This window comes from Streptoalloteichus hindustanus, from assembly GCF_900129375.1.
Lineage (GTDB): Bacteria > Actinomycetota > Actinomycetes > Mycobacteriales > Pseudonocardiaceae > Streptoalloteichus > Streptoalloteichus hindustanus.
In genome coordinates this window covers 170,902-227,642 of sequence record NZ_FQVN01000006.1, presented here as the reverse complement: position 1 = coordinate 227,642, position 56,741 = coordinate 170,902, and the positions used below count along the sequence as shown (strand labels likewise).

General features: G+C 73.3%; 54 protein-coding genes and 1 pseudogene (2 of these 55 only partly in view). 24 read left to right on the top strand and 31 right to left on the bottom strand.

From position 1 onward, the window contains the following. Positions 1-379 carry the start of an aspartate/glutamate racemase family protein gene (locus tag BUE43_RS19830; RefSeq protein ID WP_083959934.1) on the bottom strand. 416 nt of this gene lie to the left of the window's left edge, so 379 of the gene's 795 nt are visible here — the first part of the coding sequence; the start codon lies at positions 377-379; the stop codon falls past the left edge of the window. A 175-nt stretch (positions 380-554) separates the two neighbouring features. Continuing rightward, on the bottom strand, positions 555-2,375 hold the full coding sequence (locus tag BUE43_RS19825; RefSeq protein ID WP_073485390.1) for an acetolactate synthase large subunit: 1,821 nt from the start codon (positions 2,373-2,375) through the stop codon (positions 555-557). A gap of 339 nt (positions 2,376-2,714) precedes the next feature. Between BUE43_RS19825 and BUE43_RS19820 the strand changes: the two genes are divergently transcribed. Both BUE43_RS19820 and ilvD read left to right on the top strand, forming a co-directional pair. Beyond that, positions 2,715-3,464 (top strand): PH domain-containing protein, encoded by a 750-nt coding sequence (locus tag BUE43_RS19820; RefSeq protein ID WP_073485389.1) that lies wholly within the window; start codon positions 2,715-2,717, stop codon positions 3,462-3,464. Between the two features lie 50 nt (positions 3,465-3,514). After that, positions 3,515-5,359, top strand: a complete 1,845-nt coding sequence (gene ilvD, locus BUE43_RS19815; RefSeq protein WP_073485388.1) for a dihydroxy-acid dehydratase — start codon at positions 3,515-3,517, stop codon at positions 5,357-5,359. An 84-nt stretch (positions 5,360-5,443) separates the two neighbouring features. On the opposite strand, the gene BUE43_RS19810 is transcribed toward ilvD, so the two are convergent. The 3 genes from BUE43_RS19810 to BUE43_RS19800 form a co-directional block, all read right to left on the bottom strand. After that, entirely contained in the window at positions 5,444-6,022 is a 579-nt protein-coding gene (locus BUE43_RS19810; RefSeq protein WP_234995806.1) for a DoxX family protein, read from the bottom strand. Positions 6,023-6,162: 140 nt separating this feature from the next. After that, on the bottom strand, positions 6,163-7,077 hold the full coding sequence (locus BUE43_RS19805) for a 2-hydroxyacid dehydrogenase (protein WP_073485386.1): 915 nt from the start codon (positions 7,075-7,077) through the stop codon (positions 6,163-6,165). A 29-nt stretch (positions 7,078-7,106) separates the two neighbouring features. Further along, a complete protein-coding gene (locus tag BUE43_RS19800) occupies positions 7,107-8,153 on the bottom strand; it encodes a LysR family transcriptional regulator (protein WP_083959854.1) in 1,047 nt (348 codons plus the stop codon). A gap of 106 nt (positions 8,154-8,259) precedes the next feature. On the opposite strand from BUE43_RS19800, the gene tdh reads away from it, so the two are divergent. From tdh to amcA, 5 genes are all read left to right on the top strand, one after another. Beyond that, positions 8,260-9,321: an L-threonine 3-dehydrogenase gene (gene tdh, locus BUE43_RS19795; protein ID WP_073485384.1), complete on the top strand. Its 1,062-nt coding sequence runs from the start codon at positions 8,260-8,262 to the stop codon at positions 9,319-9,321. Between the two features lie 13 nt (positions 9,322-9,334). Further along, the gene (locus tag BUE43_RS19790) at positions 9,335-10,519 is read left to right on the top strand and encodes a glycine C-acetyltransferase (protein WP_073485381.1); all 1,185 of its coding nucleotides are present in this window, start codon (positions 9,335-9,337) and stop codon (positions 10,517-10,519) included. 345 nt (positions 10,520-10,864) lie between these two features. Next, the gene (locus tag BUE43_RS19785) at positions 10,865-11,449 is read left to right on the top strand and encodes a radical SAM protein (protein WP_200797601.1); all 585 of its coding nucleotides are present in this window, start codon (positions 10,865-10,867) and stop codon (positions 11,447-11,449) included. Then, the gene (locus BUE43_RS34740; protein ID WP_200797600.1) at positions 11,449-11,691 is read left to right on the top strand and encodes a hypothetical protein; all 243 of its coding nucleotides are present in this window, start codon (positions 11,449-11,451) and stop codon (positions 11,689-11,691) included. The genes BUE43_RS19785 and BUE43_RS34740 overlap by 1 nt, the downstream gene beginning before the upstream one ends. Continuing rightward, on the top strand, positions 11,669-11,863 hold the full coding sequence (gene amcA / locus BUE43_RS36000; RefSeq protein ID WP_407697129.1) for a multiple cyclophane-containing RiPP AmcA: 195 nt from the start codon (positions 11,669-11,671) through the stop codon (positions 11,861-11,863). Before BUE43_RS34740 ends, amcA begins: the two co-directional genes overlap by 23 nt. A gap of 7 nt (positions 11,864-11,870) precedes the next feature. Here amcA and BUE43_RS19780 read toward each other — a convergent pair whose 3' ends face one another. Next, complete coding sequence (locus tag BUE43_RS19780) at positions 11,871-12,413, bottom strand: pentapeptide repeat-containing protein (RefSeq protein ID WP_143174263.1); 543 nt, start codon at positions 12,411-12,413, stop codon at positions 11,871-11,873. A 475-nt stretch (positions 12,414-12,888) separates the two neighbouring features. Here BUE43_RS19780 and BUE43_RS19775 point away from each other — a divergent pair, with 475 nt between their 5' ends. Continuing rightward, positions 12,889-14,019, top strand: coding sequence for a PQQ-dependent sugar dehydrogenase (locus BUE43_RS19775; protein WP_327083467.1), 1,131 nt, complete (start codon positions 12,889-12,891; stop codon positions 14,017-14,019). A 243-nt stretch (positions 14,020-14,262) separates the two neighbouring features. Here the strand turns inward: BUE43_RS19775 and gatB are convergent, their stop codons facing one another. The 4 genes from gatB to gatC are packed head-to-tail and all read right to left on the bottom strand — an operon-like array spanning position 14,263 to position 17,778. Next, entirely contained in the window at positions 14,263-15,771 is a 1,509-nt protein-coding gene (gatB, locus tag BUE43_RS19770; protein WP_073485377.1) for an Asp-tRNA(Asn)/Glu-tRNA(Gln) amidotransferase subunit GatB, read from the bottom strand. Then, a complete protein-coding gene (locus BUE43_RS19765; protein WP_073486081.1) occupies positions 15,768-15,959 on the bottom strand; it encodes a hypothetical protein in 192 nt (63 codons plus the stop codon). Before BUE43_RS19765 ends, gatB begins: the two co-directional genes overlap by 4 nt. An 11-nt stretch (positions 15,960-15,970) precedes the next feature. Beyond that, positions 15,971-17,479 (bottom strand): Asp-tRNA(Asn)/Glu-tRNA(Gln) amidotransferase subunit GatA, encoded by a 1,509-nt coding sequence (gene gatA / locus BUE43_RS19760; RefSeq protein WP_073485374.1) that lies wholly within the window; start codon positions 17,477-17,479, stop codon positions 15,971-15,973. Beyond that, positions 17,479-17,778 (bottom strand): Asp-tRNA(Asn)/Glu-tRNA(Gln) amidotransferase subunit GatC, encoded by a 300-nt coding sequence (gatC, locus tag BUE43_RS19755; protein ID WP_073485372.1) that lies wholly within the window; start codon positions 17,776-17,778, stop codon positions 17,479-17,481. Before gatC ends, gatA begins: the two co-directional genes overlap by 1 nt. Positions 17,779-18,125: 347 nt before the next feature. On the opposite strand from gatC, the gene BUE43_RS19750 reads away from it, so the two are divergent. After that, positions 18,126-18,785 carry an ACT domain-containing protein gene (locus BUE43_RS19750; protein WP_073485370.1) on the top strand — a complete coding sequence of 220 codons (660 nt, stop codon included), beginning with the start codon at positions 18,126-18,128 and terminating at the stop codon, positions 18,783-18,785. A 60-nt stretch (positions 18,786-18,845) separates the two neighbouring features. On the opposite strand, the gene BUE43_RS19745 is transcribed toward BUE43_RS19750, so the two are convergent. The 5 genes from BUE43_RS19745 to BUE43_RS19715 form a co-directional block, all read right to left on the bottom strand. Beyond that, on the bottom strand, positions 18,846-19,589 hold the full coding sequence (locus BUE43_RS19745; protein WP_073485368.1) for a 3-keto-5-aminohexanoate cleavage protein: 744 nt from the start codon (positions 19,587-19,589) through the stop codon (positions 18,846-18,848). A gap of 2 nt (positions 19,590-19,591) precedes the next feature. Beyond that, a complete protein-coding gene (locus BUE43_RS35805; protein WP_327083466.1) occupies positions 19,592-21,196 on the bottom strand; it encodes a GNAT family N-acetyltransferase in 1,605 nt (534 codons plus the stop codon). A 91-nt stretch (positions 21,197-21,287) separates the two neighbouring features. Further along, positions 21,288-23,447 carry an NAD-dependent DNA ligase LigA gene (gene ligA, locus BUE43_RS19725; protein WP_407697134.1) on the bottom strand — a complete coding sequence of 720 codons (2,160 nt, stop codon included), beginning with the start codon at positions 23,445-23,447 and terminating at the stop codon, positions 21,288-21,290. Between the two features lie 19 nt (positions 23,448-23,466). Further along, positions 23,467-24,189 (bottom strand): hypothetical protein, encoded by a 723-nt coding sequence (locus tag BUE43_RS19720; protein WP_073485363.1) that lies wholly within the window; start codon positions 24,187-24,189, stop codon positions 23,467-23,469. A 132-nt stretch (positions 24,190-24,321) separates the two neighbouring features. Continuing rightward, positions 24,322-25,224: a LysR family transcriptional regulator gene (locus BUE43_RS19715; protein WP_073485361.1), complete on the bottom strand. Its 903-nt coding sequence runs from the start codon at positions 25,222-25,224 to the stop codon at positions 24,322-24,324. A gap of 89 nt (positions 25,225-25,313) precedes the next feature. On the opposite strand from BUE43_RS19715, the gene BUE43_RS19710 reads away from it, so the two are divergent. Continuing rightward, positions 25,314-26,333, top strand: coding sequence for a YeiH family protein (locus BUE43_RS19710; protein WP_083959930.1), 1,020 nt, complete (start codon positions 25,314-25,316; stop codon positions 26,331-26,333). A 12-nt stretch (positions 26,334-26,345) separates the two neighbouring features. Here BUE43_RS19710 and BUE43_RS19705 read toward each other — a convergent pair whose 3' ends face one another. Further along, positions 26,346-26,819: an SRPBCC family protein gene (locus tag BUE43_RS19705; protein ID WP_073485359.1), complete on the bottom strand. Its 474-nt coding sequence runs from the start codon at positions 26,817-26,819 to the stop codon at positions 26,346-26,348. Further along, a complete protein-coding gene (locus tag BUE43_RS19700; RefSeq protein ID WP_073485356.1) occupies positions 26,816-27,853 on the bottom strand; it encodes a uroporphyrinogen decarboxylase/cobalamine-independent methonine synthase family protein in 1,038 nt (345 codons plus the stop codon). The genes BUE43_RS19705 and BUE43_RS19700 overlap by 4 nt, the downstream gene beginning before the upstream one ends. Before the next feature lie 357 nt (positions 27,854-28,210). Here BUE43_RS19700 and BUE43_RS19695 point away from each other — a divergent pair, with 357 nt between their 5' ends. Both BUE43_RS19695 and BUE43_RS19690 read left to right on the top strand, forming a co-directional pair. Beyond that, the gene (locus BUE43_RS19695) at positions 28,211-29,560 is read left to right on the top strand and encodes a cellulose binding domain-containing protein (protein ID WP_073485354.1); all 1,350 of its coding nucleotides are present in this window, start codon (positions 28,211-28,213) and stop codon (positions 29,558-29,560) included. 10 nt (positions 29,561-29,570) lie between these two features. After that, on the top strand, positions 29,571-30,572 hold the full coding sequence (locus tag BUE43_RS19690) for a chitinase (RefSeq protein ID WP_073485352.1): 1,002 nt from the start codon (positions 29,571-29,573) through the stop codon (positions 30,570-30,572). Positions 30,573-30,674: 102 nt separating this feature from the next. On the opposite strand, the gene BUE43_RS19685 is transcribed toward BUE43_RS19690, so the two are convergent. Continuing rightward, a complete protein-coding gene (locus BUE43_RS19685; RefSeq protein ID WP_073486075.1) occupies positions 30,675-31,496 on the bottom strand; it encodes a class I SAM-dependent methyltransferase in 822 nt (273 codons plus the stop codon). Between the two features lie 484 nt (positions 31,497-31,980). On the opposite strand from BUE43_RS19685, the gene BUE43_RS19680 reads away from it, so the two are divergent. The 3 genes from BUE43_RS19680 to BUE43_RS19665 all read left to right on the top strand — a co-directional run bounded on the left by BUE43_RS19680 (position 31,981) and on the right by BUE43_RS19665 (position 34,791). Then, positions 31,981-32,466, top strand: coding sequence for a dirigent protein (locus BUE43_RS19680; RefSeq protein WP_073485350.1), 486 nt, complete (start codon positions 31,981-31,983; stop codon positions 32,464-32,466). Between the two features lie 1,058 nt (positions 32,467-33,524). Next, positions 33,525-34,442 carry a serine/threonine dehydratase gene (locus BUE43_RS19670; protein WP_073485346.1) on the top strand — a complete coding sequence of 306 codons (918 nt, stop codon included), beginning with the start codon at positions 33,525-33,527 and terminating at the stop codon, positions 34,440-34,442. Positions 34,443-34,515: 73 nt separating this feature from the next. Next, a complete protein-coding gene (locus BUE43_RS19665) occupies positions 34,516-34,791 on the top strand; it encodes a SemiSWEET family sugar transporter (RefSeq protein ID WP_200797599.1) in 276 nt (91 codons plus the stop codon). 74 nt (positions 34,792-34,865) lie between these two features. On the opposite strand, the gene mnmA is transcribed toward BUE43_RS19665, so the two are convergent. The 7 genes from mnmA to BUE43_RS19630 all read right to left on the bottom strand — a co-directional run bounded on the left by mnmA (position 34,866) and on the right by BUE43_RS19630 (position 42,524). Then, complete coding sequence (gene mnmA / locus BUE43_RS19660; protein WP_073486071.1) at positions 34,866-35,960, bottom strand: tRNA 2-thiouridine(34) synthase MnmA; 1,095 nt, start codon at positions 35,958-35,960, stop codon at positions 34,866-34,868. A gap of 5 nt (positions 35,961-35,965) precedes the next feature. Continuing rightward, the gene (locus BUE43_RS19655) at positions 35,966-37,240 is read right to left on the bottom strand and encodes a cysteine desulfurase family protein (protein WP_083959850.1); all 1,275 of its coding nucleotides are present in this window, start codon (positions 37,238-37,240) and stop codon (positions 35,966-35,968) included. A gap of 76 nt (positions 37,241-37,316) precedes the next feature. After that, positions 37,317-38,612 carry an MFS transporter gene (locus BUE43_RS19650; RefSeq protein WP_234995805.1) on the bottom strand — a complete coding sequence of 432 codons (1,296 nt, stop codon included), beginning with the start codon at positions 38,610-38,612 and terminating at the stop codon, positions 37,317-37,319. Between the two features lie 250 nt (positions 38,613-38,862). After that, positions 38,863-39,747 carry a lysophospholipid acyltransferase family protein gene (locus tag BUE43_RS19645; RefSeq protein WP_234995804.1) on the bottom strand — a complete coding sequence of 295 codons (885 nt, stop codon included), beginning with the start codon at positions 39,745-39,747 and terminating at the stop codon, positions 38,863-38,865. Continuing rightward, the gene (locus BUE43_RS19640) at positions 39,744-40,526 is read right to left on the bottom strand and encodes a GNAT family N-acetyltransferase (RefSeq protein ID WP_073485342.1); all 783 of its coding nucleotides are present in this window, start codon (positions 40,524-40,526) and stop codon (positions 39,744-39,746) included. Before BUE43_RS19640 ends, BUE43_RS19645 begins: the two co-directional genes overlap by 4 nt. 228 nt (positions 40,527-40,754) lie before the next feature. Then, on the bottom strand, positions 40,755-41,714 hold the full coding sequence (locus tag BUE43_RS19635) for an electron transfer flavoprotein subunit alpha/FixB family protein (RefSeq protein WP_073485340.1): 960 nt from the start codon (positions 41,712-41,714) through the stop codon (positions 40,755-40,757). 27 nt (positions 41,715-41,741) lie between these two features. Further along, the gene (locus BUE43_RS19630; protein WP_073485338.1) at positions 41,742-42,524 is read right to left on the bottom strand and encodes an electron transfer flavoprotein subunit beta/FixA family protein; all 783 of its coding nucleotides are present in this window, start codon (positions 42,522-42,524) and stop codon (positions 41,742-41,744) included. A gap of 348 nt (positions 42,525-42,872) precedes the next feature. Here BUE43_RS19630 and BUE43_RS19625 point away from each other — a divergent pair, with 348 nt between their 5' ends. From BUE43_RS19625 to BUE43_RS19615, 3 genes are all read left to right on the top strand, one after another. Beyond that, positions 42,873-43,109, top strand: coding sequence for a type II toxin-antitoxin system HicB family antitoxin (locus BUE43_RS19625; RefSeq protein WP_073485335.1), 237 nt, complete (start codon positions 42,873-42,875; stop codon positions 43,107-43,109). A 105-nt stretch (positions 43,110-43,214) separates the two neighbouring features. Further along, on the top strand, positions 43,215-43,979 hold the full coding sequence (locus BUE43_RS19620) for a class I SAM-dependent methyltransferase (RefSeq protein WP_073485332.1): 765 nt from the start codon (positions 43,215-43,217) through the stop codon (positions 43,977-43,979). Continuing rightward, positions 43,976-45,505, top strand: a complete 1,530-nt coding sequence (locus tag BUE43_RS19615) for a 1,4-alpha-glucan branching protein domain-containing protein (RefSeq protein WP_073485330.1) — start codon at positions 43,976-43,978, stop codon at positions 45,503-45,505. Before BUE43_RS19620 ends, BUE43_RS19615 begins: the two co-directional genes overlap by 4 nt. 89 nt (positions 45,506-45,594) lie before the next feature. On the opposite strand, the gene BUE43_RS19610 is transcribed toward BUE43_RS19615, so the two are convergent. Then, entirely contained in the window at positions 45,595-46,335 is a 741-nt protein-coding gene (locus BUE43_RS19610; RefSeq protein ID WP_159447760.1) for a carboxymuconolactone decarboxylase family protein, read from the bottom strand. A 203-nt stretch (positions 46,336-46,538) separates the two neighbouring features. Between BUE43_RS19610 and BUE43_RS19605 the strand changes: the two genes are divergently transcribed. Beyond that, positions 46,539-47,801 carry a glycosyltransferase family 4 protein gene (locus BUE43_RS19605; protein ID WP_073485325.1) on the top strand — a complete coding sequence of 421 codons (1,263 nt, stop codon included), beginning with the start codon at positions 46,539-46,541 and terminating at the stop codon, positions 47,799-47,801. A gap of 39 nt (positions 47,802-47,840) precedes the next feature. Here the strand turns inward: BUE43_RS19605 and BUE43_RS19600 are convergent, their stop codons facing one another. The 5 genes and pseudogenes from BUE43_RS19600 to BUE43_RS19585 form a co-directional block, all read right to left on the bottom strand. Continuing rightward, on the bottom strand, positions 47,841-48,161 hold the full coding sequence (locus BUE43_RS19600) for a DUF397 domain-containing protein (RefSeq protein ID WP_234995803.1): 321 nt from the start codon (positions 48,159-48,161) through the stop codon (positions 47,841-47,843). A gap of 37 nt (positions 48,162-48,198) precedes the next feature. Continuing rightward, complete coding sequence (locus BUE43_RS19595; protein WP_234995829.1) at positions 48,199-48,387, bottom strand: DUF397 domain-containing protein; 189 nt, start codon at positions 48,385-48,387, stop codon at positions 48,199-48,201. Positions 48,388-48,402: 15 nt separating this feature from the next. Further along, positions 48,403-48,459: pseudogene (locus BUE43_RS35995) on the bottom strand (hypothetical protein); the annotation flags it as partial. Next, positions 48,456-49,316, bottom strand: coding sequence for a helix-turn-helix domain-containing protein (locus BUE43_RS19590; RefSeq protein ID WP_073485320.1), 861 nt, complete (start codon positions 49,314-49,316; stop codon positions 48,456-48,458). The gene BUE43_RS19590 and the pseudogene BUE43_RS35995, both read right to left, overlap by 4 nt. A gap of 185 nt (positions 49,317-49,501) precedes the next feature. Continuing rightward, positions 49,502-50,260 (bottom strand): acyltransferase, encoded by a 759-nt coding sequence (locus BUE43_RS19585; RefSeq protein ID WP_073485318.1) that lies wholly within the window; start codon positions 50,258-50,260, stop codon positions 49,502-49,504. A 234-nt stretch (positions 50,261-50,494) separates the two neighbouring features. Between BUE43_RS19585 and BUE43_RS19580 the strand changes: the two genes are divergently transcribed. From BUE43_RS19580 to BUE43_RS19560, 5 genes are all read left to right on the top strand, one after another. Beyond that, a complete protein-coding gene (locus BUE43_RS19580) occupies positions 50,495-51,337 on the top strand; it encodes a ribokinase (RefSeq protein ID WP_073485315.1) in 843 nt (280 codons plus the stop codon). Then, positions 51,334-52,284: a nucleoside hydrolase gene (locus tag BUE43_RS19575; RefSeq protein WP_073485313.1), complete on the top strand. Its 951-nt coding sequence runs from the start codon at positions 51,334-51,336 to the stop codon at positions 52,282-52,284. The genes BUE43_RS19580 and BUE43_RS19575 overlap by 4 nt, the downstream gene beginning before the upstream one ends. 116 nt (positions 52,285-52,400) lie before the next feature. Then, on the top strand, positions 52,401-53,996 hold the full coding sequence (locus tag BUE43_RS19570) for a ricin-type beta-trefoil lectin domain protein (protein ID WP_073485311.1): 1,596 nt from the start codon (positions 52,401-52,403) through the stop codon (positions 53,994-53,996). Continuing rightward, on the top strand, positions 53,986-55,446 hold the full coding sequence (locus tag BUE43_RS19565) for a cellulase family glycosylhydrolase (RefSeq protein ID WP_073485309.1): 1,461 nt from the start codon (positions 53,986-53,988) through the stop codon (positions 55,444-55,446). The genes BUE43_RS19570 and BUE43_RS19565 overlap by 11 nt, the downstream gene beginning before the upstream one ends. Before the next feature lie 141 nt (positions 55,447-55,587). After that, positions 55,588-56,741: the 5' portion of a GMC oxidoreductase gene (locus BUE43_RS19560; protein ID WP_073485307.1), read on the top strand. The gene runs 439 nt beyond the window's last position; the window shows 1,154 of its 1,593 coding nt (coding positions 1-1,154); it begins with the start codon at positions 55,588-55,590; its stop codon lies beyond the right edge, outside the window.

Below are 56,741 nucleotides of genomic sequence, written 5' to 3'. Positions count from 1 at the left end.
AGTTCGTGCCGAGCACGGCGAGGCGACCCACAGCTCGGGCGCGCGCCGCCTCGGCGACCACGTCCACGATGTGCACCAACGGGATTCTCGCCGCCTCGGCGATCTGCGGCGCAACCAGGTGCATGGTGTTGGTGGCGATGCCGAGCACCTCGGCGCCGGCGGCGACCAGCGACCCGGCCTCCGCCGCCAGGGTCGCGCCCAGCGCCTCCCACGCCGCCGCGTGCTGGAGCTCGGCGATGTCGGCGAAGTCGACCGAACGCAGTACCAGGTCGGCGGAGTGCAGGCCGCCCAGCCGCTCGCGGGCGCCCTCGTTGAGAAGGCGGTAGTAGACGGCGGTGGACTCCCAGCTCATCCCGCCCAACAGACCGATCCGTCGCATCCTGGTCACGCGTCCTCGTCGTTGCGTTCCTGGCCCGCGCAGCGGGCGCTGTCCCTGGTCCTCGTCCACGTCACGGACGCCGCACGTCCTGTCGACAGCCGCTCCACGCGTCCTCGTCGTTGCGATCCTCGCCCGCGGCGCAGGCGCAGCACCTCTTACCTCTCACGCGTCCTCGTCACGCGTCCTCGTCGAAGAGGGGGCGGATGCCCCTGGCCGCCATGATCTCGTCGTTGCCGGCGCCGGCCGCGACCATCGGCCACACCTGGGCGTCCTTGCCGACCACGAAGTCGATGACCACCGGACGGTCGTTGATCTCCATGGCCTTGCGGACGACCTCGTCGACCTCGTCCCGCGACTCGGCACGCAGGCCCACGCAGCCCAGCGCCTCGGCCAGCAGCACGAAGTCCGGGATGCGGTGCCGGTGCGTGCCCAGGTCGGTGTGCGAGTACCGCTGGTCGTAGAACAGGGTCTGCCACTGCCGGACCATGCCCAGGTTGCCGTTGTTGATGACGGCCACCTTGATCGGGATGTTCTCGATGGCGCAGGTGGCGAGCTCCTGGTTGGTCATCTGGAAGCAGCCGTCGCCGTCGATGGCCCACACGGGGAGGTCGGGCCGGCCGACCCTGGCGCCCATCGCGCCCGGCACCGCGAAGCCCATGGTGCCCAGACCACCCGAATTGATGAAGCTGCGCGGGTTCTCGTACCGGACGAACTGCGCCGCCCACATCTGGTGCTGGCCCACGCCGGTCGCGTAGACCGCGTCCGGGCCGACCAGAGCGCCGATCCGCTCGATGACGTACTGCGGCGACAGGGAGCCGTCGGCCGGCCAGTCGTACCCCAGCGGGAAGGTCTCCCGCCAGTGGTCGAGCTGCGCCCACCACTCGGTCAGGTCGGGCGCGCCGGTCTGCTCCAGCTCGGCGCGGACGGCGGCGGTCAGCTCGGCGATGACCTCCTTGCAGTCGCCGACGATCGGCACGTCGGCCCTGCGGTTCTTGGAGATCTCCGCGGGGTCGATGTCGGCGTGCACGACGGTCGCGTCCGGCGCGAAGGAGCTGAGCTTGCCGGTGACCCGGTCGTCGAACCGGGCGCCGAGCGTGATCAGCAGGTCGGAGCGCTGCATCGCGGCCACCGCCGCCACCGTGCCGTGCATGCCGGGCATGCCCAGGTGCTGGCGGTGCGAGTCGGGGAAGGCGCCCCTGGCCATCAGCGTGGTGACGACCGGGATGCCGGTCAGCTCGGCCAGTTCCCGCAGCTCGGGCGCGGCGTCGGCCTTGAGGACGCCGCCGCCGACGTAGAGCACCGGCCGGCTCGCGGTGGCGACGAGCCGGGCGGCCTCCCGCACCTGCTTGCCGTGCGGCCGGGTGGTCGGCCGGTAGCCGGGCAGCCGCATCTCCGGCGGCCAGCTGAACGCGGTGACGGCCTGCTGGACGTCCTTGGGGATGTCGACCAGCACCGGGCCGGGCCGGCCGGTGGCGGCCAGGTGGAACGCCTCGGCGATGGTGCGCGGGATGTCCGCCGGGTCGGTGACGAGGAAGTTGTGCTTGGTGACCGGCAGGGTGATGCCGCAGATGTCGGCTTCCTGGAAGCCGTCGGTGCCGATCAGCGACTGCGACACCTGGCCGGTGATCGCCACCATCGGGACCGAGTCCATGTAGGCGTCGGCCAGCGGGGTGACCAGGTTGGTCGCGCCGGGGCCCGAGGTGGCCACGCAGACGCCGACCCGGCCGGTGGCCTGCGCGTAGCCGGTGGCCGCGTGGCCGGCGCCCTGCTCGTGGCGGACCAGCACGTGCCGGAGCGTCCGGGAGTCGAGCAACGCGTCGTAGGCCGGCATGATCGCGCCGCCGGGGATTCCGAACACGACGTCGCAGCCGACAGCCTCAAGCGAGCGGACGAGGGACTGCGCGCCGGTCACGCGGACCGGGGCGCCGCTGGGCGGCGTTGGCCGGGGTGCCACCGGCCGGGGCGCCGGGGTGGGACGCGGATTCGCGCTGGTCATGGGGGCTGCCTTCGTGGGTCGGGGAGGTGTCCGGGCACGAAAAAACCCCCGCCAGCCCGAGGAGGGGCCGTACGAGGGTCAGGCGCGTCGACGCTGCGTGGAATTCCTAGGCGTCGACGCGCCTGGGAATTACGAGAAGGAGGTGGGTCAGTCGCAGCACGCCGCCGACGTTAGCCGCCCGTCCGGGCGAGCGTCAACACTGCGGAACAACTGTCCCAGCAAATGGACACCTCTGGGGGACTGGCGGCGACATCCGAGCAGGTGACGGCGTGTGCCGCCGCACACCGGCCCGCCGGGTCGACGTCACCGGCGAACAGGATGGGTGGGACCATTCGGGACGTGAGCGAAGCCGCCACTCCGCAGCAGGACCCCACCGGCCCCGAGGTCGACGAGGCGCCCGCCGGCGCGCGGGCCCAGGGCCGCGCCGGCCGGAACGGCGCCGCCGACCCCGCTCCCCCGAGCGCCGCCGGCGCCGGCGCCGGCGCCGAGGCCGACGCCACGGCCGACGCCGGGACGCCGCCGACGCTTCCGCCGGCGGAAGCCCGGGCAGAGGCCCGGACAGAGGCGCAGGGGACGTCGGAGACGCCCGCGAGCGAGCCGAGCCCGACGCCCGCCCCGCACGCGGTGTTCCGGATCAGCCCCATCGGGGTGTTCGCGATCCTCTTCCTCGCGGTCTGCGTGACGCCGGTCGCCTGGGGCGCCCCCGGCCTCCAGGTCGTCTACCTGGTGCCGCTCGCGCTGCTGGTCTGGTGGTGGCGGGTGCGCACCGTGGTGCGCGTGGACGAGATCGTGGTGCGCGAGGTGTTCCGCACGCGGCGCCTGCCGTGGGACGACATCGTCTCGTTGCGGCTGTCGGAGCGGTCCGTGGTGACCGCCGTGCTGCGCGACGAGACCGAGGTGCCGCTGCCCTCGGTGCGCGCGCGGCACGTCCCGGTGCTGGCCGCCATCAGCGGTCGACTCCCCGAGCCGGGCGCGGCGTCGGCTACCGTTGGTGAGGACCCTTCGGCGACCCCGGAGGCCGCCGACACCCCGGCCGCGGACGCGGGGCCCGGCGCGGACGGTCACCCCCGATCCCGCGAGGACGCCTGAGTCCACCCGCCCCCGCGGCCGGCACACCAGCGACAGCTCCAGGAGGAGCCGTGCCCCCGCTGCGCTCCCGCACCACCACCCACGGCCGCAACGCCGCCGGCGCCCGCGCGCTGTGGCGTGCCACCGGCATGACCGACAGCGACTTCGGCAAGCCGATCGTGGCGATCGCCAACTCCTACACCCAGTTCGTGCCGGGCCACGTGCACCTGCGCGACCTCGGGGAGCTGGTCGCCGGCGCGGTCAGGGAGGCCGGCGGCGTGCCCCGCGAGTTCCACACGATCGCGGTGGACGACGGCATCGCGATGGGCCACAGCGGCATGCTCTACTCGCTGCCCTCGCGCGAGATCATCGCCGACTCGGTGGAGTACATGGTCAACGCGCACCAGGCGGACGCGCTGGTGTGCATCTCGAACTGCGACAAGATCACCCCGGGCATGCTCAACGCCGCGCTGCGGCTCAACGTCCCGACCGTGTTCGTCTCCGGCGGCCCGATGGAGGCCGGCAAGGCGGTCGTGGTGGACGGCGTCGCGCACGCGCCGACCGACCTCATCACCGCGATCTCCGCCTCGGCCAACGACCAGGTCGACGACGATGGGCTGTCCGTCGTGGAGCGGTCGGCCTGCCCGACCTGCGGCTCGTGCTCCGGCATGTTCACCGCGAACTCGATGAACTGCCTGACCGAGGCGCTGGGGCTGGCGCTGCCGGGCAACGGGTCCACGCTCGCCACGCACGCCGCGCGGCGCGACCTGTTCCTGCGGGCGGGCTCGCTCGTGGTCGAGCTGGCGCGGCGGTGGTACGAGCGGGACGACGAGTCGGCGCTGCCGCGGTCGATCGCCAACCGCAAGGCGTTCGAGAACGCGATGGCGCTGGACATGGCGATGGGCGGCTCCACGAACACGGTGCTGCACATCCTCGCCGCCGCGCGCGAGGGCGAGATCGACTTCACCCTCGCCGACATCGACGCGACCAGCCGCCGGGTGCCCTGCCTGAGCAAGGTGAGCCCGAACTCGGACTACCACATGGAGGACGTGCACCGGGCCGGCGGCATCCCGGCGATCCTCGGCGAGCTGGACCGGGCCGGGCTGCTGCACCGGGACGTGCACGCCGTGCACAGCCCGTCGCTGGACGAGTGGCTGTCCACTTGGGACATCCGGGGCGGGGCGCCGGCCGAGCGGGCCGTGGAGCTGTTCCACGCCGCGCCGGGCGGGGTCCGCACGACGGAGGCGTTCTCCTCCGCCAACCGGTGGTCCTCTTTGGACACCGACGCGGCGGGTGGCTGCATCCGCGACGCCGCGCACGCGTACACGGCCGACGGCGGGCTGGCGGTGCTGCACGGCAACCTGGCGGAGGACGGGGCGGTCATCAAGACCGCCGGCATCCCCGAGGAGCTGTGGCGCTTCCGCGGGCCGGCCCGGGTGGTGGAGAGCCAGGAGGAGGCCGTGTCGGTCATCCTGAACCGGGAGATCCAGCCCGGCGAGGTGCTCGTGGTGCGGTACGAGGGTCCGGCCGGCGGGCCGGGGATGCAGGAGATGCTGCACCCGACCGCGTTCCTCAAGGGCGCCGGGCTGGGCCGCGTGTGCGCGTTGATCACCGACGGCCGGTTCTCCGGCGGCTCGTCGGGCATCTCGGTCGGCCACGTCTCGCCGGAGGCGGCGGCCGGTGGGGCGATCGGGCTGGTCGAGGACGGCGACGAGATCGTCATCGACGTCCACGAGCGCCGGCTCGCGGTGCTGGTCGACGACGCGGTGCTGGCCGAGCGGCGCGCGAAGATGGAGGCCGCGGAGCGGCCCTGGCAACCCAGGGACCGGCAGCGCCAGGTCTCGCTGGCCCTGCGCGCCTACGCGAAGCTGGCAACCTCGGCCGCCACCGGCGCGGTGCGCGACCCGAACCTCTGATCCAGTACGGAGCGAGTCCCGTGCGGCGCGCCAGCCGTGCCGCACGGGACTGGCGAACCTCGCCGCGCCCGTGCCGTCGGCCGGTCAGCGCCGGCGCAGGATCAGCAGCACGAGGATGGCCGCGCCGATGGCGAGCAGCAGGAACGGCAGGCCGCTGATGAGCGGGCGGCGCATCCACACGCGGCCGGTGTCCATCGCCGCCCGACCAGGGCCGGCCAGCAGCAGGCAGGCCGCGGCCGCCGCCAGCACCAGGTCCAGCTCGAATCCCTGACCCGTGCCGGTGAAGAAGCCGTTGGGCCACTTGACGGCGACGCTGCTGATCATCACGCCGAGCAGGCCGGCCGCGGCCAGCGGGGTGAGCAGGCCGAGCACGACGAGGATGCCGCCGACGAACTCGGTCAGCCCGGTGATCCAGGCCATCAGGGTGGTCTGCTGGAAGCCGAGCCCGGCCAGGTAGCCGGCGAAGCCGTCGATGCCGGGCCCGTCGAACGCCCCGAAGAGCTTCTGCGCGCCGTGCGCGACGAACGTGCCGCCGAGCACCAGCCGCAGCACCAGCAGGCCGAGGTCCGCGCCGGCGGTCCAGCCCAGCGGACGCGACTCCGTCCCCAGGACCGGCCCCGGGATCGGGGCCGTGTGGGCTGGCTCCTCGTCGTGGGTGCTCACGGCCAGCAGGCTAGGTGCTCCCGCGTGCTCCGGCGACTCGAAGCGGCGCTGCCCGCGTCCGTCCTGAGTGGTCACGACGCGACCGGCCGCGAGCCCGCGCGAGTGGCCGGGGCGCGGGGCGCACGGCGCGGGGCCGGCGGTCAGTAGGCGCCGGTGACGAGGTTGTCCGGCGTGCGGCCGGCGGCGAACGCGGCGATCTGCTCCGCGGCGACGCGGAAGGCCCGCACCTCCTGCCCCCTGCTGTTCCCGCCGACGTGCGGCGTGATGATCACTCCCGGAGCCGTCCACAGTGGATGGTCCGCCGGCAGGGGCTCCGGGTCGGTCACGTCGAGCACCGCGCGCAGCCGCCCGCGCGTCAGCTCGGCCAGCAGGGCGTCGGTGTCGACCACCGGGCCGCGGGCGGCGTTGACCAGGATCGCGCCGTCCGGCATCCGGGCGAGGAACTCGGCGTCGACCAGGCCCCGGGTCTCGTCGGTCAGCGGCACGACGACGACCACCGCGTCCTGCGCGGGCAGCAGCTCGGGCAACGCGTCCACGCCGTGCACGCCGTCGCGCGCGGCCCGGCCCACCATGGTGGGAACCGCGTCGAACGCCGCCAGCCGGCGGCGGAGCTGGTTCCCCAGGTCGCCGGACCCGATGACGAGCACCCGCTTGCCCTGCAGGGTGTCGACCTGGCGGTGCTCCCAGCGGCGCTCGGCCTGCAGGGCGAGGAACGACGGGAACTGGCGGTACACGGTCAGCAGGGCGGTCATCGCCCACTCGGCGGTGCTGCCGCCGTGCGCGCCGCGTGCGCAGGAGAGCACCGCGCCCTCCGGCAGCACGTCCCGCCAGCCGTCGACACCGGCCGTCAGGGTCTGCACGAGGCGCAGCCGCGGCAACCGCCCGACGACGGCGCGCGCCGACTCGGTCGGCCAGATCGGCACGACCAGGGCCTCCGCGTCGGCCGCCTCGGGCGGCAGCGGCGCGGCCACGTCGTACTGGACCGGGCGCAGGCCCTCGACCTCGCGGAAGACCGGGACGGCGTCGGCGGAGGGGACGAGCACGGTGAACGCCATGGCGACAGCGTACTCACACCGTTAGCTGATCAAAGGGTTTCGCGGGGCTCGTCCGCGGGCCCGGCTCCGGGCTCGACGACCGGCCCCGAGACGGGTCCGGCGGCCGCCCCGGCGAGCGGCTCGGTGTGAGGACCGGTGACCGACCCGACGACGGGCTCCCCGCCACTGTCGTCCAACGACTCGGCGGCGGTGCGGAGCGCGTCGAGCGTCATGCCCAGCAGCGGGTGGCGCTCCCCGCCGCGCCGCAACGCGGCGAACACCCGACGGGTCGGCGGCCGGCCGGCGACCGGGCGGATCACCGCGTCCCGCAGCTCCACCCCCCGCAGGGCGGAGCGCGGCACCAGCGCCACGCCGACCCCCGCCCCGGCCAGCGCGCAGATGGCCCGGAAGTCGTCCGACGAGTGCGCGACCCTGGGCTGGAAACCGGCGTTCTCGCAGGCGAGCTGCACGACGTCGTGACAGGGGTTGCCCGGCCACGGCGTGATCCACTCCTCGGTGGCCAGGTCGGCGACGGCCACCGCGCGGTGCCCGGCGAGCCGGTGCGCCGCCGGCAGGACCGCGTCGAAGGGCTCGGCGTAGAGCGGCGCCCGCGACAGGCGCTCGTCGTCGGCCCCCGGCGCGCCCCGGTAGTCCATGGCGATGGCCATGTCGACCTCGCCGGCCAGCAGCAGCGGCAGGCTGGCGTGCCCCTCGGCGTCCCTGACCAGCACCTCCACCTCCGGCGCCCGGACGCGCAGGGCTGCGATGGCCGGCGCGACCACCATGGTGATGGCGGTGGCGAAGGCGGCGACCACGACCCGACCGGTCGCGCCGCTGGCGCACGCCGCGAGGTCGGCCTCGGCCCGTTCGAGCTGGGCGAGCACGGCGCTGGCGTGCGAGGCCAGGATCTCGCCCGCCGCGGTCAGCCGCACGGCCCGGCCCCGCCGGTCCAGCAGCGGCTGCCCCACCTCGGACTCCAGGGCAGCCAGCTGCTGCGACACCGCCGACGGGGTCAGGTACAGGGCCCTGGCCGCGGCGGTGACGGTGCCGTGGTCGGCCAGCGCGCGCAGCACGCGCAGCCGGCGGGGGTCGATCACCCCTCCATCGTCGCACGTCCGGCCGCATCCCCTGTTCAGGTGAGCTAAACCTCCTTTCGAGAAAACGTCGATGGACTTCCCCGCCGGGCCTGCCGACAGTAGGGACGTGAAAGCGCTGGTGAAGACCGCCGCCGGCCCGGGGCTGGAGCTGACCGAGGTTCCCGACCCCCGTCCAGGCGACAACGACGTGCTCATCCGGGTGTTGCGGACCGGGATCTGCGGCACGGACCTGCACATCGAGAGCTGGGACGACTGGGCCGCCGGCGTCGTGCGCGCGCCGCTGGTCCTCGGCCACGAGTTCGTCGGCGAGGTCGTCGCGGTCGGCTCCGGCGTCACCCGCGCGCAGCCCGGCGACCTGGTCAGCGGCGAGGGCCACCTGGTGTGCGGCTCCTGTCGCAACTGCATGGCCGGCCGCCGCCACCTGTGCGCGCGCACCGTCGGCCTGGGCGTGCACACCGACGGCGCGTTCGCCGAGCTGGTCGCGCTGCCCGAGTCCAACGTGTGGGTGCACCGCCAGCCCGTCGACCTCGACGTCGCGGCGATCTTCGACCCGTTCGGCAACGCGGTGCACACCGCGCTGAGCTTCCCGGTGCTCAACGAGGACGTGCTCATCACCGGCGCCGGGCCGATCGGCATCATGGCCGCCGCGGTCGCCAGGCACGCCGGCGCCCGGCACGTGGTCATCACCGACGTCAGCGACTACCGGCTGGAGCTCGCCCGCAAGGTGGGTGTGAGCCTGGCGCTGGACGTGCGCACGACCTCCATCGAGGAGGCGCAGCGCACGCTGGGCATGAAGGAGGGCTTCGACGTCGGCCTGGAGATGTCCGGCCGGCCGGAGCCGCTGCGCGACATGATCGCCAACATGACCCACGGTGGCCGGATCGCCGTCCTCGGCCTGCCCACCGACGACATCCCGATCGACATGGCCAAGGTGGTCACGCACATGCTGACCATCAAGGGCATCTACGGCAGGGAGATGTACGAGACCTGGTACGCCATGTCCGTGCTGCTCCAGGGCGGGCTGGACATCAGCCCGGTCATCACCGACCGGTTCGGCTTCGAGCAGCACGCCGAGGCGTTCGCCGCCGCCCGCTCGGGCCGCTGCGGCAAGGTCGTGATCGACTGGACCCGTCCCACCCTGCCCACCAGCCAGCCGACCGGAGCCTGAGGAGGCACCCGACGTGTTCAGCGCGATGCGCGACGACCTCCGCACCGCCCTCGACGAGATCCGCGCCGCCGGTCTCTACAAGGGCGAGCGGGTCATCTCCAGCCCGCAGGCCGCCGCGATCAGGGTCAGCGGCGACGAGGTGCTGAACTTCTGCGCCAACAACTACCTCGGCCTGGCCGACCACCCCGAGGTCGTCGCCGCCGCCAAGGCGTCGCTCGACGAGTGGGGCTTCGGCATGGCCTCGGTGCGGTTCATCTGCGGCACCCAGGAGCCGCACAAGGAGCTGGAGGCGAAGCTCAGCTCCTTCCTGGGCACCGAGGACACCATCCTCTACAGCTCCTGCTTCGACGCCAACGGCGGCGTCTTCGAGACGCTGCTGTCCGATGTGGACGCGGTCATCTCCGACGAGCTGAACCACGCCAGCATCATCGACGGCATCCGGCTGTCCAAGGCCGCCCGGTACCGCTACCGCAACCGGGACATGGCCGACCTGGAGCGCAGGCTCAAGGAGGCGGCCGACGCCCGGTACCGGCTGATCGTCACCGACGGCGTGTTCTCCATGGACGGCTACGTCGCCCCGCTGGACGAGATCTGCGACCTCGCCGAGCGGCACGACGCCCTGGTGATGGTGGACGACTCGCACGCGGTCGGCTTCGTCGGCGACAACGGGCGGGGCACCCCCGAGCTGTTCGGCGTGAGCGACCGCGTCGACATCCTCACCGGCACCCTCGGCAAGGCGCTGGGCGGCGCCAGCGGCGGCTACGTCAGCGGCCGACGGGAGATCGTGGAGATGCTGCGCCAGCGCTCCCGTCCGTACCTGTTCTCCAACTCCCTGGCGCCGTCGATCGTGACCGCGTCCCTCAAGGTCCTCGACCTGCTGTCCACTTCGGACACCCAGCGCGCGCGGCTGCGGGAGAACACGGCGTTGTTCCGCGGCCGGATGACCGAGCTGGGCTTCGACATCCTCCCCGGCGACCACGCGATCGCCCCGGTGATGATCGGCGACGCCGCCGAGGCGGCCCGGATGGCGGACCTGCTCCTGGCCAAGGGCATCTACGTCATCGCGTTCTCCTACCCGGTGGTCCCCAAGGGCCTGGCGCGCATCCGCGTCCAGCTCTCGGCCGCCCACTCCACGGAGGACGTCGAGCGCGCCGTCCGCGCCTTCGCCGAGGCCCGCGACGAGCTCGCGGCGGGCTGATCCCCCCGCCCGACGGCCCCAGCGGAGGGCGTCGCTCCCCCAGCGGAGCGGCGCCCTCCCCGTTTCCGGCCCACGGTTCGGCGCGTTGTCGGCGGGGAACGTGCTCATGGCGCCGCACCGACCGCCAACCACCCACCTGGCGGATCTCCCCTCTCTCCACCCGAACGAGGGAGGCCCGCCCACCCCGTGCGGAGACCAGGTCTGGTGCCGACGAAAGCACCGGATCGAGGGTTCCTGGTATCCCACCCCTGTTTTCGGCAGCCATTCGCGCAAGCATCGCAGGCCGGATGAGAACAGGTAACCAAAGTGGAAGAGTTCGGTTTTCAGTCCACGACCGCGGTCATCATGCAGCCGACAACCCTCTGCAACTTGGACTGCTCCTACTGCTACCTGCCAGACCGGAGGAAGCAGCGGATCATGTATCCCACTGTCGCCGGCCGCGTGCGAGACGCCGTGGCCGGCTGGGTCGACCGGGGAACGGTCGAAGTCTGTTGGCACGGGGGCGAGCCGCTGGCCGCTGGCCGATCGGTGCTCGGGCGGCTCATGGACCGTTTCGACGGCTTGGACGTCGTTCACTCGGTCCAGACGAACGCCACGCTGATCACCCCGGAATGGTGTGAGTTCTTCGCGGAGCGCCGCGTGCGGGTGGGCGTGAGCGTCGACGGTCCACCTGAGGACAACGGCCAGCGGGTGGATCACTCCGGCCGACCTGCCTTCGACCGCATCCGGCACGGGATCGGACGCCTGGCGGCGGTCGGGTTACCCGTGTCGGTCATCGCGGTGGTGTCGGACCCGACCCCGGAGCGGGCAGGTCGTCTCTACACGTTCGTACGGGAGCTGGGGGCCGCGTGGCTGGGCGTGAACATCGAGGAGCGCGAGGGGGTCAACACTCGGCGCGGTTCGGCTCGTTGTCGGCGGGGAACGTGCTGATGACGCCGCTGGACCAGATCGTCCAGCGGGGGCTCGACGCCCCGTGGGTGCGGGAGTTCCGCCGGGGCGTCGAGCGGTGCCGCGCCACCTGCCCCTACTTCGACTTCTGCGGGGGTGGCCACCCCGCGAACAGGTTGTTCGAGACGGGGCGGCTGGACGGAACGGAAACGGACCACTGCCGGAACAGCAAGATCGCACTCGTGGAAGGGATGATCGACCTTGCCAACCGCCACGCTCATTGAGCGAATTGCCCACGCCGCACCGGGAATGAGGGTGCTGCTGGCGCGACAACGCGACGGACACCGCGCCAGCAACGGCGGAGGGTCGTTCGACAACCGCCCCAGTTGGGACAACAAGACCGGAAACGGGGGGTTCGACAACCGGCCCACCTGGGACAACTGGGCGAAGAAGTAGAAACCAGCTAGTCGACGGTCAGGCCGATCTCGGTCGCCAGGAGAGTGGCGACCGAGACGGCCTGATCGGCGCTGACGGTCGCCCCCCGGAGTGTCCGCCAGCCCTTCACCCCGTCGAGGCGGCAGGTCCGCAGGTCCAGTCCCCTCGCCGCGCGTGCGTCGAACTCGGCGTCCGTCAGGTCCGAGTCGAGGAACAGCACGTTGGACAGGTCACCCGTGAACGTGGCCTCCCGAAGGGAACAGTCGCGGAACACCACGAGCGTCCTCACCCGCTCGAAGTGGAGCGAGGCGTAGTCCAGGCGGGATTCCTCGACGGACAGGTCGCTCACCTCACCAGCCCGCAACCGCACCCCCACAGCACGACTGCGGATGACCTCAACCCGTCGGATCGTCTCGAAGTCCAGGTGGGCGTTCGACAGGTCGACGTCTTCCGTCCGAACATCCGCCAACACCAGTGGCCCGAGCCGGGACTCACCGAGGTTCACCCGCGTGACAACGGAACGAGCCAGGGAGCCCTCCCCGACAACACCGGGTTGACTGACGTCACTCATGCTCACGGATTCGAGGTCGAACTCACCCTTGAAACCCGTCGAATCCTCCTGGAGGTCATCCGCGTCCACGGACGGACGTTGGAGAGAGCGGCCCTGGAACGTACGAAAGTCCATCCTGTCACCCTAGCGACACACCTCCCTATTTTGTTCCGAACGGACCCTGATTGCTCCGTTTCAGTGGCGTCCGGATTACCTGTCGCCGCTACTGGCTCATGGCGACGGAAAGGCAATGCGCGGTTTCACATCTCCTGACCCCCGCCATTGCTTGGAGCCTCGGCCGGGCAGTCCCTACTACGCGGTAGTAGGGACGTTCCGCGAGGGCGTGGGGGCTCGGACCTGGGGTGATTCGTGTCGCACGGGGTTGGGGACCCTCACCCGGGGTTCACCTGGCACCGCCTACCGTGGGGACGTGATGGGTGGGGGTCGTAGGCGTGGGTTCGCTCGGCCGGCGGTGCGGGGCGCGCTGGTGGCCGGCGTGAGCGCGCTCGCCCTGGTCGCGGCCTCCTGCGCCCAGTTCCCCGACGCCCGCCCGGCCGAGAGCTGGCAGGAGAAACCCCGGCTGACGCCCGAGGCCGGGCCGAAGCCGCACGTCGAGGGCGACCCGGAGAACGGCCCGCGCGCCGGCGGGCAGCCCGGCCGGACCTCGGCGTCGGTGCAGCCCCCGCAGGGCTGCAAGGACTTCGACCCGGCCGTGATCGGCACCTGCCTCGAACCGGTGACGGCCGTGGCCACGCTGGGTGAGACCACGGCGCTGGCCGCCGACCGCTCGGGGCGCGTCGTGCGGGTGGAGAAGGACCGCGACCCGGTGGAGATCGCCAGGATCCCGGTCGACATGACCGGCGACGGCGGGCTGACCGGGCTGGCGTTGTCCCCGAACTACGCCGAGGACGAGCTGATCTACGCCTACGTCACCACGGCGACGGACAACCGCGTGGTGCGCTTCGCGCGCAACGACACCGCGAAGCCGGTGCTGACCGGCATCCCGAAGGGCGGGTCCGGCAACCGGGGCGCGCTGGCCAGCGACCGCAGGGGCAACCTGCTGGTCGCCACCGGCGACGCGGGCGACGCCGCGGCGGCCGGCGACCCGAACTCCCTGGCCGGCAAGGTGCTGCGGGTCGACACGTCCGGCAAGCCGGCCAAGGACAACCCGAACGCCAACTCCCCCGTCCTCGCCAGCGGCCTGCACGCGCCGGCCGGCCTGTGCACCGACCGGGAGGGCAAGGCGAGCTGGGTCACCGACCGCGCCCAGGACCGGGACCTGTTGTTCCAGGTGCGCCCCGGCAAGCTGGCCACGCCCGCGTGGAACTGGCCCGACCGGCCCGGCGTCGGCGGCTGCGCGGCGGGGGCGGGCGTCATCAGCGTCGCCATGGAGCGCTCGGCCGCGCTGGCCAACCTCTTCCTCAACCCGGACGGCACCTTCAAGGGCAAGCCGCAGCTCACCGAGCAGAACCGGTACGGGCGGCTGTCCGCCGCCGACATCGCGCCCGACGGCACCTACGCCTTCTTCGGGACCATGAACAAGGCCGGCGGGCAGCCCGTCTCCAGCGACGACCGGGTCGTCGCGATCCCGATCAACAAGGCCGGCGCGGCCAACGGCAAGGACTAGGCCGGCGCGACGGGTCGGCGGACGGCCGTCGGCACGCGGACGACCACAAGAGACTGTCCACAAGAGACTGTCCACGTGGGACTGTCCCCGGAGCTCGACCGCCATCGACCCGGCCACGGCTGCGCCGACCACCAACCCCGAGGCGGCGGTCCGGAAACAACCCCGGAACGACATGGACCCGTGCGGCGCGGGAGTTCCCGCGGACCGCACGGGTCCATGAGGTCAGGCGTCAGGGGTCAGGCGTCAGCTCTGGCCGCAGCGCTGGAGCACCAGCTCCCGCACGCGCTTCGCGTCCGCCTGGCCCTTCGTGGCCTTCATGACCGCGCCGACGATCGCGCCGGCCGCGGCCACCTTGCCGCTGCGGATCTTGTCCGCTACGTCGGCGTTGGCGGCCAGCGCCTCGTCGATCGCGGTGAGCAGCGCCGAGTCGTCGGAGACGACCTTCAGGCCGCGCTTCTCGACGACCTCGTCCGGCTCGCCCTCGCCGTCCAGCACGCCGTCGACCACCTGGCGGGCCAGCTTGTTGGTCAGCGAGCCCTCGGCCACCAGCGCGGTCACCCTGGCCACCTGGACCGGGGTGATCTCCAGGTCGCCCAGCTCGACGCCCCGGACGTTGGCCTGCTGGGCCAGGTAGGACACCCACCACGAGCGGGCCTCGCCCGGCGCGGCCCCGGCCTCGACGGTCTCCGCCACCAGCTCCAGCGCCCCGGCGTTGACCAGGTCGCGCAGCTCGGCGTCGGACAGGCCCCACTCCTCCTTGGCCCGCCGGCGCCGCTCCCACGGCAGCTCGGGCAGGGTGGTGCGCAGCTCCTCCACCCACTCCCTCGCCGGCGCGATCGGCACCAGGTCGGGCTCGGGGAAGTAGCGGTAGTCCTCGGCGGTCTCCTTGCGGCGACCCGAGGACGTGCTGCCGGTGGCCTCGTCGAAGTGCCGGGTCTCCTGCACCACGGTCCCGCCGGCCGTCAGCACCGCGCCCTGCCGACACATCTCGTAGCGCACGGCGCGCTCCACCGAGCGCAGCGAGTTGACGTTCTTGGTCTCGCTGCGGGTGCCGAACACCTCGGCGCCCTTCGGCATCAGCGAGACGTTCGCGTCGCACCGCAGGGAGCCCTGGTCCATGCGGACGTCGGAGACGTCGAGCGCGCGGAGCAGGTCCCGCAGGGCCGTGACGTAGGCGCGGGCCACCTCGGGCGCCCGCTCGCCGGCGCCGGTGATCGGCTTGGTGACGATCTCGATCAGCGGCACGCCGGCCCGGTTGTAGTCCAGCAGCGAGTGCTCGGCGCCGTGGATGCGGCCGGTCGCGCCGCCCACGTGCAGCGACTTGCCGGTGTCCTCCTCCATGTGGGCCCGCTCGATGCCCACCCGGAAGATCTCGCCGTCCTCCAGCACGACGTCCAGGTAGCCGTCGAAGGCGATCGGCTCGTCGTACTGCGAGGTCTGGAAGTTCTTCGGCATGTCCGGGTAGAAGTAGTTCTTCCTGGCGAACCGGCACCACTCCGCGATCTGGCAGTTCAGCGCCAGACCGATCCGGATGGCGGACTCCACGGCCCGGCCGTTGACCGCCGGCAGCGAGCCGGGCAGGCCCAGACAGGTCGGGCACACGCGGGTGTTCGGCTCGCCGCCGAAGACGTTGGCGCAGCCGCAGAACATCTTGGTGGCGGTGGACAGCTCGACGTGCACCTCAAGCCCGAGCACCGGGTCGAAGCGCGCGACGACGTCGGAGTAGTCCATCAGCTCGGCGGTGGCGGTCACTCGCTCCTGCCCTTCCGCAGGCCGCGCAGGGCCAGCGCGGCACCGGTGATCACGACGATGGCGTTGCCCAGCGCGTTGACCAGCATCAGCGGGTCGGACTTCTGCCGCGCCGACCGGATCTGGCGCACCACGCCGACCAGGCCGACGGCCGAGCCGGCGAGCATCAGCGCGCCCCGGGCCTTCCGCATCCCGTCCTCCATCAGGCCCCCACCTCCGGCACCCGGTCGCTCAGCCGCCCGGCGCCGGCGTCGCGCGCCACCTCGTAGGCGGCGGCCACCCGGTACATCCGGTGGTCCTGCATGGCCGGGGCCATGATCTGCAGGCCGACCGGCAGCCCGTCCTCCTCGGCCAGGCCGCAGGGCACGCTCATCGACGCGTTGCCCGCGAGGTTGGACGGGATCGTGCACAGGTCGGACAGGTACATCGCCATCGGGTCGTCGGCCCGCTCACCGATGCGGAACGCCGTGGTCGGGGTGGTCGGCGACACGAGCACGTCGACCCGCTCGAACGCGGCCGCGAAGTCCCGGGAGATCAGCGTGCGCACCTTCTGCGCCTGCCCGTAGTAGGCGTCGTAGTAGCCGGAGGACAGCGCGTAGGTGCCGATCATGATCCGGCGCTTGACCTCGGGGCCGAAGCCGGCCTCCCTGGTGAGCGCCATGACCTCCTCGGCGCTGCGCGAGCCGTCGTCGCCGACCCGCAGGCCGTACCGCATGGCGTCGAAGCGGGCGAGGTTGGACGAGCACTCGCTCGGCGCGATCAGGTAGTAGGCCGGCAGCGCGTAGGTGAAGTTCGGGCAGGACACCTCGACCACCTCGGCGCCCAGCGCGCGGAGCTGCTCGACGGCCGCGTGGAAGGCGGCCAGCACGCCCGGCTGGTAGCCCTCGCCGGCGAACTCCCTCACCACGCCGACCCGCACGCCGGCGAGGTCACCGGCGGCGCCCTCCCTGGCCGCGGCCACGACCGGCGGCACCGGGGCGTCGATCGAGGTGGAGTCGAGCGGGTCGTACCCGGCGATCACCTCGTGCAGCAGCGCGGTGTCCAGCACCGTCCGGCCGCACGGGCCGCCCTGGTCCAGCGAGGAGGAGAAGGCCACCAGGCCGTAGCGGGACACGCCGCCGTAGGTCGGCTTGGCGCCCACGGTGCCGGTGACCGCGCCCGGCTGGCGGATCGAGCCGCCGGTGTCGGTGCCGATGGCCAGCGGGGCCTCGAACGCGGCCAGCGCCGCGGAGGAGCCGCCGCCCGAGCCGCCGGGGATGCGGTCCAGGTCCCACGGGTTGCGGGTGGGGCCGTAGGCCGAGTTCTCGGTGGACGAGCCCATGGCGAACTCGTCCATGTTGGTCTTGCCCAGGATGACCACGCCGGCCTCGCGCAGTCGGCGGGTGACCGTGGCGTCGTACGGCGGCACCCAGCCTTCGAGCATCTTCGAGCCGCAGGTGGTGGGCATGTCCCGCGTGGTGAAGACGTCCTTGAGGGCCAGCGGCACGCCGGCCAGCGGCGAGGCCGGGGCCTGGCCGGCGTCCAGCGCCTCGTCGACCGCGCGGGCCGACGCGAGCGCACCCTCGTGGTCCACGTGCAGGAACGCGTGCACCCGGCCGTCGACGGCGGCGATCCGGTCCAGGTGGGCCTGCGCCACCTCGACCGCGGTCACCTCGCGGGCGTGCACCTTCGCGGCCAGCTCGGCCGCGGTGAGCCTGGTCAGGTCGCCCATCACTGCTCCTCCCCCAGGATGCGGGGAACGCGGAACCGGCCGTCCTCCGCCTCCGGCGCGCCGGACAACGCCTGCTGCTGGTTCAGCCCCGGGCGCACCTCGTCCGCGCGGAAGACGTTCGTCAACGGCACGGCGTGCGAGGTCGGCGGGATGTCGTCGGCGGCGACCTCGCCCACCGAGGCCACGGACCGCAGGATGACGTCGAGCTGACCGGCGAAGACGTCGAGCTCCTCGTCGGTCACGGCCAACCTGGCGAGCCTGGCGAGGTGGGCGACCTCGTCGCGGGAGATGGCGGGCACTCCTGAAGACCCCCTGGTCGATGGTGTGCGTGACCAGCCGAGTCTAGGGCGAGCGGGCCGGTCGGCCCGAACGGGTTGGGCGACGGGCTGGGCGGCGAGGCTGGCGGCGGGTTTGGCCGGCGGGACCGGGCGGGCGGTCGGCCCCGGGGACGGCGGGGCGGACGCGCCGCCGTCGGGTCGCGGTGTCAAGGAGCCGGCGGTGAGCTCCCGGGATTCGGACGCGCGGCCCCGTCCGCCAGCTCGGGTCTGCGAGAATCGACCGTCGGCAGTCCCGCCGGCGAGCCCGGCGCGACTGCGCCAGACGCGGGCGGCGAGGTCCCGCGCACGGCCGGCGGGAGGCGTGCGGAGTGTCCTTCCTCATCCGGGTCCAGGTCCCGGACCGCCCCGGCATGCTCGGCGCGGTGGCCACCGCGCTGGGCGGCGTGGGCGCGGACATCCTCAGCGTGGACGTGGTCGAGCGCGGGTCCGGGGTCGCGGTGGACGACCTCGTGGTCGAGCTGCCGTCCGGCCGGCTGCCGGACGCCCTCATCACGGCCGCCGAGTCGATCGACGGCGTGGTCGTGGACGCGGTGCGCCCGTACGCGGGCGTGCTCGACACCCACCGCGAGCTGGAACTCGTCGAGGAGGTGGCCGCCGCGCACCCGGACCGGGGTCTCGCCGTGTTCACCGAGGGCGTGCCCAGGATCATCCGGTCGGGCTGGGCCGTGGTGGTGGGCCGCGACGGCGGCGGCCGCGTCGACCGCCTCGCCGCCAGCGGCGCCGCGCCCGAGACCGGGGCGGTGCACCTGCCCTGGCTGCCGCTGCGGCGCGCGACGATCCTGGACGGCGAGGAGGACTGGGTCCCGCCGACCTGGCGGGAGCTCGGGACCGAGCTGGCCGCCACCCCGCTGGGCAACCCGGAGCGCGTCCTGCTCGTGGGGCGGCCCGGCGGGCCGATGTTCCGCGCGGCCGAGCTCGCCCGGCTCGCCCACCTCGCCGGGATCGTCTCCGTCGTCCTCGACGGCTGACCCGCGGCCGGCGGGCGGTTGATCGCCAACGCCGGGCGCACGGCGACGCGCGGCCGGGCGTCAGTTGGGGTGCGTGGTGTGGTTGCCGCCCAGGAGGCGGCGGGCGGTGGCGACCAGCTCCGCGTTGCTGGTGGCGAGGCGCCCGTCGGGCAGCAGGAGGGTGTCCTCCAGGCCGATCCGGGTGGCGAGCTGCCGCCGGCCCGCCTCGGCCAGGACCGGCCAGCACCCGGTGTCCTCGCCGTGCAGCAGCAGCGGCGCCTCCGCGTCGCCCAGCTCGTCGATGATCCGCCGGGCCTCGACCAGCGCGGCCGCCGGGTCCGGGTCGACGACCTCGACCAGGACGCGGACCGCGCCGTCGGCGAGGCCGGCCGCCCGCACCCGCGCGGCGTCCAGGGCCGTCCACACGCCCAGCTCCACCCCGATGCCGGCCATGCGCAGCGCCTGCACGACCTCGCGCCACCCTTCCTCGTGCACGTTGACCGAGGCGACGTCGGGCCGGCCGGGGCCGAGGTCGGCCCAGCGCAGCACGTGCGCCACCCGCCGGGTGGGGTCCGGCTCCACCCACGCCGCGGTTGTGACGCCGACCTCTATGTCGGGCGCGACGGCCCGCACCGCGGTGACCGCCGCGGCCACCTCCTCCGGCTCCATCGTCTCCGGGCCACCGGCCACCCTGGGGTGCAGGTGGACCGAGCCGACCCCCAGCGGCACCACCGCGCGGACGTCCGCCGCGACCTGTTCCGGCGTCACCGGGACGGCGTTGTGCTCGTCCAGTCGCCGCGCCCCGTTCGGGCAGAGCTGCAACACGGCTACCTCCGCAGGGAGTGGACGTAGGCCAGCATGTGCAGGCCGAAGGACGTGTGCCAGTCCCGTTCCCGGTCCCGCAGGAATCCCGTCCGGGTGAAGAGCCGTTGCGCCGCGTACATGGTGGGCTGGGCGGAGAGCACGACCCGCCGGCCCCCGATCCCCCGGGCGTGGTCCAGCAGCGCCCGGACCAGCCCCTCCCCCACGCCCCGGCCCCTGGCCGTGGGCTCCACGGCCAGCATCCGCAGCTCCAGCTCCCCGTGCCGGGCGAGCTGGGCGTACGGGCTGTCCGCCCGGCACAGGGTCACCGAGCCGAGCCGGCGCTCCCGCTCGGCGTCGCCCTCGACCGCGACGAGCAGCTCGGTCTGCCGGGCGCGGCGCGCGGTGTCCGAGAGCAGGGGCACGACCGCCTCGCCCGCGTAGCCCTCGCCCACGTAGACCCGGGCCATCAGGTCGCCCACGGCCGCGAAGTCGTCGTCGGCGATCGGGCGGACGCGCACGACGCCCGCGGTGGCCGGCATCGGCAGCGGCTCCACCTCGCGGCCGTAGCCGAGCAGGCGGACCCCGGCGATCGACTCCCGGTCCCGGTCCGGCATCCGGGTGAACCCCATGGCCTCGTAGAGGCGTTGCGCGCTGCGCATCCGGTGCTGCGAGCTGAGCACGACGCGCCGGACCCCGTGCCGCGCCGCGCGGTCCAGCACCGCCTGCACGAGCAGCCGGCCGAGGCCGCGGCCGCGCGCCCTCGGGTGCACGGCCAGCGCCCGGAACTCCCACTCCGCGCCCCTGGCCACCTCCACCCACGGCGAACCCGGGCGGCAGACCGTGACCGTGCCCAGCACGCCGGTGGAGTCGACGGCCACCAGGAGGTCGGCCATCGCGGCCCGGCTCGCCGCGTCCCTGAGCACCCCCGCGTAGCTGGCGGTGCCCTCCAGGAGCCCGTCCGCGCGGTAGGCGGTGACGGTCAGCTCCCCGATCTCGTGGTACTCGGCGGGCTCCGCCGACCGGACCCTGGCCCGCCGCACCGGGTGTTCCCTGACCAGCTCGAAGCCGTAGGCGAGCAGCCGCGCGCCCGGGACCGGCTCCCAGTCGCGCTCGGGCATCCGGGTGAAGCCCATCGTCTCGTAGAGCTGGCGGGCCGCGCTGATCACGTCCCTGGTCAGCAGCACGACCCGCCGGGCGCGCGCCGCGCGGGCCCGGTCGAGCACGGCCCGGACCAGCCGGCGGCCCACGCCGCGGCCCTGGACGGCCGGGAGCACCGCCAGGGCGCGGAACTCCCACTCGTCGTCCCGGCTGATGGTCGTCCCCTCGGCGCCGGCCGCGGAGAGCGTGACGGTGCCCAGCAGCGCGCCGCTGACCCCGTCCACCGCCACCAGGAGCTCGGCCCGCGCGGCCCGACCCGCGGCGTCGCGCAGCTCCTGGTCCTGCCGGTCGTCGTCGACGAGCTGGCCGTCGGCGGCGAAGGCCGCCACGGTGAGCTCGCCAACGTCCGCGTACTCGGCCGGGTCGGCCGCCCGGACCACGATGGTTCCGGCCGTCAGGGCCGGGTTCGCCTCCTCGACCTTGTCCACTCCGTCCCCCAGTCGTCGCAGCCGCTGGCCGGCGTCCGGCACAGGTGCCGGGACCTTCCGATCATGGCGCGGGGGACGGCCCGTGGTCCCGTCCTACTCCCCGGATTACGCCGGGCGAGTTACCCGGTTCGGCTCAGTCAGTCCTGGCAATTTCCAACGCCGCCTCCGGTCCCCGGTCCAGCAGCACGCGGAACCCGTCCTCGTCCAGGACCGGCACCTTCAGCTGGACGGCCTTGTCGTACTTGGACCCGGGCGCGTCGCCCACGACCACGAAGGCGGTCTTCTTCGACACCGAACCCACCGCCTTGCCGCCCCTGGCCATGATCGCCTCCTTGGCCTCGTCGCGGGAGAAGGTCTCCAACGTGCCGGTCACCACGATGGACAGCCCCTCCAGCGTGCGGGGAACCGACTCGTCCCGCTCCTCGGCCATCCGCACCCCGGCGGCCCGCCACTTGTCGACGATCTCGCGGTGCCAGTCGACGGCGAACCACTCCTGGACGGCGGTGGCGATCCGGGGGCCGACGCCGTCGACGCCGGCCAGCTCCTCCTCGCTGGCGTCGGCGATCCGCTCCACCGAGCCGAACTCCCTGGCCAGGGCGCGCGCCGCGGTCGGGCCGACGTGCCGGATGGACAGTCCGACCAGGACTCTCCACAGTGGACGGTTCTTCACCTCGGCCAGGTTCGCCAGCAGCTTCAGCGCGTTCGCCGAGAGCTCGCCCTCCTTGGTGCGGAACAGCTCGACCTCCCCGAGCCGCTCCGCGTCCAGGTCGAACAGGTCGCCCTCGTTGAACACGGCCCCGGCGGAGAGCAGCGCGGTGGCCGCCTCGTAGCCGAGGACCTCGATGTCGAAGGCGCTGCGCCCGGCCATGTAGAACAGGCGCTCGCGACGCTGCCCCATGCAGTACAACGCGTTGGGGCAGCGGATGTCGACGTCGCCCTCCTTCTCCGGTCCGAGCTCCGCGCCGCACTCCGGGCAGTCGACGGGCATCTGGAACTCGCGCTCGTCGCCGTCGCGCGCGTCCACCACCGGGCCCAGCACCTCGGGGATGACGTCGCCGGCCTTGCGGATCACCACCCGGTCGCCGATCAGCACGCCCTTGCGCCGGACCTCGTTGGCGTTGTGCAGCGTCGCCATCGCCACGGTCGAGCCGGCCACCTTCACCGGCTCCATCACCGCGTAGGGGGTGACGCGCCCGGTGCGGCCCACGTTGACCCGGATGTCCAGCAGCGTGGTGGTGGCCTCCTCCGGCGGGTACTTGTAGGCGATCGCCCACCGGGGGGCGCGCGAGGTCGAGCCGAGCCGGCGCTGCAACGGCACCTCGTCGACCTTGACGACCACGCCGTCGATCTCGTGCTCGGCGTCGTGCCGGTGCGCGCCCCAGTGCGCGACGTGCGCCAGCACCTCGTCCACAGTGGACAGGACCGTGGTGTGCGCGGAGACCGGCAGGCCCCATGCCCGCAGCGCGGCGTAGGACTCGGACTGCCGCGACGGCTCGAACCCGGTGCGCCGGCCGAGCCCGTGGCAGATCAGCCGCAGCGGGCGGCCGGCGGTGACCTTCGGGTCCTTCTGCCGGACCGAGCCGGCCGCCGCGTTGCGCGGGTTGGCGAACGGGGCCTTGCCGTCCGCGACGAGCTTGGCGTTGAGCTCGGCGAACTCGGACACGACGAAGAACACCTCGCCGCGCACCTCGACCACCTCGGGCACCGGGTACTCGGCGGTGCCGGTGAGCCGCTCGGGCACGTCGCCCAGCGTGCGGATGTTGAGCGTGACGTCCTCGCCGGTGCGGCCGTCGCCCCTGGTCGCGGCCCTGGTCAGGCGGCCGTTCTCGTACCGCAGGTTGATCGCGATCCCGTCGATCTTCAGCTCGCACAGGAAGTGCGCGGCCGAGCCGACCTCCTTCTCCACCCGGTCGGCCCAGGCCCGCAGCTCGTCCGGGTCGAAGGCGTTGTCCAGGCTGAGCATGCGCTCCAGGTGGTCCACCGGCCGGAACTCGGTGGAGAACGCGCCGCCCACGGTCTGGGTCGGCGAGTCGGGCGTGACCAGGCCCGGGTGCTCGTCCTCGATGCCCTGGAGCTCGCGGAGCAACGCGTCGAACTCGCCGTCGGAGACGGTCGGCGCGTCGAGCACGTAGTAGCGGAACTGGTGGCCGCGGATCTCCTCGGCCAACGCCGCGTGCCGCTCCCGGACGTCGGCCGGGACGTCCTCCAGCCCCTCGGCGTCGGGGGTCCGCACCGGGGTCCCTGGCAGCTCGCTGCTCTCGTCGTTGCTGGTCACGCCCCCGAGACTAGCCAGGGACCCCGACAGTCGCGGCTCACGGTGCTGGCGCGGACGGGTGCCCCAGTTCCTCCGGACCGTCCTCGGGGCCGCCCTCGGCCCGCCACCGCTCGTCCAGCTCACGCACGAGCGTGCGCAGCTCACCGAGCGTGATGGCGTTCGCCGGTTCGGCGGACGCGGTCTCCACCCGGCCGAGCCGGTCGGCGGCCAGCCGCTCACCGAGGGTGGCATCCAGCGGCAGGAAGGTCATCGCCTCCCTGGACCGCTCGTTCAGCGCGGCGAGGCCGGGGTGGTGCACGGCGACGTCGACCAGCCGCGCCCGCTCGTCGACCAGCGCGGCCACCCGGACCTCGGCCAGCGGCAGCCGGTGCGCCCCGATGTTCACCGTGACCTCGGCGGGGTCCGGCACCGGCGGGACGGCGTCGTGGAACTCCCAGGTCGGGTCGGGCGCCGGCGCGGCCGCCATCCAGGCGTCGGTGAACGGGCGCAGCGCCGGGTCGCCCTGGCCGCTGACCACGAACGCGTAGACCGACCGCTGCCCGCGCTCCAGCGCGAAGTGCAGGTCCGGGTGCAGCTCGGCGACCAGCTCACACAGCTCGTTCTCGACCCGGTGCGGCTCCCCGTCGCCCAGCGCGGAGCTGACCAGCGGCAGCATCGCGTCCCACCGCCGCCAGAACCGCTCGGCGGCCGCCACGGGGTCGACCGTCGGCTCCGGCTCCGGTTCCGGCTCGGCGCGTCGGCGGCGCAGGAAGTTCCACATGGGGAGCCATTCTCCGACATCGGCACCCGCGCCACGCCGGGTTCGGCCGACCCGACCCCGACCGACCCGTCCCGATCGACTGGTCCCCGGCCAGGACGCCCCCGACCGGGGACGGCGCTCAGGGGACGGCGCTCAGGGGCCCGCGCGGCCCGCGATCGCCAGCAGCGCGGCGGCGGGCCCCACGAGCCGACGGCCGGACGGCCACACCGCGCACAGCGCCCGCCGCAGGTCGATGCCCTCCACGCCGACCTCGACCAGCCGTCCCTCGGACAGGTCGGTGGCGACGGCGAGCACGCTGAGCACCGCCGGCCCCGCGCCGGCGACGACCGCGCTGCGCACCGCCGTGGTGGAGCCGAGTTCGAGCAGCGGTTGCGCGGGTCCGCAGTCCGCCGCCGTCAGCGCGCGGTCCAGGGTCTCCCGCGTCCCGGAGCCCGCCTCGCGCACCACCAGCGGGGTGGCGGCCAGCTCGGCGGGCCGCACCGGCCGCCGCCGGCGCGACCACGGGTGGGTGGGGGCGACCACGACCGCGAGCCGGTCGACGGCCACCCGCCGGTAGGCGAGGTCGGACGGGATGGAGGGCGACTCGACGAACCCCATGTCGACCTCGCCGGCGCGGACCAGCTCGACGGCCGAGGTCGAGTTGGTCACCTGCAACCCGACGTAGAGCGCGGGCTCGGCGCGCCGCAGCTCGCCGATCCAGCCGGGGGCCAGGTGCTCGGCGACGGTCATGCTGGCCGCGACCCGCAGCTCGGCGTCCCGGTGGGCGCGCAGGGCGGCGGCCCCGGTCAGCAGGCCGTCCACCTCGTCGAGCACGCGCCGGGCCCAGTCGCAGACCACCTGGCCGGCCGGGGTGAGCCGCGACCCGCGCCGGGTGCGGTCGACCAGCACCAGGCGGAGCTGTCGCTCCAGCGCGGAGAGGCGCTTGCTGGCGGCGGGCTGGCTGACGCCCAGTTCGGCGGCCGCCCGACCGAGGCTGCCCCACTCGCCGACCAGCACGAGCAGCCGCAGTGACTCCAGGTCCGGCAGGCCGCTCATGCCTTCAGGTTATGAGCACGTCACCAAGATCGGGCTACCGACGGACGGAACCGTGACGGAGCGTGGTCACCGTGCCGACAGTTCCGCCCGTGCCCGCCGCGCCCGACACCGCCGCCCCGCCCACCACCACCGGGCGGGTCCGCCGTCTCCTCCCGGGGTTGCTGGCCGTCGGCGTGGCGGTCGCGGTGGCGGTGCTGGCCAACCAGGCGCTCCCGGCGGTCAGCGCGCTGACCATCGCGGTGGTGCTCGGCGTCCTGGCCGGCAACCTGCCGGTGCTGCCGACCGCCGCCCGCCCTGGGCTCACCTGGGCGACCCGCCGCCTGCTGCGGGCCGGCGTGGTCCTGCTCGGCCTCCAGCTCGCCGTGCCCCAGGTGCTGGGCCTGGGCGCCGGCACGCTGCTCGTGGTGCTCGCGACCGTGGCCGTCACGTTCGTGGGCACCGTGGCCCTCGGCCGGGTGATGGGCCTGCCCCGCGGCCTGTCGGTGCTGGTCGGCACCGGGTTCTCGATCTGCGGCGCCTCGGCCGTCGCCGCCGTGGAGGGCGTGGTCGAGCGGGACGAGGAGGACGTCGCGACGGCGGTGGCGCTGGTCACCCTCTACGGCAGCCTGGCGATCGCGGCGCTGCCGCTGCTCGCCGGCCCGGCCGGCCTCGGCGGCGAGGACTTCGGCCGCTGGGCGGGCGCGAGCGTGCACGAGGTGGCGCAGGTCGTCGCCGCGGCCTCCCCGGCCGGCGCGGCCGCGGTGGCCACGGCCGTGGTGGTGAAGCTGAGCCGGGTGGTGCTGCTCGCGCCCCTGGTGGCGGCGATCAGCGTCGCGGAGCGCCGGCGGCGGCCCGCCGCCGAGGGGAAGCGGCCGCCGCTGGTCCCGCTGTTCGTGCTCGGGTTCCTGGCGATGGTGGTGCTGCGCAGCGTCGACGTGTTGCCCGCCGCGGTGCTGGACGGGACGAAGTTCGTCACCACGCTCCTGCTGGCCGGCGCGTTGTTCGGGCTCGGCAGCGCGGTGCGGATCGCCGCCCTGGTCCGCACCGGGCCGAAGGCCCTCCTGCTGGGCCTCTTCTCGACGCTCCTGGTCGTCGCCGTCTCCTGGGCCGGGCTGACCCTCGTCCTCTGATCAGTCCTCTGATCACTGGGGCCGCGCGCCGGCCAGCACCTCGACGATGTGCGCGTTCCGCGCGACGATCAGGCGCTCCAGGTAGCGCCGGAGCCCGGCCGCCGCGACCAGGCGGCCGAGCGGCCCGGCCGGCGCGGCGAACTCGACCGCGTCCCGCATCGTCGTGCGCGTGGGATCGTCCGGGTCGACCTCGAAGACGTGCTCGTGCCACCACCGCCGGAACGGGCCGCGCACCTGCTCGTCGACGAAACGGTGCGGTCGGTCGCAGGCGCTGATGACCGAGGTCATCCGCCACGGCACGCCGAAGTGCCGCGCCTGCCACGTGACCGTGTCGGCGAGCCCCATCCGTCCACTTCGGACCCCGCCGACGACCCGCTCGCCGGACCGCCGCATCGAGCCGAGGTGGACGTCGACGTCGAGGGAGGCGTCGAAGACGGCCTCGACCGGCGCCGGCACCCGGGTCGTCAGCTCGAACCGCGCGGTCACCAGGACTCCGGCGGCTCGACGAACGCCCGGCCGAGGTCCCTGGCCAGCGTCATCGCGCGCCGGGTCCAGTCGGCCGTCGCGCCGGCCATGCCGCAACTGGGCGTGACCACGGCGCGGTCGGCGAGCCACGAGCGGGCGAAGCCGAGCCGGTCCACCAGCTCCAACGCCGGCGGCGCGACCTCCCGCAGGCCGGGAGCGCGCTCCGGGGCGAGGCCGGGCAGCAGCCCGAGGAACAGCGTTGCGCCGCCGTCCCACACCTCACCGAGCTCGTCCCACACCGCCGGCGGAGCGCCGCGCAGCAGCGAGACGTCCAGCGCGAGGGCGTCCGCGCCCGCGCGGCGCAGCAGGCGCAGCGGGGGCCGGGGCGCGCAGCAGTGGACGACCACCGGTTGGCCCGTCGCGGCGCGCGCCGCCGCCACGACCTGACCGAGGACGGTCACGGCCGTGGACTCCTCGACCGCACGCACGGTGCCGTACCCGGACGGGGTCGACAGGGCGCCGGCCAGGGCGGCGGGCAGCGTGGGCTCGTCGAGCTGCACGACGACCTGGGCGCCGGTGCGCGCGGCCAACTCGCGCACGTGGGCGGTCAGCCCCTCGGCCAGCGACTCGGCGAACTCGCGCAGCGCGCCGTGGTCGGTGAGCACGCGGTGCCCGCGCACCAGCTCGATCCCGGCGGTGAGGGTCCACGGCCCGGCGAGCTGCGTCTTGACCACGGCGGGCCGCGCGCCGGCGGCCTGCGTCGCCTCGTCGAACGCGTCGAGGTCGCGCCGCAGCAGGTCGACGGCCCGGCGGTGGTCCGCTCCCGGGCGCGCGGTGACCCGGTACCCGGTGGGGATCACCTCGACCGCGAGGTCCACCAGCAGGCCGGCGGTGCGGCCGATCATGTCGGCGCCGACGCCCCTGGCGGGCAGCTCGGGCAGGTGCGGCAGCGCGGGGAGCTCGCCCACGACGACGCGGGCGGCCTCCAGCGGGTCGGTGCCGGGCAGCGAGCCGATGCCGGTCGCCGTGCCGGCTGGCCACGGTGTGTTGCTCACGCCCCATCCCTACCACCCCGGCCGCCGCCGGTCCCGGCCCGCCCGTCCCCGGCGCCGGGGACAGAAAAGGTCTAGACCCATTGACGGGGTGGTCCAGGCCACATACCGTCGTGGCAGCCGGTGACCGGCAACCCACACCCCGGTCACCGGCCCCGCCGCCTCCCCGACGTCGTCCTCCGGACGACAGGCCTCGGGCGCGGGACGCGACGACACCGACCGCGTCCCGCGCCCGGCCTCCACGCGAGCGAGAAAGGCGGCGCGATCCTCCGGCCGGGCCTCGGAGCCCGGCATCCCCGACCACCTCACCGGTGGTCGTCCCGCTCTCCGCACCCCCTGCGAACACCTGTGGAGACAACAATGAGCTTCGGCAGACACCGGTGGGCGGCCGTCGCGGCCGCCGCCCTCCTCCCCGTCACCGCCCTACTCCTGGCCGGCGTCTCCGCCGGCGCGGACAACGGTCCCACCGCCACCTTCGCCAAGGCGTCGTCGTGGGAGGGCGGTTTCACCGGCCAGTACACCGTCTCGGCCGGATCGTCCACTTTGGACGGTTGGACCCTGGAGTTCGACCTGCCGTCCGGCACCGGCGTCACCAGCGCGTGGGACGCCTCGATGAACCGCAGCGGCGACCACTACACGTTCACGCCCCGCGACTACAACCGGGTCGTGAAGGCCGGCGGCAGCACGTCCTTCGGCTTCAACGGCACCGGCCCCGGCGCGCCCGTCAACTGCAAGCTCAACGGCCAGCCCTGCGGCGGCGGTGGCACGCCCACCACCACGACCACGCCCACCACGACGACCTCGCACGACCCCGGGCCCGGCCCGAACAGCTACGCGGCCGCGCCGTACTACTACTACGGCTGGGGAAGGCCGCAGCCGATCACCGAGGTGATGAGCGCGACCGGCGTCCGGACGTTCACGCTGGCGTTCATCCTCGCCGGGGGCGGCTGCACTCCCGCGTGGGACGGCCGGCAGCCCGTCGCCACCGACACCCGGTGGGCCGACCTGATCAAGCAGGTCCGCGCGGCCGGCGGCGACGTCATGCCCTCCGTCGGCGGCTGGAGCGGCAGCAAGCTGGGCGAGGTCTGCACCGACGCCCAGTCGCTGGCCAACGCCTACCAGCAGGTCATCGACAAGTACTCGCTCAAGGCGATCGACCTCGACATCGAGAACACCGAGTTCGAGAACTCGGCGGCGCAGGACCGCATCATGCGGGCGCTGCGGATCATCCGGCAGAAGAACCCGGGCATCAAGGTCTACGTGACGATCCCGGCGCTGCAGAGCGGCCTCAACCGGTGGGGCAACGACCTGGTGAAGAAGGCCGTGGAGGTCGGCGTGCCGATCGACGCGTGGACGCTGATGCCGTTCAACTTCGGCGCGAGCGACCTGGGCCAGGCCACCATCAACTCGATGGAGGCGTTGCACCGGCAGCTCAAGGCGCACTACCCGGGCAAGTCCGACGCCGAGATCTACCGGATGCAGGGCATCTCGTCGATGAACGGCCGGACGGACACCGGCGAGTTCGGCTACCAGTCCGACTTCCAGGACATGCTGGCCTACGCGCGGCAGAAGCAGTTGGGGCGCTTCACCTTCTGGGCGGTCAACCGCGACCGGCAGTGCTCGGGCGGGGGCTCCGGCTCGCGGGACGACTGCAGCGGCGTGACCCAGCAGCCGTACGACTTCACGAAGATCGTCGCCCAGTACCGGTGAGGAGGACGTCATGAGGAACCGGAAGTCCAGGATCGCCGCGCTCGTCACCGGCGCCGTGTCCCTGTGCCTGGCCGCGTTGCTGTCCGGCCCCGGCGTCGCCGGCGCCGCGACGGCGAGCGCGGACGGGCCAGGGACGAGGGCGGCCATGCCGAAGGTCGCGCCCTACATCGACATCACGATGGAGAAGCCGACCCTGACCGAGGTCGCCCGCGCCACCGGCCAGAAGTACTTCACCCTGGCCTTCGCGCTGGGCAGCAGCACCGGCTGCGACCCCAAGTGGGGCGGGATCATCGACCTCAACGAGCCCCGGATCATCAACCAGATCAGGGAGCTCAAGGCGATGGGCGGTGACGTCGTGATCGCCACCGGCGGCGCGCTCGGCCCGTACCTGGAGCACGTCTGCGGCAGCGCGAGCGCCCTGGCCGGGGCCTACCGGAAGGTGCTCGACGCGACCGGCAGCAACCACCTGGACGTCGACGTGGAGGCGTCCATCCCGGCGGACACGGTGAACCAGGCCCTGGCCACCGTCCAGCGGGAGCGGGGGACCTCGGTCAGCTACACCCTCCGCGTGCAGGGCCAGGACTACGGCGTGGACCCGTTCTCGCTGCAGATCCTGCACAGCGCGGCGCGGCACAAGGTCGACGTCCTGGTCAACCCGATGCTGATGAACTTCGGCTACAGCGGCGACTGGGGCGACGCGATGGTCTCCGCCGCCAACGCCACCCTGCGCCAGATGAAGGAGGTCTGGCCGGGCAAGTCCGACGCGGAGCTGAAGGCGAAGCTGGGCGTCACCCCGATGATCGGCCGGAACGACACCGGCATGACCACCACGCAGGCCCACGCCCGCAAGGTGCTGTCCTTCGCCCAGGCCAACCGCATCGGCTTCATCGGCTTCTGGTCGGTGGGCCGGGACAACGGCCGCTGTTCCGGCGGCGGCGTCTCCCCCACCTGCAGCGGAATCCGCCAGTCCGACTACGAGTTCACCAACATCTTCAAGTCCTACGCGGGCTGACGAGCCCGAATCCCCGCCGTGCCCGTGGGGAGTCCTCTCCCCACGGGCACGGCGGACGCTTTCGTTGCCCGCCAACGAAAAGAAATCGGCTGGCGTTAGCGCTCAGAGCGAGCGGTTGGCAAGGGTGAGCAGGTGGGCGGACACCCCGAGGAGCGAGGGTTCCCGCTCGATCCGCCGCAGTCCCCACAGCAGCCGCCCCCGCCGGTCCGGGTCGGCCAGCCACTCGTCGATCTCCTCCTCGGCCAGCAACCACGCGGAGCACTCCACGCCGAGGACCGTCGGGGACTCCAGGCCCACCGCCCTCGCCTCGGCGGCGGCCTCCTCGGGCAGGTGGAAGTAGGTGTTGGTGAACCAGCTCCACGGCTTGCCCGGCGGCGGCCGGTGCCGGCCGTCGGCGAGATCCCTGGCCACCATCTCGCGGAAGTCCCCGTTGGTGAGCAGCCCGCTCCGGAACCCGTCGTGCAGCGAGGCGAAGCGGCTGACCGTCGCGGCCGCGACGAGACCGCCGGGGCGCACCACGCGGGTCGCCTCCCGCCAGGCGCGGAGCCGGTCCTCGCGCCGGACCAGGTGGTAGAGCGGGCCGAGCATGAGCACCGCGTCGTAGGAGGAGTCGGCCTCCTCCAGGGCCCTGGCGTCGCCGACCCTCGCCCGCACCCCGGGCAGCGTCGCGGCCTGCTCGACGTGCGCCGGCACCGCGTCCACGAGGTCGACCCGGTAGCCGTCCGTCACCAGCCACTCGGCGTGGACGCCGGTCGCCCCGCCGAGGTCGAGCACCTTCGCGGGTGGCGGGGGCAGGAACCGCCGGAGCAGGTCCTGTGTGCGGAGCAGCTCCAGCAGGCCGCTGCCGCTGCGGAGGCGGTCCGCCTCCGCGCCCTGGCCGTAGTACCGCAGGAGATCCGGGTCCGGGTGCACCTCGTCCGCCATGCCCTCCGACACTAGGGCGAGCCAGCGTGGCAGCCAATCCGACGCTCGGTGATGATCTCGGGTGACCGGGCGGGGCCGGAGGCGCGGCGCGCCGGGGTCCCCGGCAGCCCGGACCGCCCCGGACCGCCCGTCGACCCGGCGCCGGGCACCGCCGCCGTCGGGTCGGCCGCGGTGGTCCCGACTCGACCGTCCGGCCGCGACGGCGTCACGGGAATGGCCGACGAAATCCCGAACAGATTTCGGAATCGACTCGGGCGTCCATTGTGGACAGTGTTGTGGCATCTTTCGCCAACCGATGCCGAAACCCGCTCGTCCACTCGAACCTCCCGGAGAAATCCTTGTCGCGCAGGCGAAACCCGCCATCGTCGCACGTTCTCCGACCGAGGTGTAGCTGTGAGATCGTTCAACTCCCCGTTCCCTTGACCTCCAGCGCGATGGAGCTTCGAAGATCGTTTTCGTTCCGACTTCGAAGGGAGCGAGGAGAATGAACAGGACGCTCGCCATCGCCGGCGCGGTCGCGCTGACCGGGGTGCTCGCCGGGGCCGGGCTGTCGACCCTCGGCGGTCCGGCGGCCGCGGAGACCGAGGCGGCCGGCCGCGCGGTGACGCTGGACCTCCACGTCGCCAACGACCAGTTCGCCGCCCACGACATCGGCCAGCCGGGCAAGAGCCTCGGCGACATGACCGTGTACTCGGACAAGATGGTCCGGGACGGCCGGGAGGTCGGCGAGGACGGCGGCACCTGCGTCGTCACCCACGTCGACGGGCCGCGATCCATCTCGAACTGCGTGCTGACGATCCGCCTGGCGGAGGGCCAGCTCACCGCGCAGGGCCTGTGGGACGACGGCACCTCCCCGATGCAGATGGCCATCACCGGCGGCACCGGGGCCTACCGCAACGCCCGCGGCTACCTCCAGGCCTGGGACATCCACACCCCAAAGGAGCGGTACCGCATCCAGGTCAGCCTCTGACCCCGGGGCGCCCGCGCGTCGCGCGCGGACCCGCGGGCGCCAACCGGTCCACCCAGCGCACCAACCCCGGAACCGAACCCAGAACCATCCACTGTGGACTACCAGCCACCTGAACGTCCTCGGTCCGCTGGGAACAGACAACCGAGTGGAGATCTCACAACGCGAGGCCGACAGGGCACTCGCCGACCACGCCCCGGGTCAGCGGGACCGCTCTGATCAAGGGGAGCCAGTGAGGCGAAGTCCTTGAAGTCCTTGAACCCCGCCGGTGAACGTGACCAGCAACCGCGCCGGTAACCAGATGATGCGCGGATCCGGACTTGTGCCGGACGACCGGGGTCGGCCCGGTGCGCACCCCCTGGTGCGAGCCGCCGGTGCGCACCGAGTACGAGATGCACTCCAGCGCTGCCCTGTCCTCGGCGCGCCTGCGGTCCGAACAGCGGAAGCGATCTCGACGCACCGGGAACAGCGGCCCCAGGCGTGCCCACAACTCGTCGGTCAGGATCTCATCAAGAACACCGCGATCGCGGGAAGACCTACGCCACAAGCTCAAGAGCGGGAGCACAGGGGACCCAGCCCGGTCGGTCGACGCGCACCCGGCCCGGAAGCACCACCTGATCACCGACGCCACCGGCACCCCTCGCGCCGAACGACGAGCCGTCGTCCGTCGCGCCTTCCCGAGCCTCGCCTGCTCGATCGTCTGACTGCGCGAACTCGTTCCGAGCTGGTCACTGAGCCTCCGGACGGCCCAGGCCCAGGCCAGGCGAGCCGGTTCCACGGCGGGGTACGCCCGACGTGGCACGGTATGCACGGCGGGGCCGAAACCCGTGTGGAGGAAGCGAAAGCTCCGAGCACAGCCACCGGGAGCCACTCGACGATCGAGACACGCGGCGCACCCCCGACGTCCCCGAGCTCGCGGAGAACTCTTTCGCCATGCTTCCCGAGGACCTGACCAGCCCTGGTGAGCTCACCCGCTCGGGACCGGCACTCCAGCGACTCGCGGCCCACCTCCCACTTCAACCTGCTTCAGTCCCGGGCCCCGCATGGAGCAGGCTGGTGCCATGACCGCTCCCACCCTGTCCGACGTCGAGACCGCCGCCGAGCTGATCCGGCCGCACGTCCGCCGCACCCCGCTGCTGCGCGCCACTGTGGACGGACGTCCCCTCGTGCTGAAGCTGGAACACCTGCAACGGACCGGTTCGTTCAAGCTGCGGGGCGCGCTCAACGCCCTGCTCTCCGGCGACGCCCCCGAGCGGGTCGTGACCGCCTCGGGCGGCAACCACGGCCTGGGCGTCGCCACCGCCGCCGCGATCCTCGGGCTGCCCGCCACCGTCTACGTCCCGACCTCGGCCCCCGCCGGCAAGGTGCGGCGGATCGAGGCCACCGGCGCCGAGGTGATCCGGCACGGCGCCGGCTACGCCGAGGCGGCGGCAGCGGCGCTGGCCGCCGCCCGCCAGCCCGGGACGCGTCACCTGCACGCCTACGACGACCCGGCCGTGATCGCCGGGCAGGGCACCATGACGGTGGAGATCCTCTCCGACGCCCCCGACACGGACGCGGTCGTGCTCGCGGTGGGCGGAGGCGGACTGGCGGCGGGCGCCGCCGCCGCGCTCGGCGGGCGCGTGCCCGTCGTCGCGGTCGAGCCGGAGGGCTGTCCGACGCTGCACACCGCGCTGGCGGCGGGCGAGCCGGTCGACGTCGCGGTGGACAGCGGCTCGGCCGCGGCGTCGGCCCTGGGCGCCAGCCGGGTGGGCGATCTGCCCTTCGCCCTGCTCAGCAGCACCCCGACGCGCTCGGTGCTGGTGAGCGACACCGAGTTGCTGGCGGCGCGGGACCGGCTCTGGGAGGAGTTCCGGCTGGCGGTCGAGCCGGCCGCCGCGACACCGTTCGCGGCGTGGCTGGCCGGGCGGGTCGACGCCGAGACGCCGTGCGTGGTCCTGTGCGGCGCGAACACCGACTGGGCGCCCGCCGGAAACTGACGACTTGCGACCACGCCCCTCGGACCGGCTTCCTCACAGCGGAGGGTGTTCCGCCGAGAGCGAGGTGCTGTCCATGATCACCACGTTGGGCGTGCTGGCCGCCGTCCTGACCACCGTGAGCTGGCTGCCGCAGGTGCGGCGCACGCTCAGCACCCGCAGCGCCGGGGACTTCTCCTGGTCCTACCTGTGGGTGCTGAGCGCCGGCGTCGGGTGTTGGGCGGCCTACGGAGTGGCGCGGGAGGACCTCTCGATCATCCTGGCCAACTCGCTCACGCTCGCGCTGCTGCTGGCGATCGTCGCGACCAAGGCCCACACCGAGCGCCGCGCCCGCGGCTCGGCCGGCTCCTGACCGGGGGCGCGCCCCCGGTCAGGAGCGCCCGGTCGGGAGCCACCGATCGGGAGCGCCCAGGCGAGAGCGACCGGTCAGGAGGTCGCGGTGATCGTCGCGCTGCCCAGCACGACGTCGCCCGCGGGGTCCGGCCGGTACAGGGCCACCGCCTGGCCGGGGGCGACGCCCCGCAGCGGCTCCCGCAGCCGGACCGCCAGCCGGGCGCCGTCCGGCTCCAGCTCGGCGACGGCGGGCGCCGTCCCGCCGTGCGCGCGCACCTGCGCCACGCACTCGACCGGCCCGTCCAGCGGCAGCCCGGAGGGCCACACCGGGCGCGAGGCGACGATCCCGGTCACCGCGAGCCGGTCGGCCGCGCCGACCCGCACGGTGCCCGACACCGGCTCCAGCGAGAGCACGTAGCGGGGGCGGCCGTCGCGGGCCGGCTGGTCGATGCCCAGGCCCTTGCGCTGGCCGACGGTGAACCCGTGCACGCCCTCGTGCTCGCCGAGCACCTCGCCGGTCGTGTCGTCGACCAGCCGGCCCGGCCGCTCGCCCAGCCGGTTCGTGAGGAATCGCCGGGTGTCGCCGTCGGGGATGAAGCAGATGTCGTGGCTGTCCGGCTTCTCCGCCACGGCCAGGCCGCGCCGGGCCGCCTCGGCCCTGACCTCGGTCTTGGTGGAGTCGCCGAGCGGGAACAGGGCGTGCCGGAGCTGCTCGGCGGTCAGCGAGGCCAGGACGTAGGACTGGTCCTTGCCCTCGTCCGCGCTGCGCGCCAGCCGCGGCCGTCCGTCCACAAGGGACAGACGGGCGTAGTGCCCGGTGCACACCGCGTCGAAGCCCAGCGCCAACGCCTTGTCCAGCAACGCCTCGAACTTGATCTTCTCGTTGCAGCGCAGGCACGGGTTGGGGGTGCGGCCGGCCGCGTACTCGGCGACGAAGTCCTCCACCACCTGCTCCGTGAAGCGCTCCGCGAAGTCCCAGACGTAGAACGGGATGCCGAGCACGTCGGCGGCGCGCCGCGCGTCCCTGGCGTCCTCGACCGTGCAACAGCCCCGCGCGCCGGTGCGCAACGTCCCCGGTTTGGCCGACAGCGCCAGGTGGACCCCGACCACGTCGTGCCCGGCCTCCACCGCCCTGGCCGCCGCCACCGCGGAGTCCACGCCCCCGCTCATCGCCGCCAGCACCCGCACCGGCCTCACGCCTCCCCCGTGTCCGAGCACACCGCCGCCTCCGCGGTGTCCCCACCGTCCGCGACGCCCCCGGCGACCCCGGTGGACCCGCTGGCCGCCGACCGGCGCAGCCCGGCCAGGCCGGCGTTGCGCGCGCGCTCCACGACCGGGCCGATCACCGCGCGCACGGCGGCCACGTCCGCCGCCGTCGAGGTGTGCCCGAACGAGAAGCGCAGCGAGCCCCTGGCGGTCACCGGGTCGACGCCCATGGCCAGCAGCACGTGGCTGGCCTGCGCGACCCCCGCCGTGCACGCCGACCCGGTCGAGCACTCGACGCCCCTGGCGTCCAACAACATCAGCAGGCTGTCGCCCTCGCAGCCGGCGAAGGTGAAGTGCGCGATCCCCGGCAGCCGGCCGGCCGGGTCCGGATCGCCGTTCACCACGACGTCCGGCACCGCCGCCCGCACGGCCTCGACCAGCGCGTCCCGCAGCGCCGCCGCCTCGACGGCCCACGTCGGCCGGGCGGCGACCGCCTCCCGCACCGCGACCGCCAGGCCGACGATCCCCGGCACGTCCAGCGTGCCCGACCGCACGTCCCGCTCCTGCCCGCCGCCGTGCAGCAGCGGGGCGCACGGGGTGTCCCTGCCCAGCAGCAGGACACCGGCCCCGTGCGGCCCGCCCAGCTTGTGCCCGGTCAGCGTGAGCGCGTCCGCGCCGCTCTCGGCGAAGTCGACGGGCAGCGCGCCGACGGCCTGCACCGCGTCGGTGTGCAGCGGCACCCCGTGCTCGTGCGCGACGGCGGCCAGCTCCGCGACCGGGTTGACCGTGCCGACCTCGTTGTTCGCCCACATCACCGAGACCAGCGCGACGGAGTCGGGGTCCCGCTCGATCGCGGCCCGCAGCACCTCCGGCCGCACCCGCCCGAACCGGTCGACCTCCAGCCAGGTGACCTCGGCGCCCTCCCGGTCGGCCAGCCACTGCACGGCGTCCAGCACGGCGTGGTGCTCGACCGCCGAGGCCAGCACGCGCCGGCGGCGCGGGTCGGCGTCCCGGCGCGCCCAGAAGATGCCCTTGACCGCCAGGTTGTCGCTCTCCGTGCCGCCCCCGGTGAAGATCACCTCGGACGGCCGGGCGCCGGTCGCCAGCGCGACGTCCTCGCGGGCCTCCTCGACCAGCCGACGCGCCCGCCGCCCGGAGGTGTGCAGCGACGAGGCGTTGCCGGAGTTCGCCAACGCCTCGCTCATCGCCGCCACCGCCGAGGGCAGCATCGGCGTGGTCGCCGCGTGGTCGAGGTACGTCATCGTGGCACCAGGGTAGTCCGATCCGGTGGTGGTCAGGAACGCGTGCGAGCGTCCCGCCAGCGCCGCGTGACCAGCGTCATTTCCGGCTGACGAGCACCGCGCCGAGCAGCGCGACGCCGGCCATCAGCAGGTCGAACGGGATCACCGCCGCCGTGGGGTGGGCGGTGGAGGCCAACGCCCCGATCAGCGCGCCGCCCAGCCCGATCAGGCACGCGCTGCCGAGCATGTCGCAGACCTGGAGGGCGGCCGAGTTCGCGCCCTGCTCCCCGTCCGCGGACAGCGAGATCGTGCGGACGCTGATGCTGGGCATCGCCAGGCCCATGCCCGCCCCGGCGACCAGCCACAGCGGCACCACCGCCCACGGCGGGCCCCAGTCCGGCGCGATGACCACGATGCCGACGGCGGCCACCGCCACGAGCAGAAACCCGTTCCGGATGCGCACCTGGGGGTCGCCCTCGCGGCGGGCCTGCCACATCGAGGCGGCCGACCAGCCGAGCGAGCCGAGGGTGAGCGGCAGACCGGCCATGGCCGGCGAGAAGCCGTGCACCGAGGACAGCGTCAGCGGGACGTACGCCTCCACGGAGAAGAACACGCCGGCGATCAGGCCGCGGGACAGGATCGTCATCGGCAGGCCGGGACGGCCGACGAGGGTGCCGGCGGGCAGCAGGTGGCGCAGCGCGGGGACCAGCACGGCCAGCGCGACCGCGGCGACCCCGGCGGAGCCGAGCGAGGGGTGCTGCGCGGCCCAGGTCAGCGAGGCCAGGCCGGCCGCCGCGCCGACCGCGGCCAGCGGCAGCAGCCACCACCGCTCGTCGCCGCCAGAGCTGTCCCGGCGGATGCCGAGCTGGCGCAGGACCGGGGTCAGCATCAGCACGCCGACCGCCACCAGCGGGGCGAGGCTGAGGAACACCCACCGCCAGCTCAGGTGCTGGGTGAGCAGCCCGGCCACGGTCGGGCCGACCAGGGACGGGATCACCCACGCGGCGGAGAGCACGCCGAAGGCGGCCGGCCGGTCCCGCTCCGGGTAGACCTGGGCGATCATCACGTAGAGCGCCACGACCTGCGCGCCGCTGCCGACGCCCTGGAGCACCCGGCCGACGAGCAGCACGACCATCGTCTGGGCGACCCCGGCGATCACCAGGCCGGCGAGGAAGAGCAGCGGCCCCACCACGAGCGCGGGCACCGGCCCCCACCTGTCACTGATCCGTCCGGACAGGACGGTGCCGACGACGCTCGCGGCGAGGAACGCGACGAACGGCCACGAGTACATCGACTCGCCGTGCAGGTCGGCCACGATCGTCGGCAGCGCGGTGCCCAGGCTCATCCCCTCGAACGCGGCCAGGGTGACCAGGAGGAACAGCGCCAGAGTCACGAATCTTCGGTCAGGGGCCCAGAGCGCGCTGCGGCGCGAGGTGGTCGTCGAGGTCACCGCGCCACTCTCACACTTCGACCCGGCTGGAGGTCCAGTGCATTCTTCGCCACACCAGGCACGCCCCTGCCGCCGCGACGCGGTCGCCGGTTCCGCCGACGAGCGTTGCCGGTCGGGGGAAGGACAACGCCCGGGCGGCAGGCCCACCCCTGGCGGGGCGAACGTGCCGTCCGGGCGCGGTGTTGGTGTGGTGTCAGGCCGCGGCGCGCTGCGGACGCGGACCCGACGCGTCGTCGGGATAGGTGGCGGCGGCGACGAGCCGCTCGGCCAGGGCGGCGAGCTCCCTGCGGTCGGCGGCGGAGCGGTTCGTGAGCTCGGGCAGCGGCTCGACCTCCACGACCAGGCCGCGCAGGCCGACGACCCGGCGCACCGAGTGCCACAGGGTGTCCGCGCCGACGAAGGCGACCGCCGAGGTGGGCGATCCGTTGACGAGGTAGCGCACCGCGACCGGCCGCACCGGGACGCCGGCGTCGAGCGCGGCCTGGAAGGGGGCGCTGCGGTAGCGCCCGGAGGCCGCGCCGCACCACGTGGTGCCCTCGGGGAACACGCCGACCACGGCGCCCTCCCGCAGCACCGCGGCGAGGTCGGCGACGGTCCCGGGGAGGGCGCTCAGCCGCTCCCTGTCGACGAACACCGAACCGGTGGCGGCGGCGAACCACCCGACGACCGGCCAGCTCCGCACCTCGCGCTTGGCGAGCATCCGCACGGGCTGCACGGCGTCCAGCGCGACGATGTCCAGCCAGGAGCAGTGGTTGCCGACCACCAGCGCTCCCGCGCCCTCCCCGGCGAACCGCGGTTCCCCGCGCACGACGAGGCGGGCCCCGATGGCCCGCAGCACCGCGCGGAACCACCGACGCGCGAGCCACTGCCTGCCCCGCGGCCCGAGGACCGGGTAGAGCGCCGCGATCGGCACCCCGGACAACACCACCAGGAACAACGCGCCGAAGCGGAGCGCGCGGCGGGCCGCGCCGACGCCGGGCGTCTCGTCGGCCCCGGGAATGCAGTGGTCACCGCAGGGCGACACGGGCATCCACGGGTGACTGCCCGGCGTCGGCGGCGCCAGCACCGCGTGGCTCACTCCATCTCCCCCAGGAAGAAGCGCAGGTACCTCGGGTCCACGCGCTCCAGGGACAGCAGGATGAACAGGTCGGCCACCCCGAAGTCGGGGTCGTGGGCCGGCGGGCCGCACACCCACGCGCCCAACCGCAGGTAGCCCTTGAGCAGCGGCGGCACGACCGTCCGCGCCGGCCGCTCCACCGAGTCGACGTCCCACGGGTTGAGCGGCCGGACCCGGTACTCCTCCGGCGCGTAGTGCTTGGCCCGCACCAGGTCCCACACGCTGGCCGCGACCCCGCCGCCGTCGGCCAGCGGCACGGACGCGCACCCGGCGAGGTGGCTGTGCCCGGACAGCAGCATGTAGCGGCCGATGCCCGCCCACACCAGGCTCACCACGGCGCCGGTGCGGTGGTCCGGGTGGACGCACGACCGGCCGGCCTCCACGATCGCCGGGCGCAGCGAGGACAGCGCACCAAGATCGAATTCCGTCTCGGAGTACAACCGGCCCGCCTCGGCGGCGCGTTCCGGCGGCAACATCCGGTACGTGCCGACGATCTCCCCGGTGTTGTCCTCCCGGACCACGAGGTGATCGCAAAACTCGTCGAACTCATCGACGTCGACACCAGGTTCCCTGGTGTGCAACGTCGCCCCCATTTCCTCGGCGAAGACCCGGTGGCGCAACCGTTGCGCCGCCAGGACCTCCTCGGTCTCCCGTGCCACGAGCAGCGAGTAACGCGGGGAGCCCTGCGACTGCTCGGCTCCCACTCCCGCGGAACTCACCAGCACTTGCGACTGCGTCATGACCTCGGTCTACCGGTTCGCTCGGTACATGCGGAAGCCCCTCTGATGACGTGTCGGTGGAATATCGGTGAATCCCTGACCGAAAGGATCAGGGATCGCCCCGGGGTGGATAGAGGCAATACCCCGGTAGGGTTAAACCCACTTCCGGTTTCACCGACCCTAATGCACACCAGGGGGACGGCCTCCGCGCGCAGCGGAGCCCGTCCCCCTGCCGGTGTGTGCCGGGCGTCAGCCCTTGCGCTTGCCGATCTCCTCGGTGAGCTGCGGCGCGACCTGGAACAGGTCGCCGACCACGCCGAAGTCGGCGATCTCGAAGATGGGCGCCTCGGGGTCCTTGTTCACCGCGACGATCGTCTTCGAGGTCTGCATGCCGGCCCGGTGCTGGATCGCGCCGGAGATGCCCAGCGCGACGTAGAGCTGCGGGGCGACGGTCTTGCCGGTCTGGCCGACCTGGAACTGGTGCGGGTAGTAGCCGGAGTCCACGGCCGCCCTGGAGGCGCCCACGGCGCCGCCGAGCACGTCGGCCAGCTTCTCCACGATGGCGAAGTTGTCCGCGCTGCCCACGCCGCGGCCGCCCGAGACGACCACGGACGCCTCGGCCAGCTCCGGCCGGTCGCCGCCGGTCACCGGCTCGCGGCGGGTCACCCGCACCGCCCTGGCCGGGTCGACCGCCGGGACCTCGACGGTCTTCTCGGCGGCGGCGCCGGCCGACTCCTCGGCCTCCACGGCGCCCGGCCGCAGGCTGATCACCGGCACGCCGGTGGTCACCCTGGCCTTCACGGTGTAGGCGCCACCGAACACGGACTGGGTGGCCACACCCTCGCCGTCCAGGTCGACGGCGTCGGCGAGCACGCCGGAGCCCACGCGGACGGCGAGCCGGCCGGCGACCTCCTTGCCCTCCGCGGTGGCCGCGACCAGGACGGCGGCCGGGGCGGCCGAGCCGACCAGCGCGGCCAGCACGTCCACCTTCGGCGTCACCAGCAGGTCGGCCGCCTCGTCGGACTCGGCGACGTACACCGCGGCCGCGCCGTGGCGGGCCAGGGCGTCCTTCGCCTTCGCGGCGGAGCCGGGGGCGCCGACGACGACCGCGGCGGGCTCGCCCAGCCGGCGGGCCGCGGTCAGCAGCTCGAAGGTGACCTTCTTGACCTCGCCGTCGACGTGGTCAACGAGGACCAGAACCTCGGACATTGGCTTGTTCTCCTCCTCGCTGCGTCGTCAGATGAGCTTCTGGGCGACCAGGAACTCGGCGATCCTCACACCGCCGTCGCCGGCGTCCTCGATCTTCTGGCCACCGGAGCGCGGCGGCTTCGGCGCGACCTCCAGCACGGTGGTGGTGGCGTTGGCCAGACCGACCTCGGCGGCGTCGATGCCCGCGTCGGCCAGGCCGAGCGTGGCGACCGGCTTCTTCTTGGCGGCCATGATGCCCTTGAAGGACGGGTAGCGCGGCTCGTTGATCTTCTCGCCGACGCTCACCACGGCCGGCAGGCTCGCCTCGACGAAGGCGACGCCCTCGTCGGTCTCCCGCTCGACCCGGACGGTCGTGCCGTCGATCTCGACCTTGCGCGCGTGGGTCAGCGCCGGCAGGCCCAGCACCTCGGCGACCATGGCGGGCAGGGCGCCCATCCGGCCGTCGGTGGCCTCGTTGCCGGCCAGGACCAGGTCCACGCCCTCGACCGTGCCGATCACCTTGGCCAGCGCCCTGGCGGTCTGCACGGCGTCCGACCCGTGCAGGGCCGCGTCGCTCAGGTGCACCGCCTTGTCGGCGCCCATCGACAGCGCCTTGCGGAGCGCGTCGGTCGCGCTGTCCGGACCCATCGTGACGACGGTGACCTCGCCGCCGTGGGCTTCCTGGAGCCGCAGGGCCTCCTCCACGGCGCGCTCGTTGATCTCGTCGAGCACGACGTCCGCGGACGCGCGGTCCAGGGTGTGGTCTGAGTCGGTCAGCCTGCGCTCGGAGTTGGTGTCGGGCACTTGCTTGACCAGGACGACGATGTTCATGGGTCCCCTTCGACCTCCTGCGGACTGCGGCGCATGGCTGGCGCAAGGCCGGATGTTCGACCGACCCTGCCATGTCAGGCGCCGGTGTGGCACGGTGGCCTCGACCACGCCGATGTTACTGGCCAGTAGCGGGGGCGCAAACGCCAGCAAGCACCCGGATGGCGTGATGGTGCTCACCTGGCCGGACGACGGCGGACGCTACCCGATCGCACAGGTGGCGAACCCGCCGCAGTCACCCTCCGCACACCCGACACCGCGGTGAGCCACTCTGATCCCTGACACGCAGCGCCACTCGCGCGTCACTCACACAAGACCGACGAAGAATCTCGACCCCGCGCTCAGGAAGGGATGGCCAAGCCGGCGATGCCGAACCACGCCTACACCGTCGTCGTCACCCGGGAGAACGGGACAAGGCTCGCGGACGTGCCCGAACTCCAGGGGGCGCACACCTACGCTCGCACGTTGCCGGAGCTGGACCAGTACGTGCGCGAGGTCATCGGGCTCGCGGCGGACCTTCCCGAGGAGGCCGTGCCGGACCTGCGCGTCGACTACGAGCACCGCGAGAGTGGCCTCGTGATCAACTGAGGACGCCGCGAACGCTCGGGCGGCGTGATGGCGCTCACCTGGGCGGACGCTGTCGGTGCTACCCGATCGGGCAGGTGGTGGGGGTCCCACGGTTACCCTCCGCCGGTGACCTCGCAGCCGATCGACCCGGCCGAGCCCCTGCCGCTCACCGGGGAGCGCACAGTGCCCGGTGTGCCCGAGGAGAACTACTGGTTCCGGCGCCACAAGGCGGCGTACGAGGCGCTGCTGCCGCACTGCGCCGGGGCTCGGGTGCTGGAGGCCGGCTGCGGCGAGGGCTACGGGGCCGCGATGATCGCGACCGTGGCCAGCGAGGTCGTCGCGCTGGACTACGACGAGCTGACCTCCGCCCACGTCGCCCGCCGCTACCCCGAGCTGCGGGTCGTGCGCGGCAACCTCGCGAGCCTGCCGCTGCCCTCGGCGTCGGTGGACGTCGTGGCGAACCTCCAGGTGATCGAACACCTGTGGGACCAGGAGGGCTTCCTCGCGGAGTGCGCGCGGGTGCTGCGCCCCGGCGGCACGCTGGTCGTGACCACGCCCAACCGCCTCACCTTCTCCCCCGGCAGGGACACCCCGCTCAACCCGTTCCACACCAGGGAGCTGTCCCCCGCCGAGCTGGACGAGCTGCTGCGCGGGGCGGGGTTCCGGGTCCGGACGCTGGCCGGGCTGCACCACGGCCCGCGCCTGCGCGAGCTCGATGCCGCGCACGGCGGCTCGGTCATCGACGCGCAGGTCGCCGTGGCGCTGTCCGGCGAGCCGTGGCCGCCGGCCCTGCTCGCCGACGTGGCGTCGGTGTCCACTTCGGACTTCGAGATCGCGGAGCGGGACCTGGACGCGAGCCTGGACCTGGTCGCGGTGGCGGTGCGCCCGTGACCCGGGAGCCGGTCGGCAGCTTCTGCCTGGTGCTGCACAGCCACCTGCCCTGGCTGGCGCGCCACGGGTCCTGGCCGGTGGGCGAGGAGTGGCTCTACCAGGCGTGGGCGCACTCCTACCTGCCGGTCGTGGACCTGGCGGAGCGCATGGCGGAACGCGGGCTGCGCGACGTGCTGACGCTCGGCGTGACACCGGTGCTCGCCGCGCAGCTCGACGACCCGTACTCGCTGCGGAACTTCCACCACTGGCTGGGAACCTGGCAGATCCGAGCGCACCACGCCGCGACGCGCTGGGGCGGGCGGTGGAAGGCCGACCCGGCGCTGCGCGAGCTGGCCGCCGCCGAGCACCGTCAGGCGAGTCGGGCGCTCGACGTGTTCGAGAACCGGTGGCGGCACGGGTTCTCCCCGCTGCTGCGACCGTTGGTCGACTCCGGTGTTGTCGAACTGCTCGGCGGCCCGGCGACCCACCCCTTCCAACCACTGCTCGACCGCCGGGTGCGCGCCTTCGCGCTCCGCGCGGGCCTCACCGACACCACCTGGCGCATCGGCACGACGCCGGCCGGGATCTGGGCGCCCGAGTGCGGCTACGCGCCGGGGATGGAAGCCGACTACGCGGCGGCGGGCGTGCGGCGGTTCCTGGTCGACGGCCCGTCGCTGCGGGGCGAGACGGCCTTCGCCCGCCCGGTCGGCAATTCCGATGTGGTCTGCTTCGGCCGCGACCTTGAGGTCACGTACCGGGTGTGGTCTCCGCGCGCCGGCTACCCGGGGCACGCCGCCTACCGCGACTTCCACACCTTCGACCACCCCACCGGCCTGAAACCCTCCCGCGTCACGGGAAAGCAGGTCGCGCCGGAGCGGAAGAAGCCCTACGAGCCGGCACTGGCGGCGGTGGCGGTCCAGGAGCACGTGCGGGACTTCGTGGACGTCGTCGTCCGGCGACTGCGATCGTTGGCCGACCAGCACGGCCGGCCCGGCATGGTCGTGGCGGCCTACGACACCGAGCTGTACGGGCACTGGTGGCACGAGGGTCCACAGTGGATGGAGGCGGTGCTGACCGCGCTGCCCGAGGCCGGCGTGCGGGTGACCACGTTGCGCGGCGCGGTGGCTGCGGGCCACCTCGGCGATCCGGTGGACCTCCCCGCCTCGTCATGGGGTTCGGGCAAGGACTGGCGGGTCTGGGACGGCGAGCAGGTCGCCGACCTGGTGGCCACCGGGGCCGACGTCCAGCGCGCCCTTCTGTCCACTGTGGACTCCTTCGGCGGGCCGGACCGCGACCCGGTGCTGGACCAGGTGGCCAGGGAGGCGTTGCTGGCGCTGTCCAGCGACTGGGCGTTCATGGTCACCAAGGACTCGGCGGCGAGCTACGCCAGGGAGCGGGCGGCGCGGCACACCGCGCGGTTCCGCGAGCTGGTGGACCTGGTGTCCGGCAGCCGACGGGCGGAGGCGGACGCGCTCGCCGCCCGGCTGCGGCACGAGGACGGCCCGTTCGGGCATCTCGACGCCCGCGACCTCGCGCGCCGACCGTAGGGCGCCAGCGGCGCCGGTGTCAGATCGCCCGCGTCAGGTCGTCGGTGTCAGGTCGTCGGTGTCAGATCGCCCGCGTCAGGTCGTCGGTGTCAGGCTGTCGGCCGCAGGCACACCAGCTCGACGACCCGGCCGGCGTGCATGGTCGCGTGCACCACGGCCGACGGCCGGTCGGACTGCCCGTTGAAGAGGGCGATCGCGGTGTGCGCGCTCGTGGTCCGCACCTGCACGTGCAGTCCGGCCACCGCCATGTCCCTGAGCTCCGCCAGGGCGCGGTCGTCGCCGAACTCGGGTTCCAGGAGCTCGGCCGAGTTCCCGCCCTCGGGCTCGTCGAGGTAGTCGCGCTCGTCGGTGTCCACAGTGGAGTCCCGCCAGGCGGTGCCGCCCCGCCCCTCCGCGCGCAGCCGCTCGATCAGCAGGAGCAGGACCTCACGCGGCGCGGGGAACGCGGGCAGCGGGGACCCCGCCTCGCCCAGCACCTCCTCCACCCTGGCCAACGCCTGCACCGCGCGCGGGTACCCGCTGAACGCCGCCGTCTGGACCAGCACCTCCACCACCTCGGCGGGCGCGAGGCCGGAGGCCAGCCCGGTGCGGATGTGGATGGCCAGCGGGGTCTCGGTGGTGCCCGACGCCATGACCGCCGCCAGCGCGACCGCCTCCCGCGTGCGCGGGTCGAACGCGGGCCGGTGGTGCAGGTACCCGTAGACCGTGCTCACCGTCAGCTCGCCCAGCGCGGGGGCGGTCAGGTAGAGCCGGTCGAGCCGTTCCTCGCCGTTGGGGATGAGCGTCGCGAAGGTCTCCCGGCCCCGTTGGCGCAGTTCGTCGAGGCTCACGGCGCCTCCCAGGAGTCCGAGATCGGCCACACGCCAGCATGGCCGTTCCCGCGACCAGCGGCAACGCGACGGCGGGGAACAGGGCGCGGTGCCAGCACACCACCCGAACGACGGCTGTGTCGATCACACCTTCCGGGGTCCCACGGACGTTGGAAAGGTACCGGTAAGTAACCGGCCAGGGGCGACCTGGGAGGATTCCGCCGATGCGCGTGCTGATGCTGTCCTGGGAGTACCCGCCGGTCGTGGTCGGCGGGCTCGGTCGGCATGTGCACGCCCTGGCCCGGCAGCTCGCCGCCCAGGGCCACGAGGTGGTCGTGCTGTGCCGCCAGCCGGCCGGCACCGACGCCGCCACCCACCCCGACTCCGACCTGGTCAGCGAGGGCGTCCGGCTGATCAGGGTGGCCGAGGACCCGCCGCACCTGGTGTTCGAGCGCGACCTGGTGGCCTGGACCCTGGCCATGGGCCACGCCATGGTGCGGGCCGGCCTCGCCCTGCTGCGGGACTGGCGGCCGGACGTGGTGCACGCCCACGACTGGCTCGTCACCCACCCGGCGATCACCCTGGCCGACGCGGCCGAGGTCCCCCTGGTGGCCACCATCCACGCCACCGAGGCCGGCCGGCACTCCGGCTGGCTGTCCCACGCCCTGAACCAGCAGGTGCACTCGGTGGAGTGGTGGCTGGCGAACCGGGCCGACGCCCTGGTCACCTGCTCGTCGGCGATGCGGGACGAGGTCGTGCACCTCTTCGAGGTCGACCCCGAGACGATCACCGTGCTGCACAACGGGATCGAGCCGCGCCGCTGGCGCGTGAAGCCGGACGCGGTGGCCGAGGCCCGCGCGCGCTTCGGCCGGCCGGACGCGCCGCTGCTGCTCTTCTTCGGCCGACTGGAGTGGGAGAAGGGCGTCCAGGACCTGATCGCCGCCCTGCCCCGCATCCGGCGCAGCCACCCCGGCGCCACCGTCGTGGTCGCCGGCAAGGGCTCGCACGAGGACTGGCTGGCCGAGCAGGCCCGCAAGCACCGCGTCGCGCGCTCCGTGCGGTTCACCGGGCACCTGTCGGACGCCGACCTGGCCGCCCTGCTCTCCGCCGCCGACGCGGTGGTGCTGCCCAGCCGCTACGAGCCGTTCGGCATCGTCGCGCTGGAGGCGGCTGCGGCCGGCGTACCTCTGGTCGCCTCCACCGCCGGCGGCCTCGGCGAGGTCGTGGTCGACGGCGCGACCGGACTGTCCTTCCCGCCCGGCGACGTCGCCGGCCTGGCCACCGCCGTGCGCGAGGTCCTGGACGACCCGGCGGCGGCCCGCCGCCGCGCCCGCGCCGCGAAGGCCCGCCTCACCACCGACTTCGACTGGGACCGCATCGCCACCGGCACCGCCGACGTCTACGCGGCCGCCCGCCGACAACCCCGACCGCCCCTCCCCCGCCCCAAAATCCCCACGGGCAACATCTTCGGCCCACCCCCACCCTGACCAACGACGTCGGGGTGGGGGTCGATCAGCACACCTCGGTCAGCGCACCCGGTCGCGACGCATCGCCGCGACGAACGCCCCGAACACACCGGGCGAGAACGACAACGCGGGACCCTCGGGGTTCTTCGAGTCCCGCACGGCCACGTACCCGTGGACGTTGGGCGCAACCTCCACGCAGTTCTCCTGGCTGCCACTGCGACTGCTCTTCCGCCAGGTGTAGCCGACCTCGACGCAGTTCTCCTGGCTAGTGCTGTAGCTGCTCTTCCGCCACACGCGGACGAACGCCACCTCCACGCAGTTCTCCTGAGTGCCGCTGTGGCTGCTCTTCTGCCACGTGGACTGGCTTCGGACGATGGTCACGACACACCACACCCCTTCCCTGCTTCCCACAGAGCGGTCACCCCAGGTGACCGCTCCGCACCGAGCTCACGAACGCCCCAAAGGAGTTCTGCGAGAACGTCAACGCCGCTCCCGACGGGTTCTTCGAGTCCCGCACCGTCACCTCGCCCCGGGCGAGGGTGACCTCCACGCAGTTCTCCTTCGTGCTGCTGTAGCTGCTCTTCCGCCACGTGGGAACGAACGCCACCTCTACGCAGTTTTCCTGGTAGCTACTGCGCCTACTCTTCCGCCAGACAAGTCCGCTCTGTTCGCTGGTCATGGCACGCTCGCTTCCGTCTCCAGCCTCCGCGCGAGGGCGGCGATCAGCACCCTAGAGTGTTCCTCGCTGTGTGCGGTTGCCAAGAGTTTTCGGACGGCACCCTCGTACTGGGCAACCTCTCGGCGCTCCTCCAAGAACAGGCTGGAGGTCATGTTCTCCAGGAAGACCACGACCGGCGCGCCCGTACGCCTCAAGATCGCGAAGGAGCCGGTCAGTCCGGGATGCGCTTGTTGGTTGGGCACAACGCGGATCTTGATGTTCGGGCGAGCGGACAGTTCAACAAGATGATCGAACTGCCTCCGAAGTACGTCGACCCCACCGATGATCCGTCGCAGCACCAACTCATCGATGATCGCCAGCAGCTGCGGGGGGCGCTCTCGATGCAGGACAGAGTGACGACGCAGACGAGTCACCATCCGGTCCTCGACCTCATCCTGCGGAACCATGCCGCACTCCAGCATCAGAGATCGCGTGTACTCCCCCGTCTGGAGCAGCCCGGGCATGTTCATGCCCTCGAAGTTGATGATCTGGTCAGCCTGGGACTCCAGGGAGATGAGCGTGCGCTGGCGGGCCTGGAAGTCCGGGCGGTCGCGTTGCCACCAGCCGAGTCGGTCCGCTTCACGTGCCAGGTCCAGGAGTTCACGGCGCTTCGCGCCGACCACGCCGTAGATGGCCAGAAGGGCGGCGACGTCCTCGACCTGGGCGTTGCGCCGTCCGGTTTCGAGGCGGCTGAGCTTGCTCTGGGAGACGTCGATGCGCACGGCGACGTCGGCGATCTTCAGTCCCGCCTTCTCGCGCAGCTTGCGCAGTTCCTCACCCAGTTCCTGGCCGCGCAACGTCGGGTCCGGTTCGGACATGTCTTCCCCCGCTTAGGGCACCGAGGCTTGCTGAACTCGGGTGATCTTGGCGGGTCGAACGGGGGCACGGGGCGTGGTTCCCGACGAATCCGCGAGAACCACGCCAACAGCGCAGGGTTTGCCGGCCGAGCAACGTCGATCGGGTCATGTGCTCGGATCGACGGTGAGACGAGGAGGGCGCGCGCTCAGGTGTCGAGGGTCTTCTTCAACGCCTCGGCCGCCTTGCGGGCCATGTCCGCGACGGCTGCCGCCTCCCGGGCGCGCTCCGCCGCGCTCGCGTCGTAGTCCGCCTTCCGGTTGCGCACCACGCGGGCAGGAGCGCCGACGGCGATCGAATAGTCCGGAATGTCGCCCCGCACCACCGCGTGCGCGCCGAGCACACTGCCGCGTCCGACCCGCGTTCCTCTGAGGACGGTCACCTTGGTCCCGATCCAGCAGTCCGGACCGATGCGCACCGGGGTCTTCACGATGCCCTGGTCCTTGATGGGCTGGTTGATGTCGCTGGTGACGTGGTCGAAGTCGCAGATGTAGACCCAGTCGGCGACCAGTGTGGACGCGCCGATCTCCACGTCCATGTAGCAGTTGACGGTGTTGTCCTTGCCGAACACGGCCTTGTCACCGATGCGGAGCGAGCCCTCGTGGCAGCGGATCGCGTTGCCGTCGCCGATGTGCACCCAGCGGCCGATCTCCAGCCGCCCGTAGCCGGGCCGGCAGTGGATCTCCACGTTCCGCCCGAGGAACACCATGCCCCGCAGCACGATGTGCGGGTTGGCGAGCCTGAACTTGAGCAGCCGCCAGTAGCGGACCAGGTACCAGGGCGTGAAGGCGCGGTTGCGCCACACCCACCGCAACGACTCCTTGGTCAGGAACCGCGCCTGTTGCGGGTCTCGCCTGCGCCACGCGGACCAGCGCGTGGCCATCGGAGCCCCCCACATGCTCGTCATGCGCGCAGCCTAAGCGCTGGCCGACTGACCTCCACCCCGAACACGGACGTGTAGTCGCTCCGCTACAGACTGGAGCCCCCTCTACAGCGCGAAGCCCGGGCGCCCACGACAACGCGGGATGCCCGGGCCCACTTCCAACCGCGTCCGCGGACCGGCGGCGGGATTGACCCCAGCTCGGGGAACGGGGTGCGGGCCAGCCGCACGATCGTGGGGTGGAGCGGGCAGGATGGGGGCGTGGCACCTTCGATCACCGTCGTCGGCAGCGTGAACCTCGACCTCGTGGCGGGGGTGCGCGCGCTGCCCCAGCCAGGCGAGACGTTGACCGCGACCCGGTTCGAGCGGGCGCCCGGCGGCAAGGGCGCGAACCAGGCGCTGGCGGCGCGCAGACTGGGCGCGCGGGTGTCGCTGGTGGGCGCGGTGGGTGCGGACGCGATGGCCGAGCCCGCGCTCGCGTTGCTGCGCGCCGACGGCGTCGACCTGACCCACGTGTCCACTGTGGAGGATGCGACCGGGGTGGCGCTGATCGAGGTGGACGAGTCGGCCGACACCACGATTGTGGTTGTGCCGGGGGCGAACGCGCACGTGACCGTCCACCCCGGACAGCTCGCCGACGCCGACGCGGTGCTCACGGTGCTGGAGGTTCCCGAGTCGGCCGTGGTGGCCGCCGCCGAGCACGCGCCGAACTTCTTCGCGATCAACGCGGCGCCCGCGCGGCCCGTGCCCAGGTCCGTGCTCGACCGCGCCGACCTGGTCGTCGTCAACCGGGCCGAGTACGAGGGGGTGCCGGGCGTCGACCAGGCGCGGACGGTGGCCGTGACGCTCGGCGCGGAGGGCGCCATGTTGCTGCGCGACGGCAGGGAGGTCGCCAGGGCGACGCCGCCGAGGGTGGACGCCGTGGACGGGACCGCCGCCGGGGACGCGTTCACCGCCGCGCTGGTCCTCGGCCTGCTGGAGGGGCGCGACGACGAGGAGGCGTTGCGCAGGGCGTGTGCCGTGGGTGCGCTGACCGCGACCCGGCACGGCGCGCAGCCCGCGCTGCCGACGCTGGCCGAGGTCGAGGCGGTGTTGGCCCGATGAGTCCGCGTCCCCTGGTCGTCGACACCGATCCCGGGATCGACGACGCGTTCGCGCTCGCCCTGGCCGTGGGCAGCCCGGAGGTCGATCTCCGGGCGGTGACCACGGTGTTCGGCAACGTGAGCCTGGAGGCGACCACCGGCAACGCGCGGCGCGTGCTGGCGCTGTGCGGGCGGCACGACGTCCCGGTCGCGGCCGGCGCGGACCGGCCTCTGGTGCGCCCGCAGCCCCATCGCTCGACGCACGTCCACGGCGACGACGGGTTGGGCGGGCAGTCCAGGTCGCTTCCCGTGCCGCACAACGAGATCGACCCGCGGCGGGCCGTGGAGGTCCTGGCCGACGTGCTGCGGCGGGCCGAGGAGCCGGTGACGATCGCGCCGATCGGGCCGCTGACCAACATCGCGCTCCTGCTCGCCTGCCACCCGGAGCTGAAGCCGAGGATCGACCGGCTGGTGGTGATGGGTGGCGGCCTGGAGACCGGCAACATCACCGCGGTGGCCGAGTTCAACATCTGGAGCGACCCGGAGGCGGCCCGCCGGGTGCTGGTCGAGGAGGACGTGCCGGTCGTCCTCGTGCCGGTCGACCTCACGCACCGGTGCGCGGTGGACCCGGAGTGGCTCGACGCGCTGGCCGCCTCCGGACCGGTCGGCGCGGGCCTGACCAGCCTCACCGCGCCGTACCGGGCGAACTACCGGCAGGCGCTCGGCAGGGACGTCATGGTGCTGCACGACGCGGTCGCCCTCGCCGAGGCGATCCAGCCGGGCATCCTGCGCTGCCAACGGATGTCCGTCGAGGTGGAGTGCGGAACTGGCCCCACGCGCGGGATGGTGGTCGGCGACCGCCGGCGCCAGTCGGTCAACCGGGTGGGCCGGGAGATCGAGGTGGCCGTGGACGCCGATCTCGACGCGCTGCGGGCGTTCCTCCTGGAGCGGCTCGCACGGGGGCGCTGAACCGATCCCCGATATGTGAAGGGGTTTCAGGTTCGTTCGCGGAGCGGTTACCGTGCGTGCAGGGCCGGGTGATATCCCTCACCCGACCCCGCCCCCTGCACAGAAGGGCAACCGCCATGCTCGACCGGACCCGCCGGTGGTTACGCGCGGCCCTCGCGCTGACCGCCGTCACCGCCACGTCCCTGGCCATGGCCGGCGCGCCGTCCTCGGCCGCGCCACCGAACCGGAACACCTCCACCCCCGCCATCCAGCCGCTACCCGCCGACCTAGAGCAGATCCGCCAGGCCGAGGCGGTGAAGTTGTACGGCAGCCCGGAGATCCGGCCGCCGGACCAGCGCCGGACCTCGATCACCACGCTCGGCGACAGCGAGATCTCCGGCGAGGGCGTGGGGAACTACGAGCCGGGAACGCACGGTCCGGACAACTGGTGCGACCGCTCGCTGGACGCCGCCGTGCACCGCACGGGAATCCCCGTCGACCTCACGCTCAACCTCGCCTGTTCCGGCGGGCGCAGTGCGAACCTCGTGTACCGCAGCGGAGAACACCAGTACGACGACCTGAACCAGGGTGACAACCTGGCCGTCAAGGCCCGCAACACCCGGCTGAAGCTCGTATGGATCGTGGTCAGCGCCAACGACCACGGCGGCGTGGAGTTCGGGCCGGTCCTGGGCGACTGCGTGAAGCGCCGCGTGTTCTTCCAGGGCAACTGCTGGCCCGACTACACCGACGGCTGGCAGCAGCGGGTCGACAGGTCCCGGGCCGGGGCCGAGCAGGCGGTCCGCAGCGTGCGACAGACCATGCGCGACGCCGGTTATGCCGACGGGGACTACCAACTCGTGCTCATGAGCTATCCCACGCCGGCCGGTCCGGACGTGGAGGACAACCCGAACTTCCCCGGCTGGTACGGCGGCGGCTGCCTGGCCTACCTGAAGGACATGGCCTTCGCGCGCAACAAGGCGGTTCCCCTGTTCGGCCAGGCCATCCGCCGCGCCGCGGAGAACACCGGCGCGCGCTTCCTCGACGCCAGCCGGCTCTTCGACGGGCACGAGGTGTGCTCGGACAACACCTGGGCGCGCGGCCTGCACATCGAGAACGGCAACATCCTCGACCCGCACGCGGTCCAGCAGTCCTTCCACCCCAACGACAGGGGGCACGCGGCCTTCGCCTCCTGCATGGCGGCGTTCTACGCCAACCCCCGACTGCCCAGGGCCACCTGCGTCGACCCGGCGAGCACCGGGAGCACCGTCCTGCTCCCCGGCCTGCTGGACTTCCGTCAGCTCCGCAATCCCGAGGCCGGGTTGTGCGCCGACGCCGAGGGCTACAACGCCCGCAACGGCACGGCACTGCTCACTTGGACCTGTCACGGTGGGCGCAACCAGGGGTTCTGGTACGACGAGCAGCGCCGGTCGGTGCACTCCGAGCTGACCCACGACCGCTGTGTCGACGTGCCGAACCAGAACTTCGTGGCAGGGCAACGGGTTCAGCTCTGGAACTGCAACGGGAGCGCCGCGCAGACGTGGACCGTCGACGGCGGGCGGCTGCGCCCGACCAGCAACCCCGACCTGTGTCTGAGCACCAGTGACACGAGCAAGGGCTCCGCGCTCGTCCTGTCTCGCTGCGACGGCGGCAAGGCTCAGCAGTGGGCGTCGGAGACGCGGACGAAGCTCAGCGGCTACGGCCACAAGGACTGGATTCCGTCCCGTGCGTACTAACGCCGCCCTCGTGGTGGCGGTGGTCGTCGGCCTGCTGACGCCGGTGCTCGGTGTCCAGCGGGCCGACGCCCACGCGGCGGAAGCCCCGATCTCCGCCCCTCGCCCACCGGAAACCCCGGTCCGGCACCTGACCGACGAGCACGGCCGGGCACTGGTGCTGCACGGCATGAACAACGGCCACAGCGCGAAGGAGTCCCGCGACGCGCTGCCGTGGACCGGCGAGGCGGAGATCGCCGCCGAGGTGCGGAAGCTCGGCTCCAACGCCGTGCGCCTCCTGGTCTTCTGGGCGAGGGTCGAGCCCAGCCCCGGCCGGTACGACGAGTCCTATTTGGACGCTGTCGCCGAGCGCGTCCGGTGGTACGGAAAACACGGTGTGCACGTGGTGCTCGACATGCACCAGGACACCTGGGGGCCGGCCGTCGCGGGCAGCTCTCCCAACAACGGCGCGCCGCGCTGGGCCAGCCACTTCGACGGTCTCCCGGCGACCGCGCAGACCCCGTGGGAACTGACCTACCTCCAGCCCGGTGTGGTGCGCGCCTTCGACCACTTCTGGGGCACCACCGGCGCACATCCCGAACTGGCGCGCCACTTCGTCGCGATGTGGGAGCACGTTGCGCGACGGTTCGCCCACGAGGACGCCGTCCTGGGCTACGACCTGTTCAACGAGCCGCTCGGGGGTACCAGCGTCTGGCCGTTCTTCGAGCGCGACCGCCTGACGCCCTTCTACCAACAGGTGATCGACGCGGTCCGGCGGGCCGACGACCGGCGGTGGATTCTCGTGGAGCCGCAGGCGCTCGGGGTGAACTGGGGGCTGCCGTCCGCGCTCGGGGCGGTCACCGATCCCCGCCAGGGGCCACCGAGAATCGCGTACGCGCCCCATCTCTACCCCGTGCTCGTCACCGCCGGCCAGCCCTACACCGGACTTACCAGGGTGATCACGCGGGATGTGGTCGAGCGCTGGCGCAGGGCCAACACCGAGGTCGCCCGCCGGCTCGGAACTCCGTTGCTGCTGGCCGAGTTCGGTCTGAACGCGACGGTCGACGGCGCGCTCGACTACGTCGACGACGTCACCGCGATGGCCGACCGCACCGGCTCCGGGTGGCTGTACTGGTCCAACGATCCCGGTGGTTGGGGGCCGCACGCGCCGGGCGGAGGCTGGGCGCCGCTGGCCGAGCGCCTCGCCCGTCCCTACCCGCGCGCCATCGCCGGCGAGCCAGTGCGTTGGGACGACGACGGTTCGGCGCTGGCAGTCGTGCTCCGGCCACGGCCGGACGTGCGGGGACCGACGGAGTTGTTCCTGCCCCGCTCCCGGTTTCCGACCGTTCCGGTGATCACGTGCGGTGTCGGGTGCTCCGTGGCGTGGGATGCCGAGCGCCAGGTGGCCGCCGTGACGCTCGGCCGGACGGAGGACATCGCGGACCCGGTCACGATCACCGCGCGTGCGCGCTGACCCCTCCGTGTTCCACGATCGGGTACACCGCTGCCGGCATCCGTGCCGTCTTCCCGTTTCCGCTGGTCACCGAGTTGTTGTGAATATCGCTCACTTCTAGCGTGGGAACGGCTGCCCCGTCCGCGCGAGGAGGGAGACCACGTGGTCAGCGGGTTCAACCGGCGGCGGTTCCTGACCGGAACGGCGGCGACCGCCGTCGCCCTGACGGTCGCCACCCCGTCAGCCGCCACCCCGACGGCCGGCGCGGCGGGACCGCCGACCCGCGAGGAGCGCTGGCGCGCGGTGGTCGTCGGCAGCGGCTTCGGCGGTGGCGTCGCCGCCTTGCGCCTGGCCGAGGCCGGGGTGCGCACCCTGGTGCTGGAGCGCGGGCGGCGGTGGGAGGCCGGCCCCGGCTCCGACACGTTCCCCCGGTTCCTCCACCCCGACCGCCGGGTGAGCTGGCTGGAGCCGCACCCGGTGTTCCCCGCCTCCCCGCCCGCGCTGTTCCGCCCCTACACCGGCGTGATCGAGCGGGTGCGGGGCGAGGGCATGGACATCATCTGCGGCGCCGGCGTCGGCGGCTCCTCGTTGGCCTACGCGGGAATGTCCCTGCGCCCCAACGAGGAGCTGTTCTCCCGCGTCATGGTCGGCGGCATCGACTACGACGAGATGGACCACGTCTTCTACCCCCGCGTGGCCTCGGTGTTGCGGCTGGCGGCCATTCCGGACGACGTGCTCGACCACGTGCGGTACACCTCGTCCCGGCTGTTCCTGGAGCACGCGCGGCGCGCCGGCCTGCGCGGCGAGCGGGTTCCGCTGCCGGTCGACTGGGAGGACGTGCGCCGGGAGCTGCGGGGCGAGGTCCCGCCCTCGATGTCCACAGGGGACGTGATCTACGGGGTCAACAACTCCGGCAAGCACTCCGTGGACCGCACCTACCTCGCGGCGGCGGAACGCACCGGGCACGTCACGGTCGCGCCACTGCACGTCGTCCGGGAGATCCGCCGGGACAACGCGGGCCGCTACGTGGTGCGTGCCGAGCGCATCAACACCGACGGCGAGGTGCTGGAGCACTTCGTCGTCACCACCGACGCCCTGTTCCTGGGCGCGGGGTCCGCCGGAACGTCCCGAATCCTGGTGCGCGCCAAGGGAACTGGCGCCATGCCGGACCTGCCCGACGACGTCGGCGCCTACTGGGGCAACAACGGCGACCGGCTCTTCCTGCGCAACTTCGTGCCCCAGCGCACCAATCCACCCCAGGGCGGCCCCGCCTGCACCGCCATCCTGGACTGGGGCGACCCCGCCGGTCCGGTCAG

Bases quoted from the DNA above. Each gene is read 5' to 3' on its own strand.
- BUE43_RS19825 (WP_073485390.1), bottom strand. From the start codon at position 2,375: ATGACCAGCGCGAATCCGCGTCCCACCCCGGCGCCCCGGCCGGTGGCA.
- BUE43_RS19805 (WP_073485386.1), bottom strand. From the start codon at position 7,077: ATGGCGTTCACCGTGCTCGTCCCCTCCGCCGACGCCGTCCCGGTCTTC.
- BUE43_RS19785 (WP_200797601.1), top strand. From the start codon at position 10,865: ATGCAGCCGACAACCCTCTGCAACTTGGACTGCTCCTACTGCTACCTG.
- BUE43_RS34740 (WP_200797600.1), top strand. From the start codon at position 11,449: ATGACGCCGCTGGACCAGATCGTCCAGCGGGGGCTCGACGCCCCGTGG.
- BUE43_RS19780 (WP_143174263.1), bottom strand. From the start codon at position 12,413: ATGAGTGACGTCAGTCAACCCGGTGTTGTCGGGGAGGGCTCCCTGGCT.
- BUE43_RS19765 (WP_073486081.1), bottom strand. From the start codon at position 15,959: ATGCGGAAGGCCCGGGGCGCGCTGATGCTCGCCGGCTCGGCCGTCGGC.
- gatA (WP_073485374.1), bottom strand. From the start codon at position 17,479: ATGGGCGACCTGACCAGGCTCACCGCGGCCGAGCTGGCCGCGAAGGTG.
- BUE43_RS19720 (WP_073485363.1), bottom strand. From the start codon at position 24,189: ATGTGGAACTTCCTGCGCCGCCGACGCGCCGAGCCGGAACCGGAGCCG.
- BUE43_RS19715 (WP_073485361.1), bottom strand. From the start codon at position 25,224: ATGAGCGGCCTGCCGGACCTGGAGTCACTGCGGCTGCTCGTGCTGGTC.
- BUE43_RS19695 (WP_073485354.1), top strand. From the start codon at position 28,211: ATGAGCTTCGGCAGACACCGGTGGGCGGCCGTCGCGGCCGCCGCCCTC.
- BUE43_RS19690 (WP_073485352.1), top strand. From the start codon at position 29,571: ATGAGGAACCGGAAGTCCAGGATCGCCGCGCTCGTCACCGGCGCCGTG.
- BUE43_RS19685 (WP_073486075.1), bottom strand. From the start codon at position 31,496: ATGGCGGACGAGGTGCACCCGGACCCGGATCTCCTGCGGTACTACGGC.
- BUE43_RS19680 (WP_073485350.1), top strand. From the start codon at position 31,981: ATGAACAGGACGCTCGCCATCGCCGGCGCGGTCGCGCTGACCGGGGTG.
- BUE43_RS19670 (WP_073485346.1), top strand. From the start codon at position 33,525: ATGACCGCTCCCACCCTGTCCGACGTCGAGACCGCCGCCGAGCTGATC.
- BUE43_RS19665 (WP_200797599.1), top strand. From the start codon at position 34,516: ATGATCACCACGTTGGGCGTGCTGGCCGCCGTCCTGACCACCGTGAGC.
- BUE43_RS19655 (WP_083959850.1), bottom strand. From the start codon at position 37,240: ATGACGTACCTCGACCACGCGGCGACCACGCCGATGCTGCCCTCGGCG.
- BUE43_RS19640 (WP_073485342.1), bottom strand. From the start codon at position 40,526: ATGACGCAGTCGCAAGTGCTGGTGAGTTCCGCGGGAGTGGGAGCCGAG.
- BUE43_RS19635 (WP_073485340.1), bottom strand. From the start codon at position 41,714: ATGTCCGAGGTTCTGGTCCTCGTTGACCACGTCGACGGCGAGGTCAAG.
- BUE43_RS19630 (WP_073485338.1), bottom strand. From the start codon at position 42,524: ATGAACATCGTCGTCCTGGTCAAGCAAGTGCCCGACACCAACTCCGAG.
- BUE43_RS19625 (WP_073485335.1), top strand. From the start codon at position 42,873: ATGGCCAAGCCGGCGATGCCGAACCACGCCTACACCGTCGTCGTCACC.
- BUE43_RS19605 (WP_073485325.1), top strand. From the start codon at position 46,539: ATGCGCGTGCTGATGCTGTCCTGGGAGTACCCGCCGGTCGTGGTCGGC.
- BUE43_RS19590 (WP_073485320.1), bottom strand. From the start codon at position 49,316: ATGTCCGAACCGGACCCGACGTTGCGCGGCCAGGAACTGGGTGAGGAA.
- BUE43_RS19585 (WP_073485318.1), bottom strand. From the start codon at position 50,260: ATGACGAGCATGTGGGGGGCTCCGATGGCCACGCGCTGGTCCGCGTGG.
- BUE43_RS19575 (WP_073485313.1), top strand. From the start codon at position 51,334: ATGAGTCCGCGTCCCCTGGTCGTCGACACCGATCCCGGGATCGACGAC.
- BUE43_RS19570 (WP_073485311.1), top strand. From the start codon at position 52,401: ATGCTCGACCGGACCCGCCGGTGGTTACGCGCGGCCCTCGCGCTGACC.